Source organism: Marinobacter sp. NFXS9 (assembly GCF_040148665.1).
Classification (GTDB): Bacteria; Pseudomonadota; Gammaproteobacteria; order Pseudomonadales; family Oleiphilaceae; genus Marinobacter_A; species Marinobacter_A mangrovi.
The window spans coordinates 574522-632192 of sequence record NZ_JAGDDW010000001.1 but is presented as its reverse complement, the minus strand read 5'-3'; the positions used below and the strand labels follow the sequence as shown (position 1 = coordinate 632192).

Genomic DNA, 57671 nt, shown 5'->3' with positions numbered 1-57671 from the left:
TGGAGCCCCGGCCTTCCAGGACGCCCCTTGAGCTGGCAGCACAAGCGGCCAACGCGGACCCGGAACGCGCCCGCATGCATCTGGCTTTTGCCCGGGCGGTCAACAATCACTATTATGGCTCGGGTTCATTCACTCCCGAAGATCGGCGCCGGTTGCGTTTCCTGTTGCGGCAGTTGCGGCGCTGATGCTGATCTCTTATTGCGGAACTGGTCGGAGAATGCCTTGTCCTCGTCAATAACCTCCATGCCCTGGCTGACGGATGCCTGGTCCCGGCTGGCCGAGCGCTGGCTCAGCGGACGTCTGCCCCATGCGATCCTGCTGGAAGGGCCGGACGGTATTGGTAAAGCGGTGTTCGCCCGAGATCTGGCGCAACGATTGGTCTGCGAAGGCGCCGGCGAAGCGACCCAGGCTTGTGGGCGCTGCAAGCAGTGCGAGCTGGTTGCCGCCGGCACCCATCCGGACATCCGCACCTACCAACCGGAAGATTCCAAGGTCATCAAGGTGGATCAGGTGAGGGCGCTGGGCGAGTTTGCAGTGGCCTCTCCCCAGGTGGCGCACCATAAGGTGATCATCCTCGACAGCGCCGACCAGTTGAACATCAATGCGGCCAACGCGTTGCTCAAGACGCTGGAGGAGCCCAACCGGGACGTGACGCTGATTCTTCTCCAGCAATCCGGGCGCCCGCTGTTGCCAACGATTCGTTCCCGCTGTCAGTCGGTGTTGCTGGCGGGGCCGTCACAGGAGCAGGCCGAGAGCTGGCTGTCAGCGCAGGTGGCTGGCGATGAGACCCCGGACGCGGATGCCGAAACACAGGCGCGGGCGTTGCGACTGGCCAGTGGCGCACCGGTACGTGCCTTGACGTTCCTGGCGCAGGGACATGTCGAGGCGGTTGACCAGTGTCAGGAGGATTTCCGGCAGTTCCTGAAATCAAAACGGGCGCCCGAGGACGCCGCCAAGCCCTTCGTCAAACTGGGGTTGGAGACCACGCTGGGTCTGATGGAGCGCTGGGCGGCCGATCTGGCCCGGATCAGCGTTGGGGGCACACCGGAGAATCCGGAAGTGGCCGATATCCTGGGGTATCTGGCCAAGCAGAACCCGCCCCATCGGGCACACGACATTCTTTCGCACATCGCCGAAGTACGCGCAGGTCTGACGTACAACCTGAATGCAGAGCTGGAAACCGAACGCCTGCTGCTGCATTGGCTCGACCTGATGCCAAGGCGACGGGCGAGTTAGCGACGGTGAGGCGCGAGTCGTCAAAAAGCGGCACGGACGGTGCTCCGACACTTCGCCACCTGCTAACATTAAGGTAAATTTAGGGATTCAGGCTCGGTCAGCAGGCGGAGCCCCAAGCAACAAGGGTGATTTATGGGTCCAGGTTTTGGCGCGCGCAGCGGTATTCTGACACTCACCATCAAGGACAAGGCCGTGCTCTACGCGGCGTATATGCCGTTTATCAAGGATGGCGGGCTGTTTATTCCCACCCAGAAGCAATATCAACTGGGTGACGAAGTGTTCCTGCTGCTTAACCTGATGGACGAGCCCGAGAAGATACCGGTTGCCGGGAAAGTGGTCTGGATTACCCCCAAGGGGGCACAAGGCAACCGCGCGGCGGGGATCGGCGTCCAGTTCAATGGCGACGACGAAAGTGCCAAGAACAAGATTGAGGCCTATCTGGCCGGCGCGCTGGGTTCCGATCGCCCCACGCACACCATGTGACGGCGGTGAGCGGCATGAACACGTCCGTTGATATCGCGACGGCGACATCTCGCAGCAGCGAGGCCCTTGCGCCTCAGGAAGCCGACTGGCCGTTGGACGATCTGGTTCTGCGTGGGCTGACCTGGTCCCGGGCGGATGCCGGAAAGGCCTCTCCACCGATCATCGGCTTGCATGGCTGGCTGGACAATGCCGCGACATTCAGCCGGATCGCCCCGGCCCTGAGTCGGCTTCATCCCTTTTATGGTATCGATTTCGCCGGGCATGGGCACTCGGACCATCGCGGTGCCGGGCAATCCTATCCACTGCTGGACTACGTGAAGGACGTTGCCGGGCTGATCGAGCGTCATTTTCAGGAGCCGGTCATCATCATCGGCCATTCGCTCGGTGGTATCGTGGGCTCGCTCTATGCCGCGACCTTCCCGGAGCGGGTCGACCGACTGGTCATGATCGACAGTTTGGGCCCGCTGACCCAATCGCCGGAAAGCGGTCCCGAACAACTGCGCAAGGGGATTCGCAAGCATCTACGCGGTTCTGGCGCGGCCATGACCTACGGCAGTGTCGACGATGCGGCCCGGATTCGGGCCGGCGGGCTCAGTCCGTTATCGCCGGAAGCGGCCGGCCTGCTTGTGCCGCGCAATCTTCGGCCGGTTGAAGGCGGTTACCAGTGGCGTACGGATTCGAGATTACGCTATCCCTCGCTGAGCCGGCTCGACGAAGCGCAGGTGGCCGGCTTTCTGCAGTCCATTGAAGCGCCGACGCTGTTCGTCCGCGCCCAAGAGGGCCTGCTGGGCGGCCGGGACAGCTGGCGCAAACGCATCGATCTGATTGCCCAACTGCAGGAAGCCGTTGTGCCGGGCTCCCATCATTGCCATCTGGATGGCGACGTCGAGCCGGTGATCGATGCCATCAAGACGTTCCTGACATCATGATCCGGCCTCTGATGTTCCGGCTGACTGCCATAATGGCTGTCCTGGTGTCGGCTACGGCAGCCGCAGAACCCCTCAAAGTGTTTCCGATGGCGTCGGTGGAAAGCGACGTCACCATCAAGGCGCCTAACCATCACGTGTTGCTTAGCCCTGTCCGGGAAGTGAATGACGAGATCCGTGCCGATCGACAGCTTCGCCTGGATGTGGTCGGGCAAGGCCGTTTGATGGAAATCGACCCGGATTCGTCGCTGGAGCGGGTGGAAGAGTTCTATCGGGAGGCCATGGCGCAACGCAGCGGGCGAACGCTGTTTACCTGCCGGGGTCGCGATTGTGGCCGCAGCAACGTCTGGGCTAACCGGATTTTCCATCAGGCCACGCTGTACGGGCGCGATGAGGACCAGAGCTACGCGGCCTATTCCTATCGGGATGATGACGGCCAGCTGCAACTGGTGCTGCTTTACAGCATTACCCGGGGCAATCAGCGGGATTATGTCTGGCTGGAGGAGTTGGCTGTCCAGGATGAATCCGAGGTCGCCAACCTGTCACCGGACGCCGGGCGTATACTGGGCCCATTGCAAGTCGCCTGGTCGGGCAGCGTCACCTACCGCTTCGACTGGGACGCCGAGACCCGGGAAGAACTCGTCGGTTGGGCGGGCAACCCCGGTGCCACCGTCATGATCGTCAGCCATGTCGTGCTCGGCATGAACGAGACCGTGAAGGAGGCGCTTGAACGGTCGGCCAAGGTCGCGGATACCATGCAGGCCCTTTTGGAAAAGCTGGGCATCCCCCGCGAGCAGCAGTTGCTGATCAATGCCGGCCCGGCGCAGTCGGCTATCCAGTCGGCCCGCAGTGCCGGTAACCGCCTCGAAATTGTCGTGATCAAGGATGTGGCGTCCGCAGGAGGATAGACACGATGCCGTCAGAGCAGCCATCAACCCCGAAAACCGAACGCCCCCGCCGGACTTGCGCCCTTGTGCTGGGCAGTGGGGGAGCGCGCGGCTACGCCCACATTGGTGCGATCGAGGTTCTTGAAGAACGCGGCTACGACATCATTGCTATAGCCGGCTGTTCCATGGGGGCGCTGATTGGCGGCGTCTATTCGGCGGGCAAGTTGCAGGCCTACAAAGACTGGGTGACCGGTCTCAAACAGTTCGACGTGCTTAAGCTGCTTGATGTGTCCCTGTCACCCGCGGGTGCCATTCGGGGCGACAAGGTGTTTTCCGTGGTGCGGGATATGATTGGCGACACACGCATCGAGGACCTCCCCGTAGCCTTCACTGCTGTCGCTACGGATCTTCTGGCGCACAAGGAGATCTGGTTCCAGGAAGGCTCTTTGCATCAGGCGATTCGAGCTTCCATCGCCATTCCCAGCGTGGTGACACCCGTCGTCCTGAACGGGCGGGTTCTGGTCGACGGGGCCCTGTTGAACCCGCTGCCCATTATTCCCACCATTGCGGCCCATGCGGATTACATCTTCGCAGTTAATCTGGCCGGAGAAGATCGCAGCACGTACCGGTTGCCGGATGACATCTACAACGAAACCGGCGAGCGCGATTTCGACGACTGGATGGATCGAATGCGCACGAAGGCCTCGCGCTGGTTCGACTGGGATCTCCTGAGATCTTTCGGCGGCAAGGGATCGACCGATGCTGAACCAACCGCCGAGGCCCGTGAAGAAATGGCGGAGGAAGTCTCCGACGACGCTGACACGATCGAGGACGGCACCGAAACCATCGCCTGGGACAAGCTGGGGATTGGCAAGTTCGATATCATGAACATGACCATCGAGACCATGCAGAGCGCGTTAATCCAGTACAAGATCGCCGGTTATCCACCCGACATGCTGGTGAACGTCCCCAAGGACGCCTGCCGCACCTACGACTATCACAAGGCGCCGGAGATGATCCAGTTGGGGCGGGAGCGCATGGAGCAGGCGCTGGATCGATTTGAGAACGAAGAAGCCAGTTCCGGCCTTCTGTCGCCGTAGCGGTATTGGACGCCACAAATCCCTGCAAACCTGCGTATAATGCAGGCTTTCCATTTCACGTGTGTCCAAGGAACTGAGTCTGGTGTCCCTAGAGCCTGCTGACGAACTGTTTACGATCCGCGACCTGCTGCGTTACGTCACTTCCCGGTTTGCCGGATCGGATATTTTTTATGGGCACGGTACCGACAACGCCTGGGACGAAGCCGTCCATCTCGTACTGCGCAGCGTCAACCTGCCTCTCGAAAACAACACGGTGTTCCTGGATGCGCGGCTGACCCGTGAAGAGCGCGCTCTGATTCTGGAGCGGGTGGATCAGCGGATCGAAGAACGTGTCCCCGTGGCGTACTTGCTGGGAGAAGCCTGGTTCATGGGCTTGCCGTTCCATGTGGATAACCGGGTTCTGGTGCCACGCTCGCCGATTGCCGAGCTGATTCAGCAGGGATTCCAGCCCTGGCTGGCGGACAAGCCGGTACACCGCATTCTGGATCTGTGCACCGGCAGTGGCTGCATCGGTATTGCCGCGGCGACGGTCTTTGACGACGCCGAGGTCGATCTTGCCGATATCTCGGAAGAGGCGCTGGATGTGGCCCGCAGCAACATCGACCTGCACGGTCTGGGGCATCGGGTGAGGGCGGTTCACTCCGATGTGCTGGATCAGGTGGAAGGACGTTACGATCTCATCGTCAGCAACCCGCCCTATGTGGACGCGGAAGATCTGGCGGATATGCCGGACGAGTTCCAGTACGAACCGGAATTGGGCCTGGCGGCCGGTGATGACGGCCTGGATATCGCCTATCGCATTCTGGAAAAAGCCCGCGATCACCTGACCGAGAATGGTCTGCTGGTGGTCGAGGTGGGTAACAGCTGGGTGGCATTGCAGCAGGCGCGGCCGGATATCCCGTTCACCTGGATCGAGTTTGAGCAGGGCGGCGATGGCGTCTTTGTGCTGACCCGCGAAGACCTGGGAACTATTTGAAGATTCACTGATAAGAACCTGATCTATGTCTGGAAATACGTTTGGAAAGCTGTTCACGGTCACCACATTTGGTGAAAGTCACGGCCAGGCGCTGGGTGCGATTGTCGATGGCTGTCCGCCGGGGCTGTCGCTGACAGAAGCAGACCTGCAGCGGGATCTGGATCTGCGCAAGCCGGGCACCTCCCGTCATACCACGCAGCGTCGCGAGCCAGATGAGGTGCGCATCCTGTCCGGTGTGTTCGAAGGCAAGACCACGGGCACGCCAATTGGCCTGTTGATCGAAAACACCGACCAGCGTTCCAAGGATTATTCTAAGATCAAGGATCAGTTCCGCCCGGCTCACGCCGACTACACCTACATGCACAAGTACGGTGTGCGCGATTACCGGGGTGGTGGCCGCTCCTCTGCCCGTGAGACGGCGATGCGCGTGGCGGCGGGGGCGATTGCCCGCAAATTCCTGGAAGAGCGACTGGGCATCCGCGTGCGCGGTTATCTGTCCCAGCTGGGACCCATTGTCATTGACAAACTGGACTGGTCCCAGGTGCACGAGAACCCGTTCTTCTGCCCGGATGCCGATCGCATCCAGGAGCTCGAAGACTACATGGACGCCCTCCGTAAGGAAGGCAACTCCATCGGTGCCCGCATCAACGTAGTGGCCGATGGCGTCCCGCCGGGGCTGGGCGAGCCGATCTTCGACCGTCTGGATGCGGATCTCGCTCACGCTCTGATGAGCATCAACGCCGTCAAGGGCGTGGAGATCGGTGCCGGTTTTGGTTCGGTGACCCAGAAGGGCACGGAGCACCGTGACGAGCTCACGCCGGAAGGCTTCCTTTCCAACAACGCTGGCGGCGTGCTGGGCGGCATCAGTTCCGGTCAGCCGATTCTCGCGAGCATTGCGCTCAAGCCCACATCCAGTTTGCGGTTGCCGGGCCAGAGCATCGATGTTCACGGCGATCCGGTGGAAGTCGTCACCACGGGGCGGCACGATCCCTGTGTCGGTATCCGCGCAACGCCGATTGCCGAAGCCATGATGGCCATCGTGCTGATGGATCACTATCTGCGCCACCGCGCCCAGAACGGTGATGTCCGGATCGATACGCCGGATATCGAGAAAGGGCGCAGCCGGGATTGAATCGGGGACGGGAATAGGCGGGAGCAGCTATCTACTGGCGTCTGTCCAATCTCTATTTCTGGTTCTTCGCGCTGTTGGGCGCGATGCTGCCGTACTGGTCCCTGTATCTGGAAGATCGGGGATTCAGCTACTTGCAGATCGCCGCCCTCATGGCGACCATCCAACTCACCAAGATCGTTGCGCCCAACGTCTGGGGCTGGCTCGGTGATCGCACCGGTCAACGGGTGCGATTGGTTCGTCTGGGTTCAGTGGTTGGGGCCATCTGCTTTACAGGCGTCTTCCTGGAGCCGGGCTTCTACGGCCTGATGCTGGTGATGCTGGCGTTCACCTTTTTCTGGAACGCCATCCTTCCGCTTTATGAAGTCATCACCCTGCAGGGACTGGGCAAGGACCGGGCACGGTACGGGCGCGTCCGGCTTTGGGGGAGCGTCGGCTTTATCGCCTCAGTGGCCCTCGTAGGGTTGATCCTCGAGTATCTGCCCCTTGAATGGCTTCCGGCCATCCTGATGCCGCTGTTCCTCGGGATTGCAGTTGCCGCTTTCTGCGTGCCGTCCCGGCAGGGCCAGATCAGCCCGAAAACGGAACCCGGCGGCCTGCGGGCGATCGTGATGCAATCGACGGTCCTCGCGTTTTTCGCCATGAATTTCCTGCTGCAGGTCTCTCATGGCGCCTACTACACGTTTTTCAGCATTCACCTGGAAAGTCTGGGCTACGACAAGTTCAGTGTCGGGCTGCTCTGGTCGCTGGGGGTGGCCGCCGAGATCGTGCTGTTCATCGTGATGCATCGGGTGTTCCGACGGTATTCGGCACGGGTCATCGCAATTGGCGCGCTGGTCCTGACCGGCCTGCGGTGGATGTTGATCGCCGAATATTCAGCGGATATCCCCGTCCTCGTGTTTGCCCAACTGCTGCACGCGGCCTCGTACGGGGCGCTACACGCGGTGTCGGTCAACTACATCCACAGCTATTTCGGCCATCAGCACCACGGTCAGGGGCAGGCCCTCTACAGTGGGCTGACCTACGGCGCCGGTGGCGCGGTGGGTGCCTGGTTGTCCGGTCTGCTGGTCGAGTGGCAGGGAACGGCGCTGGCGTTCTGGGGCAGCGCTGTGGCGATTGGAATGGCGCTGGTGATTGCTGCCATTTGGCTGCGATCGCCTCCGGAGCACGCCGACGCTCATTAATGCAGCTCCCTCGCAATGTCGAGCAGCGCCTCCGCCGCGGGGCTCAGGTTGCGTCCTTCCAGGCCAATGCCCCCCAGCATTCGTGACACTTCATGCCGAATCGGCAGCACCGTCAGGCTGTTATCCACCATACTGTGCGGCAGGACGCTCCAGCCCAATCCCACGCTGCTCATCATCTTGATGGTTTCCAGATAGTTGGTGGGCATCTGCAACCGGAGCGTCAGGTTTTCGGCCATGAACAATCGGCTGATGACGCGATAGGTGGCGGTTTTTGTGTCGGGCAGCAGGGCATCGTAGCGGGCCAGGTCGCTCAGCTCCGGCTGCGGCATGCTCGCGAGCGGGTGGGTGGTGCCGGCGACGAATACCATGGGATCCTCCCATTGCGCCTTGATGTCGAACTGACGATCCATGGCATCGCTCAGGGTGACAAAGGCCAGTTCGCACGTCCGGCGCTTCAGATGGTCGAAGGCGCTTTCCGAATCCATGAACTGCAATTCCAGGGTGACGTCCGGATAGTCCCGGTTGAAGCGGCGCAGCCAGGCCGGTAAATGGTGCAGGCCAATATGGTGGCTGGCGATGACGGGCAGCCGCCCACCAATCCGGCCGGTGGTGGCTGACAGATCGAGCCGGGCGTTGTGGAGTTCATCCAGGATGCGGCGCGCATAGGGCAGCAGTCGCCGACCGGATTCGGTCAGGCTGAAGCTGCGCTGCCCTCGCTCGACCAGCGGCGCGCCCAGCTGGTTTTCCAGAGAGGCGAGGCGCTTGCTCACGGCCGGCTGGGTCAGGTGGAGCGCCTCGGCCGCCTCGGAAAAGGATTGATGGTCGACAATCGCGACGAAGGCGGACAGCGCCTGGGTATCCATGGTGGGCAATGCCTCTTTTTAGATTCTCAGTTCGCGAATTCCTGTCTGGAATACGATCTATAAATAACATGAATTGAGGTTATCATAGTCGCGGCGTTATCATGAATCATCAATAACGATGACCTGATGAGAAGCGATGTTTACATCGCGGTTGAGGGAGGCCCCATGGCTGGAAAGACCTTGTACGATAAATTGTGGGACGATCACTTGGTGAAGCAGCGCGACGACGGCTCTGCGCTGATCTATATCGATCGTCATCTGCTGCACGAAGTCACATCACCCCAGGCCTTTGAAGGTCTGCGCATCGCCGGCCGCCGTCCCTGGCGTCTGGACGCCAACCTCGCTACGCCGGATCACAACGTGCCCACCACCGACCGCGACCGTGGCATCGATGGCATCGTCGATCCGGTGTCTCGCATCCAGGTGGAAACCCTCGACAAGAACTGCGACGAGTTCGGCATCCTGGAATTCAAGATCAAGGATCAGCGCCAGGGCATTGTTCACGTCATCGGGCCGGAACAGGGCGCAACACTGCCGGGCATGACCATCGTGTGCGGGGATTCCCACACCTCGACCCACGGTGCATTCGGCACGCTGGCCCACGGTATCGGCACGTCGGAAGTCGAGCACGTGCTGGCAACCCAATGCCTGGTCCAGAAAAAAATGAAGAACATGCTGGTCAAGGTGAACGGCAAGCTGGGCCCCGGTGTGACGGGCAAGGACGTCGTGCTGGCCATCATCGGCAAGATCGGCACCGCCGGCGGTACCGGTTACGCAATCGAGTTCGGTGGTGAAGCGATCCGCGACCTGTCCATGGAAGCGCGGATGACCATCTGCAACATGTCCATCGAAGCTGGTGCCCGTGTGGGTATGGTGGCCGTGGACGACACCACCATCAACTACGTCAAAGACCGCCCCTATGCGCCGAAAGGCGATCAGTGGGACGCCGCGGTTGCCGCCTGGAAGAACCTCCACAGCGATGCGGATGCCGAATTCGATAAAGTGGTTGAGCTGGAAGGTGCCGACATCATGCCGCAGGTCACCTGGGGCACGTCTCCGGAAATGGTCACGGGCGTTGACGGTCAGGTTCCGGATCCTGACAAGGAAATGGACCCGATCAAGCGCGAAGGTATCGTGCGTGCGCTCCAGTACATGGGGTTGAAGCCGAACATGCCGATTTCCGAGATCAAGCTGGACCGGGTGTTTATCGGCTCCTGCACCAACTCCCGTATTGAGGATCTGCGCGAAGCGGCGGCCGTGGTCAAGGGCCGTAAGGTGTCACCGTCGCTTAAGCAGGCGATGGTCGTGCCGGGCTCCGGACTCGTCAAAACACAGGCCGAGCAGGAAGGTCTGGACAAGATCTTCATCGAGGCGGGTCTGGAATGGCGGGATCCGGGCTGCTCCATGTGTCTGGCCATGAACGCTGACAAGCTGGGCCAGGGTGAGCATTGCGCGTCCACGTCCAACCGGAACTTCGAGGGACGGCAGGGCTTCGGCGGCCGGACCCATCTGGTCAGTCCGGCGATGGCAGCCGCGGCGGCGATTGCCGGTCATTTCACCGACGTTCGTGAATTGGTTCACTAAGGAGCCCAACCATGCGTGCATTCAGTCATCATAAAGGCGTCGTGGCCCCGATGGATCGTTCCAACGTGGACACGGATATGATCATCCCCAAGCAGTTCCTGAAATCGATCAAACGGACCGGCTTCGGGCCGAACCTGTTCGATGAGCTGCGTTATATGGATGAGGGTAAACCGGATCAGGACTGCTCCCAGCGGCCATTGAATCCGGACTTCTTCCTCAATCAGCCGCGCTACAAGGAAGCCAGTGTCCTGCTGGCTCGGCGTAACTTTGGCTGTGGGTCCAGTCGCGAGCACGCGCCCTGGGCCCTGGATGACTATGGATTCCGGGTGATTATTGCGCCGAGCTTTGCCGACATCTTCTACAACAACTGCTTTAAGAATGGTCTGTTACCGATTGTTCTGGATGAAGAAATTGTCGACAAGCTGTTCGCTGAAGTCGCCGAACAGGAAGGCTATCAAATCGAAGTGGATCTGTCGGCGCAGGAAGTGGTCACCCCGTCCGGTGAACGTTTCAGCTTCGACGTGGATCCGTTCCGCAAGCATTGCCTGATCAACGGCCTGGACGACATCGGCGTCACCCTGGAAGACAGCGAGGCTATCAAGTCGTACGAAGCGGCCCGTCGCAAGAGCGCGCCCTGGCTGTTTGACGCCATCACCCATTCATAACAGAGACAACAGGAAACAAGGATATGAGTCAGTCAGTTTTGCTGCTGCCGGGTGACGGCATTGGCCCGGAAATCGTTGCTGAAGCCGAGCGGGTTCTCCATAAAGTGAACGAAATGTTCGATCTGGGTCTCCACTTCGACAGTGCTGATGTGGGCGGCGCCGCGATCGATGCCACGGGCGTTCCGTTGCCTGACAGCACATTGGAAAAAGCGCAGAAGGCCGACGCCATCCTGCTGGGTGCCGTGGGTGGCCCCAAGTGGGAAGGCCTGGAAATCGCGATTCGTCCGGAAAAAGGTCTGCTGGGGCTGCGCTCCAATCTGGAGCTGTTCGCGAACCTGCGTCCGGCGCTCCTGTATCCTCAACTGGCGTCCGCTTCGTCGCTGAAACCGGAAGTGGTGTCAGGCCTTGATATCCTGATCGTCCGTGAGCTGACCGGCGGCATCTACTTCGGCCAGCCTCGCGGCGTACGCGAGTTGGATAACGGGGAACGCCAGGGCTACAACACCTACGTCTACAGCGAATCCGAGATTCGCCGCATCGGCCGCGTCGCCTTTGAAGCCGCCCAGCAGCGCGGCGGCAGGCTGTGCTCCGTGGACAAATGCAACGTGCTGGAAGTGACCGAGCTGTGGCGCGAAATCATGACGGACATGGCCAAGGACTATCCGGACGTCGAGCTGTCTCACATGTACGTCGACAACGCGGCCATGCAGCTGGTCAAGGCGCCGAAACAGTTCGACGTGATTGTGACCGGCAACATGTTTGGTGATATTCTTTCCGACGAAGCGGCCATGCTGACCGGTTCCATCGGCATGTTGCCGTCCGCATCACTGAATGCGGAAAAGCAGGGGATGTACGAGCCCTGCCACGGTTCCGCCCCGGATATTGCGGGTCAGGGCATTGCCAACCCGCTGGCGACCATCCTGTCGGCCGCGATGATGCTGCGGTACAGTCTGGGAGCGGAAGAAGCAGCGCAAGCCATCGAGACCGCCGTCAGTGCGGTGCTCGACAAAGGCCTGCGGACTGCGGATATCATGTCCGAAGGCGCCTCCCGCGTCAGCACCCGGGAAATGGGTGACGCGGTATTGGAAGCGCTTTGATCGGGCATGAATCATAGACCTGACGACGGCTGGATGTTGCCGCCGCAGGATCATTCATCCGGTCCGGTCCCTGCAAAAGGGGAAGCGGGCCGGCACAGAACGAGGTTCAAAAGTCGCACATGAAGCGAGTTGGACTTATTGGCTGGCGCGGTATGGTGGGCTCTGTCCTCATGCAGCGCATGCAGGAAGAAAATGACTTCGCGGACATCAATCCGGTCTTTTTCTCAACATCCCAGGCCGGTCAGCCGGCGCCCGACGTGGGCAAGGCCGATGTACCGGCACTCAAGGACGCCTTTGACCTGGACGCGCTCCGGGAAATGGACGTCATCGTCACCTGTCAGGGCGGTGATTACACCAGCAAGGTATTCGAACCGCTGCGTGAATCCGGCTGGGACGGCTATTGGATCGATGCCGCCTCCACGCTGCGCATGGCGGACCACTCCGTCATCGTCCTGGACCCGGTCAACCGTAACGTCATCGACGATGCACTGAACCGCGGCGTCAAGGACTACATCGGTGGCAACTGCACCGTGAGCCTGATGATGCTGGCCCTGGGCGGTCTGCTGGAGAACGATCTGATCGAGTGGATCTCTCCCATGACCTATCAGGCAGCTTCCGGCGCGGGTGCCCAGAACATGCGCGAGCTCCTGAACCAGATGGGGCAGCTGCATGGCAGCGTTTCCGATGAGCTGGCCGACCCGGGTTCCGCGATTCTGGAAATCGATCGCAAGGTCACCGAAACCATGCGCTCTTCCGGGTTCCCGACCGATAACTTCGGTGTGCCGCTGGCCGGCAGCCTGATTCCATACTGCGACAAGCAGTTGGAAAGCGGGCAGAGCAAGGAAGAGTGGAAAGCGCAGAGCGAAACCAACAAGATTCTGGGTCGCAGCGATAGCCCGATCCCGATCGACGGTATCTGCGTGCGCATCGGCGCCATGCGCAGTCACAGCCAGGCGCTGACCATCAAGTTGCGTAAGGATATCCCGGTGAGCGAAATTGAATCGCTGCTGGCGAAGTCCAATGACTGGGTCAAGGTCGTTCCTAATGATCGTGAAGCCAGCATGGAAGAGCTGACACCGGCCAAGGTCACCGGCACGTTGAGTGTGCCGATCGGCCGGATCCGCAAGCTGGCCATGGGTCCGGAATACATTTCCGCGTTCACCGTGGGTGACCAGCTGCTCTGGGGCGCGGCCGAACCGCTGCGCCGGATGCTGCGGATTCTGCAGGAGCGCTAACGCGCCATTTTCACGTCGCGAAGGCGGGGTGGAAATGCTAACTGCGTCCCCTTTGGGGCGTTGAGTCAGGGGCGAAAGCTGCATTAGGCTTTCGCCCCTGTTATTTTTGGTGACAGAACTGATTTGTCTTAATAGCGGACAATCGGGTCAGAACCGGTTGTTTTCGGGGTGAAAAAAGGTATCGGCGAGTGAATTTTCGCCAGCTGAACAGCATCTTCCGAACATTTGTTTAACAACAATTACAAACAATATCGCTGATCGATTGATAAAGAGGGCTTTATCAACAATACTTTCGCAGACGTAATCCTCAGATCGACACTCGACAACAAGAAATGAAAGACGAAAGTCATCCAACCTCGTCCGAGTCTGAATTACAGACGGCAGTAACGAATAACGGAGACTGGTAAGGAAAAAGCATGAAGGTACGCAAACTTGCGGTTGCGCTGGCTCTGGTAGGAGGGCTCGGCTCAGGCGTTGCTAACGCGCTCGGGCTCGGCGAAGTGGAGCTTCAATCCTATCTTAATCAACCCCTCGACGCGGATATAGAGCTTCGCAACACAGGTGGTGTGGGCCCGAATGAGGTGTACGTCAATCTGGCGTCTCAGGAAGTCTTTGACCGGGTCGGTATCGATCGTGAATTTTTCCTTACCAATCTCAAGTTCAACGTGGCCACGGCACCCAATGGGCAGCTGGTCATCCACGTCACCACCAAACAGGCGGTTCGCGAGCCGTACCTGAACTTCCTGATTGAAGTGACCTGGCCAAACGGCAAACTTCTGCGCGAGTACTCGATGCTGCTGGATCCGCCGGTGTATGCGGAGAAGGTTGGCGACTCCGTCGCCCAGCCCGTCCAGGCGCCGTCCAGTCGCAGTCAGGCCAGTACGCCCTCCCGAGCGGCCGCGTCATCGCAACCGCGCCGGGCGAGCACGCCGACTTCCAGCCCGTCTTCGCGTTCTGACGGTCGGACCTTCGGGCCCACCGGACCTTCGGACACACTCTGGGGCATTGCGCTGCAAGTGCGCCCGGATGACAGCTATACGCCGCAGCAGGTCATGCTGGCGCTGCAGGACCAGAACCCCGATGCCTTTATGGACGGCAACATCAACCGTCTGAAGCGCGGCCAGGTACTGCGTATTCCAACCGCCGAGCAGATTGAATCGCGCACCAGCCAGCAGGCCTATCAGCAGGTTGTTGCACAGAACCAGGCACTTAAAAAGCCTGCGCAGACTGTGGATGCAACCGGGCAGCAACCGGGGCAGCCTTCGTCGCAGCCGGCCCAAAGCGGTGACGAGTTGCGCCTGAGTGCTGGCAACGACTCCACCAGCCCGGAAAAAGGCGCCTCCTCGGGCGGAGCCGAAGGTGTTGCCGGAGGCAAGGAAGGCAGCACCGAAGTGGTGATGGAGCAACTGGACAAGGCCGAGCGCGAAAACGAAGAGCTCAACTCCCGGGTTGAGGATCTCGAAGCGCAACTGGCCACCATGCAGCGCCTTGTCGAATTGAAGAATTCTCAGCTGGCCGAAATGCAGGCCCAGGCTGGCAAATCTGGTGAGTCCGGCGCAGCAGGGGCTGAAGGGGAGTCCGCAAGCTCCGCTCCGGCCGGTGCAGCTGATACGGGCACCGGGTCTGAGTCAGCGTCTGACGCCGAAAAACCGGGCGCGCCGGAAGGCGAGCAAATGGCATCGACCGGCGGCGAGTCCGAGTCGGCGATGGCAGGCGGTGATATGGCCGCAGGCGATGAAGCGTCGGCTGACGAAGGCATGACGGAGCAATCGGAAGCGTCCTCTGGCGAAGCCGAAGCGACAGCTCAGGCACCTTCAGCCGACGAAGAGGCGATGTCAGAAGAACAGTCCGAGAACACGGCGGCTACATCGGCGGAAACTGAACAGCAGGCACCGAAGCCCGCTGAGCCGGCCAAACCGGCGGCCCAGTCGAGCGAACCCGCGGTTGAGGATAAAGGTTTCGTCGGCAACATCGTTGAAGAGTTCAAGAATAACCGCCTGTATCAGATCGCCGGTGGTGGTGCCGCGATACTGGTCCTGTTGCTGCTCGGCCTGCTGGCCCGCCGTAATGCGAATCGTGAAAAGGCCTTCTACGAGCAACTCAATGAAGAATCAGCCCACGACGATGACCATATCGATCTGGGCGGTGAATCGGATCATGAAGACGGCGAAGAGAAGGACGCTCTGGCGGAGGCTGATGCCTACATTGCCTACGGCCGTCATGACCAGGCCGCCGAGATGCTGGAATCAGCCATCTCCCGCGAGCCGAGCCGGACAGATCTGCGCCTGAAGCTGCTGGCCGTATACGCCGAAAACGAAGACCGGGCGGCTTTCGAAAAACAGTACAGCGAACTGGAAGCTCTGGACGACGAGCAGGCCATGGCCGAAGCTCAGGTACTTCATGATCGCCTTGAAGAAGCGGAATCCACGCCCAGCATTGACGATCTGGAATCGCAACTGCGTTCAGAAGTGAGCTCCCCGTCGACCGAAGAGACCACCGAGGAGACGTTCGCCAGCCTTTACGGCGAGGAGTCCGAAGCGTCTTCTTTCAGCGAGGCGGAAGCTCCGTCGCAGGGCGAGCCTGAGACGGCGAAAGACGAAGACCTGGATTTCGATTCCCTTGAGCTCGATGAAGAGCCGGTTCTCGAGGGCCACGAAGAGGCGCGCAAGGATTCGGATGCTCCGATCGAGTACGACATTTCCGATCTCGATTTTGAAGAAGAGGACATCGCAAGCACGGATGAGTCGGCCGAGCCGGAATCCAAGGCTGAGGAAGCTGCCGCTGCGGACGATCTCGAGCTTGATTTCAATTTCGATGAAGACACCGAGAGCAAAGACGCGGCGAAAGAGCCGGAACTGAGCGAAGAGGACTTCGGGTCTCTGGAACTTGACGACAGTCTGCTTGAGGACGACGCCGAGCCGGAAACCGATCGCGCCACCAGCGACGACGAACTGCCGTCGCTTGAGGAAGAACCCGAGCTGGCGACCGACGAGCAGGGCAATCTGGATGAGTCGTTCCTGGACGATCTGGATGCCGAGCTGGAAAAGGTGGCCAACGAATCGGACCAGGAGCCGGCTGAATCCGAATCTGCGGACACTCTCGACGAGCTGGAGCTTGATGTTTCCGATGAGGATCTGGCCCTGATGGAAGAGGTCGCGGAAACACCGGCTGACGATCAGGAAGAGCCGCTGGCCGATGACGAGATTCCGGAATTGGACGAAGAGCTGAATCTGGAAGATTCCCTGGCCGATGCGGATGACGAGGAGAATATCCCGACCGCCGAGGAGTCCGTCGAGGATGAGTCGGCTGAATCGGAGGAAAAACCGGTGGCTGAAACTCGCAAGGAAAGCGACATGATGGACTTCGACGAAGCGTCGCTGGATGACGAAGACGACTTCGATTTCCTCGCCGGTACGGATGAAGCGGCTACCAAGTTGGATCTTGCCCGGGCCTACATCGAAATGGGCGATTCCGATGGCGCCCGTGACATTCTCGAAGAAGTGGCCATTGAAGGCAGTGACGACCAGAAGACGGAAGCCCAGGACCTGCTTAAAAACCTGGCCTGATCCGTTATACTGTCAGCACTGCTACGGAGCGCCGGAGGGATTCCCTCCGGCGTTTTTGTTTCCGCTATTCCCTGAATGGTTTAATCCACGTTGTTACCCACATCCGCAGAATTTGATCAGGATGCGCCGATCGGCAATGGGCGGGTCGCCTTGTTGTTCGAATACGACGGCGCTGCATTTCATGGCTGGCAGCAGCAGAAATCGGGCGTGCCGTCCGTAGAAGGTCAGTTACAGCAAGCCGTGTCCCGGGTGGCCAATGAAACCGTGGATCTGGTCTGCGCGGGCCGCACCGATGCCGGCGTCCACGCCTCAGCCCAGGTGGTTCACTTCGAAACCCAGGCGGTGCGCAGCTACCGTTCCTGGATCATGGGTGTGAATACCGCTTTGCGTGGTGACATTGCCGTCCGTTGGGCGGGCCAGATGGCCGACGATTTCCACGCCCGCTTCAGCGCCATCAGCCGTCGCTACCGTTATGTCATCTTTAACCATCCGGTCCGGCCGGGCATCCTGCGCAAACAGGTGGCCTGGACATTCCGGCCGCTGGATGCGGAGCGCATGCATCAGGCGGCGCAGGCGCTCGTTGGCGAGCACGACTTCTCGTCATTCCGGGCTGCGGGTTGCCAGTCACGGACACCGCATCGAAACGTGCACTTTATCCGCGTCACCCGCCATGGCGATTATGTTGTCATTGATATCCAGGCGAATGCCTTCCTACATCACATGGTGCGCAACATCGCCGGCGCCTTGATGGCCGTTGGCAATGGCAAGCAGCCGGTGGAGTGGATCCGTGAGATACTGGAGCAGCGGGACCGTCGGCAGGCGGACGTGACCGGTCCGGCCCACGGCCTTTACCTGGTGAGCGTGGGCTACCCCGAGGGTTCGGGTATTCCCGGCGAGGCGCCCGGGCCGGAATTTATGCAGCCCTGGTTCACGCCGGAACAGCAGGCGCTGGTTCAGGGGCCGGTCTTCAGGAAACAGTGGAGTGCGTCAGAATGAGAACCCGAGTCAAGATCTGTGGCATCACTAGACTGGAGGACGCGCAGGTGGCCGTCGAGGCCGGAGCGGACGCCATCGGGTTCGTGTTCTATGCGCCCAGCCCCCGGGCAATTGACGTTGCGCAGGCGGCCGCCATTGTTCGTGCCTTACCGCCGTTTGTCGAAACCGTGGGTCTGTTTGTTAACCCGGATGCATCTTTTGTGCGTAACGTGATGGACAACGCAGGCCTGTCGCTGCTGCAGTTTCATGGTGATGAAGCACCTGCATTCTGTGAGCAGTTCGCGCGGCGTTGGATGAAAGCGGTACGGGTGCAGACCCGGGCCGACATTGAGTCGGCGTATGACACATACAGCCAGGCCTCCGGCTTGTTGGTTGACGCTTATGACCCGCAGCGATTCGGCGGCACCGGTCAAACATTCGACTGGTCGCTGATACCCGATGAGCGTCCCAAACCCTTGATATTGGCCGGTGGTTTGAACTCTGCTAACGTAGCGGGCGCCGTAGAGGCCGTCAGGCCATGGGCGGTCGATGTCAGTGGGGGCGTTGAACGGGAGAAGGGGATCAAGGACCCATCCCGGATCATTGAATTTATCAGAGAGGTGAACCGTGTCGGTTAAGCTGACTGAAGAGATGCTGCGTGCGTTGCCGGATACCCGGGGCCATTTTGGGGCCTACGGTGGTCGCTTTGTATCCGAAACGCTGATGGACTCGTTGATGCAGCTGGAGACCGAGTATCTCAAGCTGCGTGACGATCCGGAATTCCAGGCCACCTTTGACAAGGACCTGGCCGATTACGTCGGTCGCCCCAGCCCCCTGTATTTTGCCGAACGGCTGACCCGGGAAACCGGAGGCGCCCAGATCTGGCTCAAGCGGGAAGATCTCAACCACACCGGCGCCCATAAGGTGAACAACACCATCGGTCAGGCGCTGTTGGCGAGCTTTCTCGGCAAGAAACGGGTCATCGCTGAAACCGGCGCCGGCCAGCACGGTGTCGCTACGGCTACCGTCTGTGCCCGTTTGGGCCTGGAATGCCACGTGTTCATGGGCTCCGAAGACGTCAAGCGCCAGTCACTGAACGTTTACCGCATGAAGTTGCTGGGCGCGGAAGTTCATGCGGTCGAGAGCGGTACCAAGACCCTCAAGGATGCCATGAACGAAGCCATGCGCGACTGGGTCACCAACGTCGACGAGACCTTCTATATTATCGGTACCGTGGCCGGTCCCCATCCTTATCCCATGCTGGTACGGGATTTCCAGGCTGTGATCGGTCGGGAGACTCGCCGACAGTCGCTTGAGCAGGCGGGCCGTCTGCCCGATGCACTGGTGGCCTGCGTAGGTGGCGGCTCTAACGCGATTGGACTGTTCTATCCCTTCCTGACTGATGACAGCGTCGCGATGTACGGTGTTGAAGCGGGTGGGCTCGGGTTGTCGTCGGGTCAGCATGCGGCACCGCTTTGTGCGGGTCGTCCGGGCGTATTGCACGGCAACCGGACCTATCTGATGGAGGACGAGAACGGCCAGATCGCTGGAACCCATTCCGTCAGCGCCGGCCTGGATTATCCGGGCGTAGGTCCCGAGCACAGCTGGCTCAAGGATGTCGGCCGGGCGCAGTATGTCTCGGTCACCGACGACGAGGCGCTGGACGGTTTCCGCAAGCTGACCCGCGTTGAAGGCATTATGCCCGCGCTGGAAAGCGCCCATGCGGTGGCTTACGCCACCAAGCTGGCCGCGTCGATGGACAAGGACCAGATGGTAGTGATCAATGTTTCCGGTCGCGGTGACAAGGATATCCATACCATCGCGCAGCTCGATGGTATTGAGATTTAACAGGATCTGGGGAAACGCATGAGTCGTATTCAATCTGTATTGCAGGCACTCAAGGGGCAGGGCCGAAAAGCGCTGATCCCTTACATCACTGCTGGTGATCCGCACCCGGACCGAACCGTTGAGCTAATGCATACGCTGGTCGAAGCTGGCGCTGACATCATTGAGCTGGGCGTGCCGTTTTCGGATCCCATGGCCGATGGCCCGGTGATCCAGCTCGCCTGTGAGCGGGCGCTCGAACACGGCACGTCGCTGCGCCAGGTACTGGAGATGGTCAAAACGTTCCGAAGCCGGGATGACAAAACCGCGATTGTCCTGATGGGCTACCTGAATCCGATCGAGGCGATGGGATACGAAGCGTTTTCCGATGCGGCGAAAGCCGCCGGGGTCGACGGTGTTCTGACCGTTGATCTACCGCCGGAAGAAGCCGAAGACGTGGCGCCGCTGTTTGCCGAGCGGGGCCTGGACCCGATTTTCCTGTTGGCACCGACCACCACGGAAGATCGCATTCGCGCCATCAGCCAGCACAGTTCCGGCTACATCTACTATGTTTCATTGAAGGGCGTGACCGGTTCGGCCCAACTGGATGTCGACGATGTGGCCGAGAAAGTCAGTCGCATCCATGCGCTGACGTCGGTGCCGGTGGGCGTTGGTTTCGGGATTCGCAATGCTGAAACGGCCGCAGCCGTGGGTCGGGTATCCGATGGTGTAATTGTGGGAAGTGTCCTGGTCGATACAATTGCCAAAAATCAGGATGACATTGAGGCGTTGAAGTCCTCTCTGGTCAGCCTCCTGAAACCCATGCGCGAAGCCCTGGACGAACTGGCGTCCTGATCCGGGCTCACGGCAGGTTCAGGCCCAACAGGAACGAACAACGGGAAGACATCATGAGTAACTGGCTGGACAAGATCATGCCGAGCATGATTCGCTCGGATTCCAAGCAGAGAACCAGTGTGCCGGAAGGGCTTTGGAAGAAATGTCCCAAGTGCGGTGCCTTCCTCTACAAGCCGGAACTCGACAAGAACCTCGATGTGTGTCCGAAGTGCCAGCACCACCTGCGGGTGACCGCGCGCCGGCGCCTGGATATCTTCCTGGACGAGGACGGTCGCGAGGAGATCGGCACCGATCTGGAACCCTGGGATCGTCTCAAGTTCAAGGACAGCAAACGCTACAAGGACCGTCTGGCTTCAGCCCAGAAAGGCACCCGGGAAAAGGACGCGCTGGTGGTGATGCGCGGACGGACGCTGGGTCTGCCTTTGGTGGCCTGCGCTTTCGAGTTTAACTTCATGGGCGGCTCCATGGGGCAGGTGGTCGGCGAGCGCTTCGTGCAGGCGGTCAACGTGTCCCTGAAAGAAGGCATTCCGTTGGTATGCTTCTCGGCCAGTGGCGGTGCCCGCATGCAGGAAGCCATTCTGTCGTTGATGCAGATGGCCAAGACGGCTGCCGCGCTGGAGCGCATGAAGCAAGCGGGCATTCCGTTTATTTCGGTGATGACCGACCCGGTGTTCGGCGGAGTGTCGGCCAGTCTGGCGATGCTGGGTGATCTGAATATCGCGGAGCCTTACGCACTGATTGGCTTTGCCGGTCCTCGCGTCATTGAACAGACGGTTCGGGAAAAGCTGCCGGAAGGGTTCCAGCGCAGTGAGTTTCTGCTTGAGCATGGCGCCATCGACATGATTGTGGAGCGTCATGATATGCGCTTCCGCATCGCGTCCGTCCTGGCCAAGTTCACCGGTCAGGAAGCACCGGAGCCCGAGGAAGTAACGCGGGTTGAGGTCGACGATGCCGAAGCAGACATCCCTGATGCCCCGAGCGCCTGAACGGGGAGCCGCTGTCGATCAGTGGCTCGCCTATCTCGAAGCGCTGCATCCCACCGAAATTGAATTGGGCCTGGACCGGGTATTGCTGGTCCTGCGCCGCCTGTTCCCCCAAAAGCCGGCGGCCCGCATCATTACGATTGGCGGTACCAATGGAAAAGGTACGACGGTAGCCGCCATCGAGCGCCTTCTGCTATCCCGGGGGCGTAAAGTTGGCGCCTATACGTCGCCGCATTTACAGCGCTACAACGAACGTGTCCGCCTGAACGGCGAGGACGTCTCGGACGTGGCGCTGGTCAGCGCCTTCGAGACCGTTGAAGCGGCCCGCCGCCAGGTCAGTCTGACCTATTTCGAATTCGGCACTCTCGCGGCTTTCGTGCTGTTCCGGGATGCCGGAATCGAGGACTGGATCCTGGAAGTCGGACTCGGTGGCCGTCTGGATGCGGTTAATGTCCTCGATGCGGATCTCGCCGTCATCACCTCAGTCGATCTCGATCATACCGCCTGGCTAGGCGACAACCGGGATCAGATCGGCTTTGAAAAGGCCGGAATCCTGCGCTATCGGCAGAACGCCATCTATGGTGAAGACGACCCGCCCCGGTCGGTGTTGCAGCAGGCTGCGGCGCAGAAGGTTCAGCTTCACCGCTTCGGTGTGGACTACCGGCTGGAATCGGATGCCTCCGGGGTAGGCCGGGTGATCACGGAAGACTGGCGCGTCACGTTACCTGAGACCGGGTTGCCGGAACGCAGTCTGGCGGCGGCAGTCCAGGCCATCCGTCTGCTTGAACCGGACATGCCGCCCGAAGCGGTTGGCCAGGCGTTGGCCGAGGTTCGTGTGGCCGGTCGTTTTGAGCGTCTGCTGGAGGCGCCGGCGCTTTACGTCGATGTAGGCCATAACCCGCACGCGGCCCGCTGGCTCCGTGAGCGGATCGATGCCCTGGCTGTCAAAGGCGAGGTTCGGGCCGTGTATGCGTGTTTGTCCGACAAGGATGCGGCCGGCGTCGTCGGGGCGATGGCGCCGGTGGTCGATCGATGGTTCCTGGCGCCTCTGGACGTCCCGCGTGGTCTGGATATCGACACGCTGGTCGAGCGGGTAGAACCCGTATTGGGCGAAGGCGGTTCCATTGAACGGTCGGCCGGTGTGGCCGAAGCGATCGAGGCGGCCCGTCAGGGGGCGTCGGATAAGGATTGCATCATCGTTTTTGGCTCCTTCTTTACGGTGGCTGCCGCTCGCAGTGCCTTGTTGGGCTGATGGAAACATTCCCGCCGTTTTAGGACGGTTCGGGCGTACATCCAGCGCGCCTTAAACTTCCGTCATTCTCGGCGTCTCGCTTTGTGTTCTGTAGCCGTGGGCGTTAGTATCCGGTCAGAATCTTCCCCCAAACAGAGAGGAACGCTTCCTGTGGATGGTCTGAAGCAGCGCATTGTCGGCGCCCTGGTACTGATATCACTGGCTGTTATCTTTGTCCCGATGCTGTTCGATGAACCGCACACAGAGCGAACCACTCAACAGATCAAATTGCCGGAAGAGCCGGCCTTCCCAAAGGTGGATATTCAGGACCAGGACGGCCAGTCTCCGGCGACCACTGGCAGTGAGACCGCCTCTCAAGGCAGCGCTCCGGCCTATAGCATCGAAGAGCAACCTGAAGCCGCTGCGCCGACGGTTACATCGCCTCAACAGGGCAGCGCCATGACCGAGCCACAGCAGACGGCCTCCGCGCCTGAGCCGTCGCCGGAACCCGCTCCCACGTCTTCCAGCGAGCCTGCCAAACAGGTGGCCACGGCGCCACAGCAGAGCGAGCCGGAGCCCGCCGACGAGGCGGAGTTCAAGCAGACCATGAAGGGCGCCTGGCTGGTGCAGTTGGGCAGCTTCGGTAACCAGAAGAACGCGCTGCGCCTGCGTGACGAGGTTCGGGACAAGGGGTATGCCGCCTACACCGAGAGCGTCAAGCGAGGCGATCTTACCCTGACCCGCGTCTTCTCCGGGCCTTTTGTCAGTGAAGACGAAGCCAATTCCGCCAAGTCTCAACTGGACAAGGCGTTCAAACTGAACAGCCTGGTGATGTCGGGCGATCAGTGAGGGGCGTGCAACCGGTCTCCGCGGCGGTCGTCAAGGTTTGGTGTGACCCGGTTTCCTGATAGAATCCGCGCTTCCTGAATTCGTTAGTGGGTCGACCATGAACGCGCTGATCTGGATAGACTGGGTCATCATTACCATCATTGCAGTTTCGACCCTGATCAGCCTCAAGCGCGGGTTTGTCAGGGAGGCGCTGTCCCTCGTCACCTGGATTGCCGCCTTTATTATTGCCCGCACGTTCCATCCGCAGATGCAGATGCTGCTGGAGAGTACGGTGGAAACGCCGTTGGTCCGGCTAATCGCTGCCTTTGCGATCCTGTTTTTTGGTACCCTGATCGTGGGTGCCGTTATCAATAATCTGATTGGTCAGCTCGTCGTTGCGACCGGCCTGTCCGCCACGGATCGTGTGCTGGGGATGGGGTTCGGTTTGCTGCGTGGGCTGCTCGTCGTGATTGTTGCCATCGCCTTTGTACGCTACACGCCGCTTTCCCAGGATACCTGGTGGAAAGAGTCGGTGATGATCGGGCGTCTGGCGATGGTCGAGCAGTGGTCCCGGCGCATGCTGGGCGATGAATTTGAACGTTTCCTCGGACCCGCTGACGACCCTGCCAAGGCGGTTCAGACGCAACCGGGCAACGAAGCCATGATTTCTGTACTGGAGAAGTAAACACCCATGTGTGGCATTGTCGGTATCGTAAGTACCTCTAACGTCAATCAGTCGCTCTACGACGCGTTGACGGTCCTTCAGCACCGGGGGCAGGATGCGGCCGGCATCGTCACCTTCCAGGACGAACGCTTTTACCTGCGTAAGGACAACGGCCTGGTTCGCGACGTGTTTCGTACGCGGCACATGCGCCGCCTCGTGGGTAACGTGGGGATCGGGCATGTACGCTACCCGACGGCTGGTTCGTCCAGTTCTGCCGAAGCTCAGCCGTTCTATGTCAACAGCCCATACGGCATCACGCTGGCCCACAACGGCAACCTGACCAATGCGGATGACCTCAGCCGGGACCTGTTCCGCACCGACCTGCGTCACATCAACACCAATTCCGATTCCGAGGTGCTGCTGAACGTTTTTGCCCACGAGCTGCAGAAGCTGGGCAAGCTGAACCCGACCAAAGACGAGATTTTTGCGGCCGTCAGTGCCGTCCACGAGCGCTGCCGCGGTGCCTATGCGGCCATTGCCATGATCACCGGTTATGGCATCGTTGGTTTCCGGGATCCCCGAGGCATTCGTCCGGCCTGCTACGGCGTGCGGGAAACCGAAGCCGGCAAGGAATACATGATTGCCTCCGAGAGCGTCGCGCTGAACGCGGCGGGCTTCAAGCTGGTTCGTGATATTGAACCGGGCGAGGCGGTCTATATTGAAACGGACGGCACGATTTACACGCAGCAGTGCGCCCGTGAGCCGCACCTGATCCCGTGCATTTTCGAGCACGTCTATTTTGCCCGCCCGGATTCCATCCTGGATAAGGTGTCGGTCTACAAGGCGCGCCTGCGCATGGGGGAGACCCTGGCGGACAAGATCCTGCGTGAGCGCCCGGATCACGACATCGATGTGGTCATGCCGATTCCCGACACCAGCCGGACCTCGGCCATGCAGATGGCCCACCGGCTGGGCGTGAAGTTCCGTGAAGGCTTCATCAAGAACCGTTATATCGGCCGGACGTTCATCATGCCGGGCCAGAAGATGCGCAAGAAGTCCGTTCGCCAGAAGCTGAACCCGATCGATCTGGAATTCAAGGGCAAGAACGTCATGCTGGTGGACGATTCCATCGTACGCGGCACCACCTGCGAGGAAATCGTGCAGATGGCCCGTGACGCCGGCGCGCGCAAGGTGTATTTCGCGTCGGCGGCACCGCCCGTGCGTTACCCCAATGTGTACGGTATCGATATGCCGGCGGCCAGCGAGCTGATCGCCCACGACCGTACTGTGGAGGAAATCCAGAAGCTGATCGGGGCGGACTGGCTGGTGTACCAGGATCTGGAAGATCTCATCACCTGTGTCAACGACGTGAACCCCGAGATCGAGGCCTGGGAGTGCTCCGTGTTCGACGGCAACTACATCACCGGCGATATCGACGCAGCCTATCTCGCCAACCTGGAAACCCAGCGTGGCGAGAGCAACAAGGCGAAGAAAAACCCGGAAATGTCGTCTGACAATGCCATTATCGATCTCCACAACGATGAAGACTGAATCACGGGGCCGAAGGCGATGAGCAAGATCCGAGAAGAGCACGCATTTATCCCGGAATCCGACCTGGAAGGGGTTTCCGTGGACACGCTGGCTGTGAGGGCAGGGCAGATCCGCACGGCGCAGTTGGAGCACAGTGACGCCATCTTCCCCACCTCAAGCTTTGTCTATGGCAGCGCGGCCCAGGCGGCGGCTCGATTTGGCGGGGAAGAGCCGGGGAACATCTACTCCCGATTTACCAACCCCACCGTGCAAGCCTTCGAAGCCCGCATCGCGGCGATGGAAGGTGGTGAGCGAGCCGTCGGGACCGCTTCCGGCATGGCCGCCATCCTGAGCACCTGCATGGCGCTGTTGCAGTCCGGCGATCACGTGGTCTGTTCCCGTGGTGTTTTTGGGACGACGAACGTGCTGTTCCAGAAATACCTGGCCCGGTTCGGAGTTGAGACCACGTTTGTCAGCCTGACGGATATGGACGCCTGGAAGGCGGCCGTGCGCCCGGAAACCAGGATGCTGTTCCTGGAAACGCCATCCAACCCGCTGTGTGAGGTGGCCGACCTGCAGGCGCTGGCCGATCTGGCCCACGCCAACGACGCGCTGTTCGTGGTGGATAACTGCTTCTGCACGCCGATTCTGCAGCGTCCGTTTGAATACGGCGCCGACATCGTGATCCATTCCGCCACCAAGTACCTTGACGGCCAGGGCCGTTGTATCGGCGGTGTCGTGATTGGCTCCAATGCGTTGATGGAAGAAGTGTACGGGTTCATGCGCTCGGCCGGGCCGAGCTTGAGTCCGTTCAACGCGTGGGTGTTCCTTAAGGGGTTGGAAACGTTACCAATCCGTATGCGCGCCCATTGCGCCAGTGCGTTAGAGTTGGCGCAATGGTTGGAGCAACATCCTGCAGTCGAGCGTGTTTATTATGCGGGCCTGGCGTCACACCCTCAGCATGCCCTGGCGGGCAAGCAGCAGAAGGGATACGGCGGGGTCCTGTCTTTCCGCGTGAAGGGCGAGCGGGCCGAAGCCTGGCAGGTGATCGATGCCACCCAGATCATTTCCATCACCGGAAACCTGGGCGACACCCGTACCACCGTCACTCATCCGGCGACCACGACGCACGGCCGGCTTTCGCCGGAGGACAAGGCGGAAGCCGGGATCACCGAGAACCTGATCCGGATTTCTGTGGGTCTGGAAGACATCGATGACCTGAAGGCCGACCTGGCCCGAGGGCTGGACTCATTGTCGCGCTAACAACAGAAGGAAGCCTGCTCTGAAATGAGCCGTAGCCAGTCCATGTCAGAACGAAAAAAAGCCGGGCAAGAGACCCAGCTGACAGAGAAGCAGCAGCGCTTCCGTACATTGCTTGCCCAGGGCGGGCGCGAAGGCGCGTTGATCGCCCTGATTGCGCTGTGCATCTATCTGCTTATGGCGCTGGTGAGCTACAGCGCCAGCGACCCGGGGTGGGCGAGTGTCGGCCACGAGGTGTCGGTCTCCAACTACGCCGGGCGCACCGGTGCCTGGATCGCCAGCCTGCTGATCGACTTCTTCGGTCAGGTGGCGTTCTTGTTTCCGGCCATGGTGGCGTTCTACGCCTTTCTGCTGGTCAAGCACCGTAACGACTCTATTGAGCTGCATTGGCCGCTTTTTCTGCTGCGTTTTGGCGGCTTCATCCTGATCCTGCTGAGCGCCACCAGTCTGCTGTCCCTGTATTCCATCATGGGGCTGGATGCCAGCGCCGGTGGTGTGCTCGGGGTCGAGGTGTCCGATGCCATGGTGGGCGCGTTCAACCTGCCGGCCGCGACGCTGGTACTGGTGGCCATTTTCTTGTTTGCACTGACAGTCTTTACCGGGCTGTCCTGGTTTGGTCTGATGGATTCGTTGGGCGACTACACCCTGCGTTTTGCCGAGTGGATTAAAGCCAATTTCAACAGCGACGCCGAGCCCACCGACGACGACACGCCGGAACCCGCGAAGAAACCGGAACCGGCGCCCGCCCGGCGCGAACCGCCGCTGGTCAACGACCGGGTTGCCGGAGAAGACGAGGACAAGCTGTCGCTGCTGCAACGCATTCGCGGCTGGTTCCGCCGCAACCCGTCTGACGACGAAGAATACGAGCCCCTGCCGGCCCGGATTGAACCGAGTGTGGACGGCTTGGCCGCGACGGCTCGTCTGGACGCGCCGGCAGAAGGGGGTTTTTCCGCTACTGATGACGAGCCTGCGCCCACGCCACGTCCGGCCGCACGTAAGGCCTCTCCGGAACAGCCTGCGCCTGATGCCCGCAACGTAAAAATTTCGCCGTTCAAGCGGAAGGACGAGGGGCCCAAAGACAAGAACGCAAAGCGTCAGCCGTCGCTGTTCGACGACATCGACAGCCCGTTGCCGCCGCTCACGCTGCTGGATCCCGCCGATCCCCACAAGAAGAAAGGCTATTCCAAGGAATCGCTGGAGCACATGTCCCAGCTGCTCGAGGAAAAGCTGTCCGACTTCGGGGTCAGCGTTGAAGTGGTCGAGGTCAATCCGGGGCCGGTCATCACCCGCTTCGAGATCAAACCGGCGCCGGGCGTGAAAGTCAGCCGTATTTCCAACCTGGCGAAGGACCTGGCGCGGTCACTGGCGGTGATCAGTGTGCGGGTGGTGGAAGTCATTCCGGGCAAGTCCGTGGTCGGCATCGAGATCCCCAACGAAGAGCGGGAAATGGTGCGCCTGCGCGAAGTGCTGTCATCGCGGGCGTTCGAGGAATCCAGTTCGCCGCTGACGTTGGCACTCGGTAACGACATCGGCGGCAATCCGATGACCGCAAACCTGGGCAAGATGCCGCACCTGCTGGTGGCCGGTACCACCGGTTCCGGTAAGTCGGTAGGCGTCAACGCCATGATTCTCAGCATGTTGCTGAAAGCCACACCGGATGAAGTACGCTTCATCATGGTGGACCCCAAGATGCTGGAATTGAGCATCTATGACGGCATTCCCCATCTGTTGGCCCCGGTCGTCACCGATATGAAGGAGGCCGCCAACGGTCTGCGTTGGTGTGTGGCCGAGATGGAACGCCGTTATCGGCTGATGGCCGCGCTCGGTGTCCGGAACCTGGCCGGTTTCAACCGCAAAGTGAAGGATGCCATCGAGGCGGGCGAACCGATTCCGGACCCGCTGTGGAAGCCGGACGAGCATCTGGAAAACGGCGAAGAGGATCGACCCGCACTCGAGCCGTTGCCCTTTATCGTCGTGGTGATCGACGAATTCGCCGACATGATGATGATCGTCGGCAAGAAAGTGGAAGAACTGATCGCCCGGATCGCCCAGAAGGCTCGGGCAGCCGGTATTCACCTGATCCTGGCGACACAGCGTCCGTCGGTGGACGTGATCACCGGCCTGATCAAAGCCAACATCCCGACGCGGATTTCGTTCTCGGTGCAATCCAAGATCGACTCCCGGACGGTGCTGGACCAGGGTGGCGCCGAGCAGCTGCTCGGTCATGGCGACATGCTCTACCTGCCGCCGGGCTCCGGTCTGCCAGTGCGGGTTCACGGTGCGTTTGTCGACGATGACGAAGTGCATCGGATCGTCAGCGCCTGGAAGGACCGGGGCGAGCCCGTTTACGTGGACGACGTGCTCAACGGCGCCGAAGGCGAGAAGCTGCCGGGGGTTCCGTCACTGTCCGAAGGCGGCGGTGACAGCGAGGGGGATTCGCTCTACGACGAGGCAGTCGCCTTTGTGACTGAGGGCCGTCGGGTCTCCATTTCCTCCGTGCAGCGTAAATTCAAGATTGGCTACAACCGCGCGGCCAACCTCGTCGATGCCATGGAAGCTTCAGGTGTCGTCAGTGCCGCCGGTCACAACGGTGCCCGGGAAGTATTGGCACCGCCACCCCCGCGAGACTAGGAGTTGTTAATCGCATGAAGACGTTTATGGGCCGCGTGTCGGCCGTTCTGGCTGTCCTGCTGATCAGTACATCACCGGCTTGGGCCGACGCCCAGGCGGCCAAGGCGCTGGCCAGCAAGCTGGAAAAATATCGGACCTACCAGGCCAATTTCATCCAGGTCGTGGTCGATGGCACCGGTAGTAAGGTCCAGGAAACCCGCGGCAACCTGAAGGCCAAGCGTCCGGGGCTGTTTTTCTGGGAGTCCAAGAGCCCGTTCTCGCAAACCATCGTGGCCGATGGCAAGAAGGTGGAAGTCTACGATCCGGACCTGGAGCAAGTTACCGTCAAGCCGATGGACAAGCAGATGTCCTCCACGCCGGCGCTCCTGCTGAGTGGCCAGGTGGACAATCTGGAAGAGGCCTATGAGGTTTCCCGGGATGAGGAAACGGCGGGCGCCGACGATTTCATTCTCAAGCCCCGCAGCCAGGATTCCCTGTTCCTGTCCCTGCGCCTGCGGTTCCGGGATGACGTCCTGTCCGAGATGCGCCTGCGGGATTCCCTGGATCAGGTGAGCGTCCTCAGCTTCCAGGACGTGAAGGTGAACCAGTCTGTGAATGACAGCGTGTTCCACCTCGATTACCCGGATTCCGTGGACATTATCAAGAGCGCCCAGTAATGCAGAGCGGCCTGTTCGAGGAGACGCGCGGCTTCCAGCCGCTGGCATCCCGGATGCGGCCGCGCACGCTGGCCGACTACGCCGGACAGCAGCATCTGGTGGGGCCGGGCAAGCCGCTGCGGCGCGCCGTCGAGGACGGCCAGCTGCACTCCATGATCCTGTGGGGCCCGCCCGGCGTTGGCAAGACCACCTTTGCCAAGCTGCTGGCCGACACTGCCGACATCGCGTTTGAGAGCCTGTCCGCCGTTCTCAGCGGCGTAAAGGATATCCGTGACGCGGTCGAGCGGGCCCGAAACCGGAAACAGGTGGAAGGCCGCGACACGCTGTTGTTCGTGGACGAGGTCCACCGCTTCAACAAGAGCCAGCAGGATGCTTTCCTGCCACACATTGAAGACGGCACCGTCATCTTTGTTGGTGCCACCACCGAGAATCCCTCGTTCGAACTGAACAGCGCCTTGCTCTCGCGCACGCGGGTTTATGTGCTCAAGAATCTCGAAGCCGACGACTTGAAAGCGTTGTTGCGTCGGGCATTGAGCAGCGAGGCAGGCTTGGCCAATCGTCTTCAGGTGTCCGAAGATCTCCTGGATATCATCGCCACGGCGGCTGACGGCGACGCCAGACGCGCCCTCAACCTGCTGGAAGTCGCCTCCGATCTGGCTGAGCCCAACGACGAAGGGGTCGCCGAATTGACCGAATCGGTACTCGAGCAGGTCATGCAGTCGAGCCTGCGCCGCTTCGATAAAGGCGGCGATGTGTTCTACGACCAGATCTCGGCGCTGCATAAATCGGTGCGAGGGTCTGATCCGGACGGTGCGCTTTACTGGATGTGCCGTATGCTCGATGGCGGCGCCGATCCCATCTACGTCGCCCGTCGGCTGGTGCGCATCGCCAGCGAGGATATCGGCAATGCCGATCCCCGCGCCCTGCGACTGAGCCTCGATGCCTGGGACACCCAGGAGCGGCTGGGGTCACCGGAGGGCGAGTTGGCGCTGGCCCAGGCCGTCACCTACCTGGCGTTGGCGCCCAAGAGCAACGCGGTCTACAAGGCCTATAACCAATGTGTGGCGGCGATACGCCAACAGCCGGACTACGAGGTGCCGGTCCATCTGCGCAATGCGCCGACGTCACTGTTGAAATCGATGGGACACGGCGCCGAATACCGCTATGCCCACGATGAGCCCGATGCGTTTGCTGCCGGTGAAGCCTATTTACCCGAGGCGATCCATGGGGTACGTTATTACGACCCCGCACCCCGCGGACTGGAAATCAAACTGCGGGAAAAACGGGAACGGCTCGATGCCCGCAACGAGGCGAGTACCGAGCAGCGTTATCCGTCCCCGAAGTCGTCCTGATCCTGCCTTGAGACTGGTCATCGCACTCAGCATCCCACATAGAGTGGGTGTCCCCGGTGGTACAGGAATTTCCTGAAGGTATACTATGCGCAACGTCAGCGCCGGCGTTGCACGGTGCGTTCTATTCACCCGAAGTTAACAGGACGATCATGCTCGATCCCAAACTTGTTCGAAGCCAGACTGAAGACATTGCGCGACGCCTGGCCGTGCGCCACTACACCTTCGACGTCGAGACCTTCCAGTCCCTGGAATCCCGTCGCCGTTCCCTTCAGGTTCGGACCGAAGAGCTTCAGAGTGAGCAGAACAAGCGATCGAAATCCATCGGCAAGGCCAAGGCCGCCGGCGAGGATATCCAGCCGCTGCTGGCCGCGGTCGATGACCTGAAACGCCAGCGTAGCGAGGCCGAAGACGAGCTGCGCCAGCTTCAGGCCGAACTGAACGACTTCCTGTCCGGCATTCCCAACGTGCCGGACCCGTCCGTGCCGGAAGGCGAAGACGAGGACGACAACGTCGAAGTGCGCCAGTGGGGGACGCCCGCTGAGCTTGATTTTGAGCCGAAGGATCATGTGGACCTGGGGCAGGCCATTGGTGGCCTGGATTTCGACGCCGCAGCGCGACTGGCCCAGTCCCGGTTTGCCGTCATGCGCGGCCCGATTGCCCGCCTGCACCGGGCCCTGGCTCAGTTCATGATCAACACCCACGCGGACGAGCACGGCTACAGTGAGACCTACCTGCCGTACCTCGTGAATGCCGATACGCTGTACGGGACCGGGCAACTGCCCAAGTTCGAGGAAGACCTCTTCCGCATGGACGGCGACAACCCGCTGTACCTGATCCCGACCGCGGAAGTACCTGCAACAAACCTGGCGGGCGACACCATCTTCAAGGCTGAAGAGTTGCCGTTGCGGATGGTTTGCCATACGCCGTGTTTCCGCAGCGAAGCGGGTTCCTACGGCCGGGACGTGCGCGGCATGATCCGCCAACACCAGTTCGACAAGGTGGAACTGGTCCACATTGTCCGCCCGGAGGATTCCGAGGAGGCCCTCGAGACTCTGACCGGTCACGCTGAGGCCATCCTGCAGAAGCTGGAACTGCCTTACCGCGTGGTCGAACTGTGTGGCGGTGACATCGGCTTCTCTGCCGCCCGGACTTACGACCTGGAAGTGTGGCTGCCGGGGCAGGGCAAGTACCGGGAGATTTCCTCCTGCAGCAACACCCGGGATTTCCAGGCTCGCCGTATGCAGGCGCGCTGGCGCAATCCGGAGACCGGTAAACCGGAACTGGTGCATACCCTGAACGGGTCCGGTCTGGCCGTGGGACGGGCACTGATCGCCGTGATGGAAAACTACCAGCAGGCGGATGGCAGCATCCGCGTGCCCGAGGTCCTGAAGCCTTACATGGGCGGACTGGATGTCATAAAGCCTTGAGACCATCGGCCGACGCAGGTGGTCAAGGAACGGAGAGATAGAGTTGAGCCTGACAGTTTCCCTTCGCATTGACCAACCTGTCGTCGGCTGTCTCGGCAGCGGGCCGCGGCTGCTTGCCAAGGCCCGGTATTGCGCCGATCAGGGCGCCCGCGTGGTCTGGCTCGGTCATGACCGCCTGCCTGACGAGGCGCCCGCGTCCAGTGAATGTTGTCCCGAACCGGCCAGCGATACCGTTCTGTCATCCGACGACTTTGGTTTGGTCCTGATCGATTCCGGCAACGCGGGCCGCGATGAGCGCTGGTTATCGCAAATCGCCACCGATGTGCCGATCTGGATGCCGGGGAATCACCCGCGGGCCCGGGTCCAGTTCCCGGCGACCGTTCAGCGGGGCCCGTTGCGGGTCACCGTCGATACCGGTGGCCGCTGGCCGACGGTCGCCAATTGGTTGCGCCAGCGTCTGGATACACTGCTGCCGGAAGGCCTGACCGATGTCCTGCAAGCCATGTTGGCCAAAGGCGACCTAAATCAGGTTCTCGACACGCCACACCAACGCCGCGGGTTCTGGTATCGGCTCCTGGATAGCCCGCTGGTCAGTCGTGCCCATCAGATGTCGGCGGACGCCATCAACCGCGAGCTGGATACCGCGCTCCGCAGTGCCGAAGGCCGTGGCCCTCGGGGTGAGGTCTTCCTGATTGGTGCGGGCCCTGGTGACCCGGACCTGCTGACCCTCAAAGCCCTGCGAGTCATCGCCCAGGCCGACGTGGTGCTCTACGACCGGCTGGTGTCCCGGGAAATCCTGAGCCGGGTACGTGCCGACGCGGAAATGATCCATGTTGGCAAGCAACGCTCCAGGCATACGTTGCCCCAGGAAGAGATCAACCAACGCCTGGTCGAACTGGCTCAGGAAGGTCGCACCGTGGTGCGACTCAAGGGCGGGGATCCGTTTATCTTTGGTCGCGGCGGCGAAGAGATCGAAACGCTGGCTGAAGCGGGCGTGCCATTCCAGGTGGTGCCCGGAATCACGGCCGCGTCGGGTTGCTCGGCCTACGCGGGCATTCCGCTGACTCACCGGGATTACGCGCAATCCGTTCGCTTCGTGACCGGCCACCTGAAGAACGACACCTGTGAGTTGCCCTGGCGGGATTTTGTCCAAAGCAACCAGACGCTGGTCTTCTACATGGGGCTGGTGGGTTTGCCGATCATCGCTCGCGAGCTGATGGCCCACGGTATGGCGCCATCGATGCCGGTGGCGCTGGTATCAAAAGGCACTACGCCGGAGCAGGTGGTTGTCACCGGAACGATCGATACGATCGCGGACCGGGTGGCCGCCAGCGAGGTGAAAGCCCCCACTCTGATCATCATCGGTGAGGTGGTGAGTCTGCGGGACAAGCTCGATTGGATCGCCCGGAGCTAGTCAACGTTTCTTTTGACGTTCTGTCGCCCACAAAAAAGCGCCTGCGTTTCCGCAGGCGCCTTCCGTTAATCGCTTAATGCATCACTGCTGAATGCGTTTCGGCAGCACATCCTTCAGTTTTTCGCGCATGTCGCGCAGGGCTTTCTCGGTGGTCTCCCAGTCGATGCAGGCATCGGTGACCGAGACGCCGTATTTCAGGTCGTCCAGGTTGTCCGGAATGGACTGGTTGCCCCAGTTCAGATGGCTTTCCACCATCAGGCCCTGGATCGAGCGGTTGCCTTCCAGGATCTGGTGCGCCACATCCTGCATGACCAGCGGCTGGATCGCCGGGTCCTTGTTGGAGTTGGCGTGGCTGCAATCCACCATCAGTGAGTTGCGCAGGCCGGATTTCTCCAGTTCCTTTTCACACAGCGCCACGTTTACGGAATCGTAGTTGGGCTTGCCACCGCCGCCACGCAGGACCACGTGACCGTAGCTGTTGCCCTTGGTGCGGATGATGGACACCTGGCCCTTCTGGTCGATGCCCAGGAAGCTGTGCGGGTGAGAGACGGATTTCATGGCGTTGATCGCCACGTCCAGGCTGCCGTCGGTGCCGTTCTTGAAGCCAATGGGCATGGACAGGCCGCTGCTCATCTCACGGTGAGTCTGGGACTCGGTGGTCCGTGCCCCGATGGCAGACCAGGAGATCGTATCCTGAAGGTATTGCGGTGAGATCGGGTCCAGCGCCTCGGTGGCGGCCGGCAGGCCCAGCTCGGCGATGTCCAGCAGCAGGCGGCGACCGATGTGCAGGCCCTGCTCGATATCAAACGAGTCGTTCAGGTGCGGGTCGTTGATCAGACCTTTCCAGCCGATGGTGGTCCGCGGTTTCTCGAAATAGACGCGCATGACGATGTAAATGGTGTCGCTCACCTCATCCGCCAGAGCCTTCAGCTTTTCGGCGTATTCGCGCGCCGCTTTCACATCGTGGATGGAGCAGGGGCCAACGACGACAAACAGGCGATGATCCTTGCCGTCCAGGATGTTGTTGATGGTTTCGCGTCCGGCGGCGACGGTTTCCGCTGCCTTCTCTGACAGGGGCATCTCCTGCTTGAGCGCGTCCGGTGTGATCAGCGGCTCCTGGGCAGCGACGTTGATGTTTTCGATCTGCTTGTCAGACATGACGTTGTCTTCTCCAAAATCAGCAGCTTGCGACAGCTTCTTAAAGTCAGGTGTCGCGTCGTGAGGTGGGCGGTCATCAGACGGTCCGGTCACCCGGAACCCGCTCTCTCACTGGACTACCGGCGTTATTGTGATGAGTTGAGGGGCGAATATACTGCGATATTAAACACACCAATGCAATTGCCCGCACGGTGTTTGTGACAGGCACCGCCAGGTGCGTGAATTATTGATCCAATCTGCTGCTTTTGGCCTACCCTTACAAGTATCGAGACATCCTATGGGGTTATCGCAACGACGGTCCGGATATCCTGCTGCGTTTCATTTCAGGTGCTGGACTCGACCGGTCTTGCGTGCTGCAATAGACCGCTGCTTTAGCTGCTGTGTCGTCGGTCCTTCAAGACTGTTCCTCCAGCCGACGATAACCGAATGACAGGAAACCCGATTTTCATGGCTCAACCCCCAGGCCGTCAGGCCAGTGGTGCCCAACAGCCGCATCCGGAACTGGTTCAGGCAATATTAAAGGGCATTCGTGTGCCGGAGTTGCCGTATCCGGTGGCGCGTCAGCAGGACGATGTCATTCCTGACTGGCTGCCTTTACTGGCCGACTGCTGGCGCGAACAGCAGGACAAGCGCGTCATCGACGTCCTCTCTGCCGTGGGGGAAACCTGGTCGGTACGTCAGGTGAATGCGGCTTATCTGGCCGATCGCATCATGGATGTCTTCCTCCAGACCTCGGGTCTGCACGCGACCCTCGTGCGTCGTTGCGCGCGTCTTCGGTTTATTCTCGCGTGGCAAATCAGTGAACAGGGTGCCTCTGCCATCGGTGCCGACAGTCCGGTTCACGGGTGGCTGGATAGCCTGCATACCCTGCGCGGCTGGAGCGATTCGGGCGGCCGCGCCGCGCGCCAGGTGTCGGGCTGGCTGGATGCCCTGCTTGATGTGGGCAACCGCTGTCTCGATGAGCGCAATCTGGCACCCTTTCAGACCTTTGCCCGTGACTGGCATAAAGAGCAGGCCCAGAAGGAAGGCCGCATCGACAGGCTACGACAACGCCTGCTGGAGACTGAGCGCGGTGCAGCGCGGCAACGCGCCGCCGAGCAGATGGCTCGTGCGGTGGTCGGTCGGGCGCTGGGACGGCGAGAATTACCGCCCGCGGTGATTGTCTTCGTTGAGCGTTATTGGCTGCCGCTGTTGCGACAGGTGATCTGGAGCGATGGCCTGGCCAGCGACAACGGTCGCCATGCGGCCAAGTTGCTGGAATGGATGATCTGGGTGTCCGACCCCAAGCTCTCCGACAAGGAGCGGGACAAGCTCTACCACGTCGGTGAACAACTGAGCGACAAGATCAATGAAGTCTGGGCTCGCGTACAGCAGGAGAAGTTGCCGGCGGATGCCCTGCAGGGTATCGAGGAAATCATGGTGGCCCGTCTGCGAGGCACGCCTGTGGATCTCGCACCGGTCGGCAACTTCACCTACGAACCACGCTGGCTGAACCCCACGCCCATCGATTCGGCAGAAGTCCGGCCCTACGAAGGCTTGTGGTTTGTCGAAGGCGAGGATGAGGCACAGCAGCGCCAGTTCTTTTTCGCTTATCTTGAGGAAGCCCAGGAGATCCTCTGGACCAACGGTGAAGGCGTCAAACTGGGTTTGATGAGCTGGCATGACTTCCGCGACAGCATAGCGCGCGGGCGCCTGCAGAGTCTGCCGCCGATCAATCATTTCGGCGACGTGGTCTCGGACACGGTGGGCAAACTGGAACAGGTGCTGCGAAAGCAGGTGGAAAAACGCCGTGAAGCCCGCGCCAAAGCCGAGGCTCAGGCGGCCAAGGTCCGTGAAGAGCGTGCGATGGCCGAACAGAAGCGCCAGGAAGAAGAAGCGCGTCGCGCCGCAGAGGAAGCTGAGGCCAGAGCCCGTGAAGAGGCTGAGGAACGCGCCCGCGAAGAGGCCGAGCAGACTCGCCTGAAAAAAGAGCGGCTGGATATGGCGCGCCGCCAGGTTGACGCACTCAAACTTGGTAACTGGATCGCCGTAGCGGCGGATGCGGCCGATCCGTCCCAGGAGGCCCGCAAGCTGAAGTTGGCGGTGCGACTGAACGCGACCGGCAAACTGGTGTTTGTCGATCGCCTGGGACTGAACCGCACTGAAATGGTCGCCGATGCACTGGTTGAGGCCATCGCCGGTGGCCAGGCGCGGGTCATGAGCAGTGAGGCGGAGTTTGAAGACACGCTGTCACGGGTTGTCGGCCGAATCAGGGTGGGGCGCTGATGAGTGGCATGGACTACGAATTCGGGAATCAGCCCGAAACCGAAAACGAACAACGGCGGGAGTTCCGGTTGACCGGCCGGGTCACTATCAGCCTTGAACTGGAGTCTGCGGAACCGGATGTCGGCGGCAAACCGCGCTTCCTGCGTTGCTACACCTCTGACCTGTCTGCCCGTGGGATTCGTATCGTTGCGTCGGAACCGTTCCCGGATGGGGCGATCCTGCCGGCCACCGTGGAGTTGGTGCAGGCCGGTCAGGAAACGCTGTATCCGTTGATGGTCGAGGTGGTCTGGTGCCGCCCCGCTGATGACGGCACCTGGCAGGTCGGTCTGCAGGTTCTGGAGTCCGATGACACGGCGGTCCTGGAATGGCTGGAGACCATGATCCGGGTCTTGGAAGACGACTAACCGCCCGCCGGCGTCTCGACTTCCGAAGAGTGCCGGGCGCCCGCCAGTGCTTTGGGGAACGGGTCGAGCCCCTGTGACAGGAAGCGCTCGGCGTCCTTGAGCGTATCTTCCGGCACCTCCTCCATGGGAATATGGCCAACGCCCGGATAAGTGACCAGTCGGGCGTTCGGCAGGTCGTCCAGCCAGCGCTGAGCGAGCTCCAGCGGCACCCAGTCATCGTCCTCGCCCCACATCAGCAGGGTGGGCGCCGTAATCCGGTAAAACGGCAGGGGCGCGTCGTTCTCGGCGCGTTCCTCCACCATCTCCAGGGTTTTCATGTAGATCGGCCGGGCGCCCGGGCGCTGTGACATCTGCACGTAGCGTCGCACGTCTTTCTCCTTCATGCGACGCGGATCGCCATAGGCCCAACGCAGCGTCATGGTGATGATCACCGGCGGCTGGACATATTGTCCCAGGAACTGGATCGGGAACGAGGTGCCCAGGTCGAGCAGCCAGGGGGTATCCTGCGGGTAGCCGAAGGGATCCAGCAGGATCAGCCGGTCCACCCGGTTAGCGTATTGCGCCGCGTAACTGGCTGCGACAAAACCACCCAGGGAATTGCCGGCCAGCGTGAAGGTATCCAGATCCAGCCGCTCCACGAACTTGGCAAACGTATTCACGATGTTGGCTTCGTCGAAGTCGTCCGGATTTTCTGGCGCGCCGGTCATTCCGTAGCCCGGCATGTCCAGGGTGATCACGCGATGGGTGCGGCTCAGCTCGTCGACCCAGCCGTCCCAGGTTTGCAGGGCGGAAAAGATGCCGTGCAGCAGGATGATGGTGTCGCCTTGGCCCTGGTCGCGATAGTGAATGTGGTAGCCGTTGACGTCCATAAAGCGGGACTGATCGTTCTCGTACCGTTCTTCCAGGTACGGCATGGGTATATCGGCAAAGCCGGTGGCGTTGGCCAGCGACGGGCTTGCCTTCATGGCAGAGCCGATGCTGGAACAGCCGGACAGGCCGCAAGCCAGCAGCAGGATCAGGAACAGGAAACGGACGGTCAGGCGCATGTCATTCACTCCATTAAGCACGCCCCGAGGTTACTTAACTTTACAGGGGGGAACAGTGATGGAGTTCGACAAACAGGGAGAGGAGAGGCGGTTGGCGCCCGGCAGAGTGGGGCGCCAACGAGGCCGGCAAAGGGTTACTCTTCGAGCGCGCCCATACCGGTGATGTTGAAGCCGGCATCCACGTAGAGGATTTCGCCGGTAATACCGCTGGCCATGTCCGAGCTCAGGAAGGCTGCGGTGTTGCCCACTTCCTCAGTGGTGACATTGCGCTTGAGCGGCGCCCGGTTGGCGTTTTCCTGCAACATGCGACGGAAGCTCTTGATACCGGAGGCAGCCAGTGTCTTGATCGGGCCGGCGGAAATGCCGTTGACGCGGATACCATCCGGGCCCAGGCCGGCAGCCATATAGCGCACGTTCGCTTCCAACGATGCCTTGGCCAGGCCCATCACATTGTAGTTGGGCAGCACGCGCTCGGCACCCAGGTAGGTCAGGGTCAGCAGCGCGCTGTTTCCCTTGAGCATGCCGCGAGCGGCCTTGGCCAGTGCCACGAAACTGTAGGAACTGATGTCGTGGGCGATCTTGAAACCTTCGCGGGTGGTCACGTCGACGTAATTGCCGTTCAGCTCGTGTGCCGGTGCAAAACCGACCGCATGAACGATGATGTCGATGCTGTCCCAGTGTTTGCCCAGGGATTCCATCACGGCCTCGATCTCGGCGTCGTCGGCGACGTCACAGGGGAAGGTCAGCTCGCTACCCCATTCTTTGGCAAAACCCTCGACCCGCGAACGAAGCTTTTCGTTCTGGTAGGTGAAGGCGAGTTCGGCGCCTTGCTGGTGGAAGGCTTCCGCAATGCCGTGAGCGATGGAATGCTTGCTCGCTACCCCAACAATGAGGGCGCGTTTTCCTTTAAGAATTCCCATGGAGGATCTCCTGATTCGTTGGTATAACGCATTGTCACCGATCGGCGTGCGTCGTTTAACTCGCTATTCGTCTAAGAGCCGCTGGCGCGGCTGTTCTGGGCTCAACGGATGTCGCAAACGTGCCGGTTAACGGGTCCGCACTTCACCGGTCTCAGCATCCTGATAGAAGAAGGCGGCTTCCAGCAGGTTGCGGGTGTATTCCTTTTGCGGCGCTCTCAGGACCTGACTGGCGTCACCGTACTCCACTGCGCTGCCGTCTTTCATCACCAGCACCTGATGAGCCAGTGCGCGTACAACGGCCAGGTCGTGGCTGATAAAAAGATAGCTCAAGCGGTAGCGTTCCTGCAGGGAACGCAGCAGCTCGATCACCTGCTTCTGGACCGAGCGATCCAGCGCCGACGTGGGTTCATCCAGCAGAATCACCGACGGATGCAGCACCAGGGCGCGGGCAATGGCGATCCGCTGACGTTGTCCGCCGGAAAACTCGTGGGGATAGCGATCCCGGGCTTCCGGGTCCAGGCCTACATCCTTCAGGGCCTGGATAATCATCGCCTCGTGCTCGTCCTGCCGATCGGGCAAGTGGACCATCAAGCCCTCGCCGACGATCTCCGCAATCGACATTCGCGGGCTCAGGCTGCCATAGGGGTCTTGAAAAACCACTTGAATATCCTTGCGTAGTGGTTTGAATTCCTTCTGATTAAGATTCTCGATCGATTGCCCCCGGAAGCGAATCCCGCCGGAGCTTTGCACCAGCTTGATCAACGCCATACCCAGCGTGGTTTTACCGCTGCCGCTTTCGCCGACGATGCCAAGGGTTTCGCCGGGTCGAACCGAAAGGCTGATGTCTTGCACGGCATGGAGCCAGGATTTGGGGCGACCGAAGAAACTCTTGGTCAGCGGAAAGCGGACGTTGACGTTATCCAGTTGCAGAATGGCATCGGCTGCTCCGGTCCGGCGCTCGGGTGGTGTCCCCGGCTCGGATTCGAGCAACATCCGGGTGTAGGCCTGAGTGGGTGACTGGAAGACGGTTTCCGTCGGGCCGGACTCAACGCATCGCCCTTTTTCCATTACGACGACCTCATCGGCGTATCGACGCACAATGGACAGGTCGTGGGTAATCAACAGAACGGCCATGCCCAATTTCGCCTGGAGCGATCGCAACAGCTCGAGCACCTGGCGTTGCACGGTCACGTCCAGCGCGGTGGTTGGCTCATCGGCAATCAGCAGTTCCGGTTCGTTGGCCAGGGCCATGGCGATCATGACCCTTTGCTTCTGGCCGCCGGACAACTGGTGGGGATAATACGTCAGGCGGTTTTCCGGATCCGGGATGCCCACCAGTTCCAGTAGCTCCAGGGTGCGCCTACGGGCCTGGTTGGGTCGCATGCCCTGATGGATGGCGAGCGTCTCGCCGATCTGCTTTTCCACCGTGTGCAGGGGGTTCAGCGATGTCATCGGTTCCTGGAAGATCATGCTGATGCGGCGACCACGGATCTGGCGCATGCGCTGCGGCTTGGCCTTCAACAGATCCTCGTTACCCTCGAGCCGGATTTCGCCGCTCGGGTAGCTGGCATGGCGCTCGTCCAGCAACCGCAAAACCGAGAGGGCGGAAATCGACTTGCCGGAGCCGCTTTCGCCGACCAGGGCCACGGTTTTGCCGGCGGGCACGGCGAATGACAGCCGGTCGACAATGGTTTTGCCATCAAAGGCGATGGACAGGTCGCGGATGTCCAGGAACGCGGCCATATCAGTTCTTCCTCGGATCGAACGCATCACGCACCGCTTCCCCGATGAACACCAGCAGGGTCAGCATGATCGACAGCGTGACGAAGGCAGACAGGCCCAGCCACGGAGCCTGCAGGTTGGCTTTGGCCTGGGCGATCAGCTCGCCCAGTGACGGCGACCCCGGCGGCAGTCCGAACCCCAGGAAGTCGAGGGACGTGAGGCCGGTAATGGCACCGGTCAGGATGAACGGGACGAAGGTGATGGTGGCCACCATAGCGTTCGGCAGCATGTGGCGGAACATGATGGTGCGGTTGTCCAGCCCCAGCGCCCGGGCGGCACGCACGTACTCGAAGTTCCGGGCGCGCAGGAATTCAGCGCGGACCACGTCGACCAGCCCCATCCAGCTGAACAGCAGCATAATGCCCAGCAACCACCAGAAGTTGGGCTGTACGATGCTGGACAGAATGATCAGCAGGTAAAGCACCGGCAGTCCCGACCAGATCTCCACGAATCGCTGCCCCAGCAGATCCACCTTGCCGCCATAGAAGCCTTGCAGGGCACCGGCGATGACCCCGACGATGCAGCTGAAGAACGTCAGCGTGAGGGCGAACAGCACCGAAATACGAAACCCGTAGATCAGCCGGGCCAAGACGTCGCGACCCTGATCGTCGGTGCCCAGCCAGTTAACCTCGGAGGGCGGCGCGGGCGAGGGCACGGTGAGGTTGTAGTTGATGGTGTCGTAACTGAACGGGATCGGCGGCCAGATCATCCAGCCGTTGGCGTTGATCTCGTCGGCGATGTAGGGGTCCCGGTAATCCGCCTCGGTGGGCAGGAAGCCGCCGAAGGTTTCTTCGCTGATGGTCTGCACCACCGGGAAATAGATCGAATCCTTGTAGCTGACAACGAGCGGCTTGTCGTTGGCCACCAGCTCCGCAAACAGCGTCACCGTGAACAGCACCAGGAAGATCCAGAGCGACCAGTAGCCCCGGCGATTGTTGCGGAAATTGCGCAGTCGGCGCTGCTGGATCGGGGACAGCGGGATGCCTTTCATATCAGCCCTCCCGACTTTCGAAATCGATACGCGGGTCCACCAGGACGTAGGTCAGGTCGCTGATCAGCTTCAGCACCAGCCCCATCAGCGTAAAAATGTAGAGCGTCCCGAAAATGACCGGATAATCCCGATTCAATGCCGCTTCGAAGCCCAATAGCCCCAGTCCATCGAGGGAAAAGATCACTTCAATCAGCAGCGACCCGGTAAAGAACAGCATCACCAGCAGGCCCGGCAGGCTGGCAATGACGATCAGCATGGCGTTGCGGAACACATGACCGTAGAGGATACGGCGATCCTCCAGACCCTTGGCGCGGGCGGTCACCACATACTGCTTGCCGATCTCGTCGAGGAAGGAGTTTTTGGTCAGCAGGGTCAGGGTGGCAAAACCGCCGATGACGTTTGCCGTCACTGGCAGAGCCAGGTGCCAGAAGTAGTCGCCGATCTTCTGGTACCAGGTCATCGTATCGAAGTCCGTGGAGGTCAGGCCGCGCAGTGGGAACCAGTCCAGATAGCTGCCGCCGGCAAACAGGACGATCAGCAGGATGGCGAACAGGAAGCCCGGGATCGCATAACCGACGATAATGGCCGAGCTGGTCCAGACATCGAAACGGGTGCCGTCCATGACCGCCTTGCGGATGCCCAAGGGGATCGAGATCAGGTAGATCACCAGTGTCGACCAGAGCCCGATCGAGATGGAAACCGGGAGTTTATCGATGATCAGGCCAGTGACGGAGCTGTCCCGGAAGAAACTGTCGCCGAAGTCGAAGGTGGCGTAGTCCTTAAGCATCTTGAAGAAGCGCTCCGCCGGCGGCTTGTCGAAGCCGTACTGCTCCTCCATTTCGGCAATCAACTCTGGCGGGATGCCCTTGGCACCGCGGCTTTGCTGGTCACCGCTACCTTGCCCGCCGCTGACTTCAGAGCCGCTGCCACCGCCGGCCCGGGTGAGGGCGCCGCTGTCCATGCCCTGCATCTGGGCGATGAATTGTTCAATGGGTCCGCCCGGAGCGGCCTGGACGATCACGAAGTTCAACAGCATGATGCCGACCAGAGTGGGAATGATCAGCAACAGACGCCTCAGGATGTAAACACCCATCAGTCAGCAGCTTCCTCTTGCAGGCGAGAAGGAATCAGGGTTTGACCCACCAGCGGCTCAGATCAATGCCGTTCTTCGGCGTGTTGGACGGTCGCGCCAGCTTGTTCCGGTAGGCGACCCGGTCCACGGCCGGATACCACTGGGGAATCACGTAGTGTCCCCACAGCAGGACCCGATCCAGAGCGTGAGTGCGGTCTACCAGGGCTTGGCGGTCCGGTGCCTGGATCACTTTGGCCACCAGGTCATCGACCACCGGGCTGTTGACGCCCAGGATGTTGCGGGAGCCGGGCTCGTCAGCATTCGACGAGTGCCAGTAGTCGCGTTGCTCGTTGCCCGGGGAATCGGACTGGGGGAAAGAACTGACCACCATGTCAAAATCAAAACTGCGCAGGCGCCGGATGTACTGGCTGGTGTCCACCTGACGTACATCAACCTCAATACCCAGTTTGGCCAGGTTTTTCTTGAACGGCAGGATCACCCGTTCAAAGGTCTTCTGAAAAATCATGATCTCGAATTTCAGCGGGCGGCCAGACGATTTTTCGACCATCTTGCCGTCCCGAATCTCAAAGCCGGCGTCGCGCAGCAGTGTGATGGCCGTGCGCAGGTTGTCGCGCAGGGAGGTACCGTTGGTCGTCGACGGGGGATGATATTCCTTATTGAACACTTCCGGCGGCAACTGGTCGCGATAGGGCTCCAGCAGCTTCAGTTCCTCGCCCTTGGGCAGCCCTGAGGACGCCAGGTCGCTGTTCTCAAAGAAGCTCTGGGTTCGGGTGTACTGGCCGTAGAACAGGTTCTGGTTGGCCCAGTTGAAATCGAAACCGTATGCCAGTGCTTCGCGGACCTTGGGGTTGTCGAAAGGGAAACGGCGGCTGTTCATGGCGAAAGCCTGCATGCCCACCGGGCGGCCGTGATGGATGGCTTCCTTGATGATCTTGCCGGACGAGAGGGCGTCGCCAGTGTAGCCGGTAGCCCAGTTCTTGGCGGACGACTCCAGGCGGAAATCGTAGTTCCCGGCCTTGAAGGCTTCCAGGGCGACGGTGTCGTCACTGTAGTAGTCGTAGCGGACTTCGTCGAAGTTGTTGCGACCGACGTTCACTGGAAGATCCTGGGCCCAGTAATCCGGATTCCGCTTATAGGTGATCGAACGGCCGGCGTCGAATTTCTCGATCGTGTAGGGCCCGCTGGAGACCGGGATGGTGAGGCCGGATTCCTCGAAATCGTGCTTTTCCCAGTAATGCTTGGGCAGGATCGGCATCTGACCGAGGATCAGGGGCAATTCCCGGTTCTGGGTGTCGCCGAAATCAAAGCGGACGGTGTATTTGTCGAGCACCTTCACATCTTTGACTTCCGCGTAGTAGCTGCGGAAGAACGGATGTCCCTTGTCGATCAGCAGATGAAACGTGTAGGCCACGTCCTCGGCGGTGATTGGTTCGCCGTCGGAGAAGCGGGCCTCAGGACGGAGATGGAACGTGACGTAGGAGCGGTCTTCCGGGGTTTCCACGGATTTGGCGATCAGCCCATACATGGTGAAGGGCTCATCGGCGGATTCCGTGAGCAGGCTGTCATAAGCGTAAGTCTGGAGCCCGGCCGCCGACACACCCTTGAGCACAAACGGGTTCAGCGAGTCGTAGCCGTTGGCCACAATGCTCAACCGCAGCGTGCCGCCTTTGGGCGCGTCCGGGTTAACGTAGTCAAAGTGTTTGAAGTCGGGACCGTATTTCGGGTCACCATGCATGGCAAGCCCGTGCACGGCCTCTGCAGCGTGCAGGGCCATGCCGGTCAGCAGGAGAAACAGGGTAATGACGGTCTGAGAAAATCTGATCATGGATTCCGCTCTTTTTCGTTCGGACTGACCGTCACGTCAATGTGTTAGCGGTCAGGGACTTCGGCGAATATCGACGTAGAGTACCAGACTTTGTCCGGGCTGGAGATAATTGTTGAGGTTGAGGCTGTTCCAGCTTGCGATGTCTTTCACGTTTACGTTGAAGCGACTGGCAATCCGCGCCAGGGAATCGCCTTTCCGCACGCGATAGCCGACTTTGCGCATCATCTCGGACGGACTGCGGCGTCCCGCCATGGCCAGTTGCTGCGTGTCGGGATCCTTGGACCAGATCACCAAGCGCTTGCCTGGAATGAGCGGATCGCCCGGCGCCATACCGTTCCAGCGGGCGAGCTGGCGGACGCTGACGTGATTGTCACGTGCAATATCCCAGAAAGTGTCCCCCCTTTGAACGGTATGCTCGATGCGAGTTCCTTTGGCATTGCGGTTGATCGACGCCTGCTTGTCTTTCAGGCGCTCGTTGGCACTCAGGGCGTAACTGGCGTTGCCTTTGGTCGAGGTGGGAATCAGCAGACGCTGATCCACGCGAATCAGATTCGAGCGCAGGTGATTGACCTGTTTGATGACATCCGGCGTGGTGCCGAAGCTGTGGGCGATCTTGATCAGGCTGTCGCCGCCGCGCACCTTGTAGTTCTTCCAGGACACCCGCTCGGAAGGATCCAGGCTGGCCAGCCCCTTGCGGAACTGATCGGCGTTATCGATCGGGACCAGCAGACGGTGCGGGCCCTCGGGTGAAGTGGCCCAGCGGTTATAGGCCGGGTTCAGCAGATAGATTTCCTCGATATCGACACCGGCCAGGTTCGCGGCCTGGGCCAGGTCGATCTGGGAGCCGGTATCCACCACTTCAAAATAGGGCTTGTCCGGAATCGGCGGCAGGGTAACGCCGTAGGCCTGCGGATCGTCGATAATCTTGGCGATGGCGATCAGCTTGGGGACGTAGGCACGGGTTTCCCGGGGCAGGTCGAGAGCCCAGTAGTCGGTCGGCAAGCCGCGGGCCTTGTTATGGCGAATGGCGCGCAAGACGGTGCCGGCGCCACTGTTGTAGGAGGCCAGCGCCAGCATGTAGTCGCCATCGAAGCGATCGGCGAGGGCGTCCAGGTATTCCAGCGCGCCGTCTGTGGCGTCGATGACATCACGCCGCTGATCGTGCCACCAGCTCTGGTTGAGGCCATAAACCCGACCCGTGGACGGGATGAACTGCCAGAGTCCTGCAGCGCGACCGTGAGAATAGGCAAACGGATCGTAGGCGCTTTCCACCACCGGCAACAGGGCGTATTCGGCCGGCAGTCCACGATCTTCGGTCTGCTTGAGAATGTAGTACAGGTAGCGGCGGGCCCGTTTGGCGACGCGGTCGATATAGCGCGGGTGGCTGGCGTACCAGCGCAGCTGTTGCTCGATGCGCTCATTGTCCAGGGTCAGATCCATGCCGAACTGCTCGCGCAGGTGACTCCACAGATCGTGGGCCACGTCTTCGCCGGCGACGTTGTTTTCGGTGGGCTGTTCCAGGCGTTCGCGGGCCTTGGCGGCTTTCGATTTCAGGGACGGTTCGATGGAATCGTCCAGCTCGGTGGTGTCGTCCTCGGAGGGATGGCCTTCGACCGAGGCCTGAAGTTCATCGTCACCGGCCGGCACCGAGACGTGTTCGGATTCCAGCAGCTCGCTTTCGCTGAGGGAATCGTTGTCGCCCTGGCCGGTGAACGTTTGGCAGCCACTCAGAACGGTGGCGATCAGCAGGGCTGTGGTTATTCTTGCTACAGTCATAAATTGTCCGGAAATAAGGGCTGACGGACCAAAAAAACGCCCCCGAAAAACAGTGACGCGCCCGTCAAGCGGCGAAGCTTCGCTGGATTCTATGAGAACCCTTTTCTGAGGGTCAATACAGCGCTTATTACGTTAACGTCAGATCATGTAACGACTTTTATCAGAACGAGTCCTTCGCTTTTCGGACTTGTGCAAAGATCCGGTCCTCACCACGTAAAGCAGGATCGACCTCAATCCGGCGCTTTTCGACGGCGGCTGCAACAGCCGGATCGTCCCAGCGCATAAACGGATTCAGGGCGATTTCCTCCTCCAGCGTGGTGGGCAGTGTAGGTACCTGATTCTCGCGTTTCTGCTTGCAGGCGATCTCGAACGCTTCCAGCGCATCGTCTTCAGGCAGCAGGTCCCGGCTGAAACGCAGATTGGCAAGAGTGTATTCGTGGGCGCAGTAGACCCGCGTATTGGCCGGCAGGGCCCGGAGTTTTGCCAGCGAGTGGCGCATTTGCGCCGGCTTGCCTTCGAACAGGCGACCACAGCCGCAGGCAAACAGGGTATCGCCACAGAAGAGAGCTGGCGCTTCGTCGATGTCGGTCTGGGCAGTGTGATAGGCGATGTGATCCAGGGTGTGCCCGGGTACGGTCAGGACCTGAAAACTCAGCCCGTGCCAATTCACCGTATCGCCTTCCGAAAGGGCAACCTTGCTGCCCTTGAAGGGCGAATCGGCGGGGCCGTAGATGTCCGGATCGAAGGCCGCATCCAGCTCTTTGACACCGCCCACGTGATCGGGATGGTGATGGGTGATCAGGATCGTGTCCAATTCCAGGTTCCGGGCTTTCAGAAACTGGAGGACAGGTTCAGCCTGGCCGGGGTCGACAACCGCGGCGGTGCGTGTGGCGTCATCAACGATGCACCAGATGTAATTGTCACTGAAGGCCGGAATGGGAACGATAGAGAACATGGCAATCTGCGGCTGCGGTCGGTGGATGTAGACTGCTATGATAAGGGATTGCGGCCAATGGCCCAAATCCACAAAGCGGTGGTGGAAATGGAGCATCGCGGCATCGGCACCCATTGACAGCTGGATACACCATGGCCAGAACGATCGAACGAGACTATGTGGCACAACGGGATGCTTTCGAGGCCTGGTTCCAGAGCCCGTTGGGCCGCGCGCTGCTGGCCGATCAGCGCGAGCACATCGCGCGCATGGCAGAGGATCTGACCGGCGCCCACCAGCTGCTGGTCAGCATCAGCCACCGCTTGCCGCTGGCGACGTCGACCGATTTCAGTCACCGAATGATGACCACGCCTTACTGGTCGTCCCATTTGCCTGATGCGACGGTGGTCTGCGATGCTGATGAGCTGCCGTTCCCCAGTGACTCCATGGATCTGGTGATCCTTCACCACACCCACGATTTTTCCGATCAGCCTCACCAGGTGGTGCGCGAGGCCGCACGGGTATTGCGCAGCAGTGGCTGCCTGATAATCGTCGGCTTCAACCCCTACAGCTTGTGGGGGCTGCGAAAGCTGATTTCCCGTCGCCAACATCCGCCCTGGAGCGGCCGTTTCATTACCTCGAATAGAATGGAAGATTGGCTCAGCCTGCTGCAGTTCAAGGTGGAAGAGACCACCTCGCACTTTTTCCGGCCGCCCATAACACGCGTGCGGGCCCTGCAGCGTATGACCCTGTTTGAAAAACTCGGTGAGCGGTTGCATCTTCCGGCTGGCGCCTATTACTGTATCCGCGCTGAGAAGCGAGTGCCTGCACGCACGGTTAAACGGATTCGCTGGCGTCAGCCCAAACCGGTGGTTATTCCGCTGGCAGGCGCCATGGGATCCTCCAGCGTTTCCCGACGGCAGGAACGCGATAAGTAACCCCGATCCCTGAAAGAACCTCAATAAAGGTAATCCAGTAGTCATGACAAAACGCGTAGTGCTCTATACCGACGGAGCCTGTAAAGGAAACCCGGGCCCCGGAGGATGGGGTGCGGTACTGAGTTACGGGGACCAGGAGCGGGAGCTCCACGGCGGCGAAAAGGAAACCACTAATAATCGCATGGAACTGATGGCTGCGATCCAGGGCCTGAAGGCGTTGAAGCGCCACTGCGAGGTCGATCTCTACACCGATTCCCAGTACGTGCGCAAAGGCATCACCGAGTGGATGAAAAACTGGAAAAAGAACGGCTGGAAGACCGCCGCCCGTAAGCCGGTCAAAAACGCGGACCTCTGGCGCGACCTGGATGAACTGACCGGATCCCACGACATCAAGTGGCACTGGGTAAAGGGGCATGCCGGCATTCCCGGTAACGAACGCGCCGACCAGTTGGCCAATCGCGGCGTTGAAGAGCTCGCCTGAACCGTCTGATTCATCGACTTTTTATTGACGTTATAACCACGGGAGTCCTCCATGCGCCAGATCGTGCTGGATACGGAAACCACCGGTATTGATCCCGAACAGGGCCACCGGATTATCGAAATCGGCTGTGTCGAGATGATGGAGCGCCAACTGACCGGCCGCCACTATCACGTCTATATCAACCCGGAGCGGGAAGTTGAAGCCGAAGCCCTGGCCGTTCACGGGATATCCAACGAATTCCTGGCCGACAAGCCACTGTTCCGTGATGTGGCCACCGAGTTCTTTGAATTCATCAAGGGCGCCGAGCTGGTCATTCACAACGCCGCGTTCGACGTGGGATTCATCAACCATGAATTCCGCCAGCTCGGGACCGGCTGGAAAGTCGAAGACCACTGCGGCGTGGTGGATTCCCTGGCCATGGCCCGCGCCAAACACCCGGGGCAGAAGAACAACCTGGATGCGCTGTGCAAACGCTACGGCATCGACAACAGCAACCGGGAACTCCACGGCGCCTTGTTGGATGCGGAGATCCTGGCCGATGTTTTCCTGCTGCTGAGTGGCGGCCAGACGGCCCTGTCCCTCGATGCCAATGGCGGCGACAGTAATGAATCCGTCGGCGGCATCCGGCGGCTGTCGCCCGAGCGTCGCAAGACCCGGGTCATTCGCGCGTCGAATGAAGAAAGCGAAGCGCATGATGCGCTGATCGAGGTGGTCGCCAAGGCGGGCGGTGAAGCCCTGTGGAACCGCATGGCATCGGGTGCGGAAACCGCTGAGCCGGCAGGCGAATAACGCCACGGCAAAAACCAGCAAAATAAGTACACAAGGCCTTTCTTGAGGTACTTGAGTTTTGTGTTATAAGTAAATGCTAATTCGGCTATTTTTCGCGTGCGTTCGGGATAAAAGAAGCTCCAATAACGGGTGTACGAACGCAAACGGGTGAGGACGTAGCGAGTCAGGGACTTCCGGACGGCTTGCCTGCCTGCGTCTGATCTCGCCGCACATTGAATGCCACAGGTGGTGCCGGTTCGCCGGTCAGAGTCGTCACCTGATCACTCGGCAGGGGAAGCGGTACTCTCCGCAATGCATATGGGAAGCGTCAATTTATGGTTCAATCGTCACTCGCGACGAAATCTCAGTCGTTTGATCTGGTCAAGAATGAAATAGAACAGACCATCAAACAGGCCGAGAGCAGCCTCGAACGCTTTCAGGAGAATCGTGAGAGTGGCGAGGATCTCCAGAACTGTGTCGATTTCCTGAACCAGCTGCGTGGTATCTTCGTGCTCGTCGAACTGCGTGGCGGTACGCTGCTGTGTCAGGAAGCCGTGGCCGTAGCCAACGACGTTCCCGTAGGCGCCAATGACGACAAGAACACTCTGTTGGCGGCACTCAGCAGCGCCCTGTTTATCCTGCGTCGCTATGTGGAGTACTACCAGCAACAGCGTGCAGATCATCCGGAACTGCTGCTGCCGATCACCAACGACCTGCGCGTTTCCCGCGGCGAGAAGCCGTTCCCCGAATCCTGTTTCTTTGAAGTGGATGCCCGTAAACGGCCGGATTTCTGCGCCAGCCTGACGTTGAATCCATTGGGTGGCGACGAAGCCGATTTCGATATCCACGCCCGGCGCACGCGCCTGATGTATCAGATTGGTCTGCTGGGCGTGCTCCGGGAGCGTAACGAACGCGTCAATCGCAAATTGATCGCACGGGCGGCGAAAGGGTTCGCGCGCCTGTGCAACGGAGCGCCGATGGGGCAGCTCTGGTGCCTGTTGTCGGTGGTCGCCGATACCATGCAGGACCGGGAGATGGGCTTCGGAAAATCCCGCAAACGCCTGTTCATGCGGATCGAAAAATACACCCGCGAAATTGTCTACATCGGCAAAGTGGCCATCGCCAAGGATGCACCGGACTCCCTGTTCAAGGAGCTGGTCTACATCCTGTATCGCAGCGGCAGTGCCAACCCGGAAGTGGCCCAGGTGCTTCAGGCTTACGGCATCACGCCGACGGAGTTCCCGGAAAACATCCTGGAGTCCCATCGCAAGCGTCTCTACGGGCCGGGGACCGATGTTCTGAAATCCCTGTCCAACGCGCTGCAGGAAGAGCTCAACCAGCTCAAGGACAAAGTGGACATTATCGAGCGGGGCATTGAGCCGGACCTGAACGAATTGGCCTCAATTGCCGGGTCGCTGGACCAACTGGCGGCGACGCTGTCCGTTCTGGATCTGAATAAGCTGGCGGATCTGTCCCGCAAGGAAGCCGCCCAGCTGCGCCGCTGGCATGCCGAGAACCGCCTACCTGAGGATGATGAGCTCTACAATCTGGCCAACGCGGTGCTGAGCATCGAGGATGCCACTTTGCAAATGGTCCAGCGGGGTATTACCACCGAGACCGATACCCTGGCCGTGGTGCCGGCCAGCCGGGAAGAGTCCACCTACCTGACCGAGGCCTACATCGTTGTTGCAGACGAGGCGAGGGCGGCATTGACCCTGGCCAAGCGGGCCATTACCGCGTTCATCGAGTCCGATTACGACAAGCTGCACCTGGCCAATCTGCCGGCCACCCTGCGCAGTATCTGGGGCGGCTTCATGATGCTGGAAGATGAAGAGGGAGCGGGCGTCCTGGCCCGGATCGCTGATTCGATCCAGTCCCGTCTATTGGACGCCCGTGAGCCGCCGCCGGCAACCGTGTTGGAAGCACTGGCCGACGCACTGACGTCTCTGGAATACTATATCGAAAGCATTGGAACCCGCGACGAGCGCAACCCGGATCTGCTCAAACTGGCGGAATCCTCGTTGGCGGATGTCGGTTTATAGGAGTGTCACAGAGGCTCCGCAAGCAGTTGGCTGACAGCCGGGGATGACCCGAAAGGTCGTCGCGGCCCTCGACAAAAAGAGAGCCCTGTATGCCCCAGGATTTTGCCCTGCTGACTCTGGCTGCCGTCGGCGGCCTGCTGGCCCTGTTCGGTCTGGCCTTCTTCATTCGTCCCCGCTGGTTCTTCAACTGGCTCAAGGGGACCTTCGCCATCCTCCTGATCCTTGCCGGCGCCTATATAGGATTGCTGGCGCTGGATCTGCGCCATTACCAGTCCCTGGACAGCATGGAAACCATTGCCACCATCGGCGTGACGAAGAGTGGTCCCCAGACCTGGCGCGTCCGTCTGGAGCGCGATGAGCAGCCGCCCCTGGACGTTACCCTGCGTGGCGACCAATGGCAGGTGGATGCCCGGATCATCCGGCTTGCTGGCCCACTGGCCTGGGTTGGTGTACCGCCGGCTTACCGGCTGGAGCGCCTCAGCGGCCGATACGTCAGCCTTGAGCAGGAGCGTAGTGGCGAGCGTACCGTATATTCGTTAGGACAGGATTCCTGGTTCGATGCCTGGACGCTGGATCAGGAATTCGGTTTGCCGTTTGTGGAAGCGGTGTACGGTAACGCGACGTTCATGCCGCTCAAAGACGGGGCGATCTTTGACGTTCGGCTGTCCAGTAGCGGGCTGGTGGCACTGCCCGGGAATCAACAGGCGCGTGAAGCAATGGAGGAGTGGTTTCCGAAGGCGGGCTGATCAAGAGGCGGGACGATGATGAAGAGCGATCCGGACCGAAGCCGCAGCACCGGTCCGGAGAACAGGCACTTAGCCCATGCTGAACAGTTCGCCCAGTTTGGTGGCCAGCATCATGTCGCCCTCGGCGCGCAGCTGACCGGCCATGAATGCCTGCATGCCGTCTGTTTCGCCGGAAACGATGCCCTGCAGGGTTTCAGAGTTCATGATCAGGGTGACGGATGGATCGTCGTGATCGCCTTCATTCAGCTGGCAGGTACCGTCGTTGATGACCAGGTGGTAGTTTTTGTCATCTTCGATGTTGAACTGGAAAACCAGATCCATACCAGCAGCGGCATCGGCGTTAAAGTTCTGTTCCAGTTTTTCAAAAACCTGAGCTACAGACATTGTTTTTCCCTTTTGAGTGAGCGTCTAAAAGCGTGGTGCCGGTGCTGCCCGCGCAGGATTCCGGCGAAACCAGTTCGACTTTAGGGACCGCGCCAAACCCTGTCAAGCTCGATCGAACGCTTGTTTGAAAAAGGAGTCTAACGGGCCTCGTTCGGCGTACTCACCCTCGGTTACAATCATCGGGTTTGTTGGGTCCGACAGTTGTGAACGGGCTCACCATCGACAACCGCATCGGGTAAACGGAGAACAGATTTGGAATTTCTGACGGATTACGGGCTATTCCTCGCGAAGACGGTCACTTTTGTGGTGGCGGTGCTGGTGATTGTGACCGCGGTGGTCTCTGCCGCCCATCGCAAACATGACGGTGACGAATCGGACGGGGAGCTTCACGTCAAACGCCTCAACGAGGGGTTTAAGCGCCTCAAGGAAAACCTGCATCAGAAGCTGCTGGGGGATTCTGACCGCAAAGCCTGGCTAAAAGCCCGCAAGAAGCAGAAGAAGGCAGAGGCGAAAGCCGAGAAAAAGGCCGCCAAGAGTGGCGAGAGCAAAGAGGACATCACCAGGCCACGTGTGTTCGTGCTTGATTTCAACGGCGACATCAAGGCGAGCGACAACGACCAGTTGCGCAAGTCCATCACCGCCGTCCTGAGTCTGGCGGAGCCGGAGCGGGATGAAGTGGTCATCCGCCTGGAAAGCCCGGGCGGCCTCGTTCATGCCTACGGCTTGGCCGCGGCGCAACTGGATCGTGTGCGCGCCAAAGGCATTCCGCTGACGGCCTGCGTCGACAAAGTGGCGGCCAGCGGTGGTTATATGATGGCCTGTGTGGCCGACCGCATTGTGGCATCGCCGTTTGCCATCCTGGGGTCGATCGGTGTTGTGGCCCAATTGCCAAACTTTCATCGCCTGCTCAAGAAAAATGACGTGGACTTTGAGATCCTGACCGCCGGCGAATACAAGCGCACGCTGACCATGTTTGGTGAGAATACCGACAAGGGGCGCAAGAAGTTCCTGGAAGACCTGGAAGACACCCATGTGCTGTTCAAAGAGTACGTTGGCGAACGCCGGCCCGCTGTAGATATTGAAGCGGTAGCCAATGGCGACATCTGGTTCGGCCAGCGCGCCCTCGATGTCCATTTGATCGATGAGCTGAAAACATCGGATGAATACTTGATCGACGCGTGTGAGCGGGCCGAAGTCGTTTCCGTCACATTCCGCCGCAAGCGCACACTGCCGGAAAAACTCGGGCTTGCAGCCAGCGGCGCGATCGAACACAGTTTCTGGAAGCTGGCGGGGATGCTGCGTCACCGTAACCTGCAGTGAGCCGGCGTATCGTCATCCCCGAAACCAACAACAAGGGAAGGATTTCAGATGAGCACCTATAAAGCCTGGCGAGTTCATGAAAAGGACGGGCAGTATGTCGGGGGTGTGGAAACCCTCGATACGGCCGACCTCCCGGAAGGCGAGGTCCTGATCCGCGTCACCCATTCCTCGTTGAACTACAAGGATGCGCTGTCGGCAAGCGGTAACAAGGGCGTTACTCGTACCTTCCCGCATACGCCGGGCATCGATGCGGCCGGCGAGGTGGTGGAAAGTGCCACTGGCACACCGGCGGTGGGGCAGCAGGTCATCGTGACCGGTTACGATCTCGGCATGAACACCGCCGGCGGTTTTGGTGAATACATCCGGGTGCCTGCCAAATGGATCGTTACCATGCCCGAGGGCTGGGACGCGCGCCGGGCCATGGTATACGGCACTGCCGGGCTGACCGCGGGGCTGAGTGTCGCCAAACTGCTGAAAATGGGCGCGACGCCGGAACAGGGCCCTGTGGCCGTGTCCGGGGCCAGCGGGGCGGTTGGCAGTGTGGCTGTCGAAATTCTGTCAGGGCTGGGCTTCAAGGTCACGGCGATCAGTGGCAAGGCCGATCAGGCGGACACGCTGACGAAGCTGGGCGCCGTGGAGCTTATGGGGCGCGACGCTCTGGACCCTGAGAAAAAGCCGTTGCTCAAGCCGCGTTTTGCCAATGCCGTGGATACCGTCGGCGGCAGCCCTCTGGCCGAACTTCTGAAACAGGTGATCCCGGGTGGTTCTGTTTCCTGTTGCGGTCTGGTGGCCGGCCCCCAGTTGGAGACCACCGTGCTGCCGTTTATCCTGCGGGGCATCAATCTGCTGGGTGTGGACTCGGTGGAGATTCCGCTGACTGAAAAGCAGGCCGTCTGGTCCAAGCTGTCTGGCGAATGGTCTTGTCCGGTGACCGAAGCCAGCGCTCGTGACATTGGATTAAATGAGCTGGACGATGCGCTGCAGGCGTTTCTAAAGGGGCAGTCTTCAGGCAGTCTGGTGTTGGTGCACGGTCGGTAGGTGATCGGCTATCCGGGCTATCTACGGGATGGCGCCGAGGCCTTCTACTACTGGCTCGAAATTGATACCGGTAGGTTGGGCTGACGAAGGAAGCCCAACATTGAAGGCCTAAATGTTGTGACCTCTATCATCATCCGGCCAAGGCACCCCTGTTCGGGCAATATGCAAAACCCGTGGTCGGCATTGTTGGGCTTCCTTCGTCAGCCCAACCTGCGATTGAGGATGTGCTCCGGAAACAAAAAAGACGGCCTCGGGCCGTCTTTTTTGTGTCAACGCAGGCGCTGATCAGGACGCACGACGACGGAACAGCGGTTCCTCAATGTCAGCAGCCGCCTGATAGGTATTGCTGAAGAAGTTCAGGCAATGCTCGGCCTGGTTGATGTCCTTGTCTTCCCGAAGCGCATAGGCGTTGAAACCGCAACGCTTCATATAGAACAACTGGTCCAGCAGCACATCACCCACGGCGCGCAGTTCGCCGGTGTAGCCATAACGCTCACGGAGCAGGCGGGCGATGCTGTAACCGCGGCCATCGGTGAACTTGGGGAAGTTCACGGCGATTACCGGCAGGTCGCCGATCAGGTCGGAGTAGTGCTCCGGCTCTTCGTGGCTGTCGAACCAGATGCCGATGTCGTTGCGGCCGGCGTAGTGGTTGCGATTCTCTTTCCAGACCGCGGCCGGCAACAGGGCCGGGCCGTCCGGCAGGGTCAGCTCCTGACCCTCTTCTGGCGCAGGCACCAGGGTCCATTCATCGTTGTGGAGGCCATCGTGGCGAATCAAATCAGGCATATACACGCTCCTTGAAGGGATCGATGCCAATGCGACGGTAGGTGTCCAGGAAGGTTTCTTCCTCGGTCCGTTTGTCGACGTAGACGTTGATGATCTTTTCGATCACTTCGGGCATTTCTTCGCGGGCAAAGGACGGGCCCAGGATCTTGCCCAGTGACGCATCGCGCTGTGACGAGCCGCCCAGGGAGATCTGGTAGAACTCTTCACCTTTCTTGTCGACGCCGAGGACGCCGATGTTGCCCACGTGATGGTGGCCACAGGCGTTCATGCACCCGGAAATGTTCAGGTCGATGTCGCCCAGATCATAGACGTAGTCCATATCGTCAAAGCGGCGCTGGATGGCCTCCGCTACCGGAATCGACTTGGCGTTGGCCAGGGCGCAGTAGTCGCCACCGGGGCAGCAGATGATGTCGGTC

At 60.4% G+C, this 57671-nt stretch carries 51 protein-coding genes (2 of these 51 only partly in view); 38 read left to right on the top strand and 13 right to left on the bottom strand.

The features are described from left to right. The 9 genes from J3364_RS02780 to J3364_RS02740 all read left to right on the top strand — a co-directional run. On the top strand, window positions 1-185 hold the 3' portion of the coding sequence (locus tag J3364_RS02780) for a transglutaminase TgpA family protein (RefSeq protein WP_349556791.1). The gene continues 1813 nt to the left of window position 1, outside the view; the window shows 185 of its 1998 coding nt (coding positions 1814-1998); its start codon lies off the left edge, out of view; the stop codon is at window positions 183-185. A gap of 37 nt (window positions 186-222) precedes the next feature. Then, window positions 223-1236 carry a DNA polymerase III subunit delta' gene (gene holB, locus J3364_RS02775; protein ID WP_349556510.1) on the top strand — a complete coding sequence of 338 codons (1014 nt, stop codon included), beginning with the start codon at window positions 223-225 and terminating at the stop codon, window positions 1234-1236. 132 nt (window positions 1237-1368) lie between these two features. Continuing rightward, window positions 1369-1719 carry a PilZ domain-containing protein gene (locus J3364_RS02770; protein ID WP_123634379.1) on the top strand — a complete coding sequence of 117 codons (351 nt, stop codon included), beginning with the start codon at window positions 1369-1371 and terminating at the stop codon, window positions 1717-1719. Window positions 1720-1733: 14 nt separating this feature from the next. Next, the gene (locus J3364_RS02765) at window positions 1734-2648 is read left to right on the top strand and encodes an alpha/beta fold hydrolase (protein WP_349556508.1); all 915 of its coding nucleotides are present in this window, start codon (window positions 1734-1736) and stop codon (window positions 2646-2648) included. Between the two features lie 86 nt (window positions 2649-2734). Next, window positions 2735-3553 (top strand): DUF4892 domain-containing protein, encoded by an 819-nt coding sequence (locus J3364_RS02760; protein ID WP_349556506.1) that lies wholly within the window; start codon window positions 2735-2737, stop codon window positions 3551-3553. Window positions 3554-3558: 5 nt separating this feature from the next. Further along, the gene (locus tag J3364_RS02755; RefSeq protein WP_349556504.1) at window positions 3559-4632 is read left to right on the top strand and encodes a patatin-like phospholipase family protein; all 1074 of its coding nucleotides are present in this window, start codon (window positions 3559-3561) and stop codon (window positions 4630-4632) included. 82 nt (window positions 4633-4714) lie between these two features. Continuing rightward, window positions 4715-5608: a 50S ribosomal protein L3 N(5)-glutamine methyltransferase gene (gene prmB / locus J3364_RS02750; RefSeq protein ID WP_349556502.1), complete on the top strand. Its 894-nt coding sequence runs from the start codon at window positions 4715-4717 to the stop codon at window positions 5606-5608. A gap of 25 nt (window positions 5609-5633) precedes the next feature. After that, window positions 5634-6740 carry a chorismate synthase gene (aroC, locus tag J3364_RS02745; RefSeq protein ID WP_349556500.1) on the top strand — a complete coding sequence of 369 codons (1107 nt, stop codon included), beginning with the start codon at window positions 5634-5636 and terminating at the stop codon, window positions 6738-6740. Between the two features lie 29 nt (window positions 6741-6769). After that, window positions 6770-7921 (top strand): MFS transporter, encoded by a 1152-nt coding sequence (locus J3364_RS02740; RefSeq protein WP_349556789.1) that lies wholly within the window; start codon window positions 6770-6772, stop codon window positions 7919-7921. Here J3364_RS02740 and J3364_RS02735 read toward each other — a convergent pair. After that, window positions 7918-8784: a LysR family transcriptional regulator gene (locus J3364_RS02735; protein WP_349556498.1), complete on the bottom strand. Its 867-nt coding sequence runs from the start codon at window positions 8782-8784 to the stop codon at window positions 7918-7920. The genes J3364_RS02740 and J3364_RS02735 overlap by 4 nt on opposite strands. 165 nt (window positions 8785-8949) lie before the next feature. Between J3364_RS02735 and leuC the strand changes: the two genes are divergently transcribed. From leuC to cysG, 20 genes are all read left to right on the top strand, one after another. Continuing rightward, entirely contained in the window at window positions 8950-10368 is a 1419-nt protein-coding gene (gene leuC / locus J3364_RS02730) for a 3-isopropylmalate dehydratase large subunit (protein WP_349556496.1), read from the top strand. 11 nt (window positions 10369-10379) lie between these two features. Beyond that, on the top strand, window positions 10380-11033 hold the full coding sequence (gene leuD / locus J3364_RS02725; RefSeq protein WP_349556494.1) for a 3-isopropylmalate dehydratase small subunit: 654 nt from the start codon (window positions 10380-10382) through the stop codon (window positions 11031-11033). Between the two features lie 23 nt (window positions 11034-11056). Further along, the gene (leuB, locus tag J3364_RS02720; protein ID WP_349556492.1) at window positions 11057-12130 is read left to right on the top strand and encodes a 3-isopropylmalate dehydrogenase; all 1074 of its coding nucleotides are present in this window, start codon (window positions 11057-11059) and stop codon (window positions 12128-12130) included. Between the two features lie 119 nt (window positions 12131-12249). After that, complete coding sequence (gene asd / locus J3364_RS02715; protein WP_349556490.1) at window positions 12250-13365, top strand: aspartate-semialdehyde dehydrogenase; 1116 nt, start codon at window positions 12250-12252, stop codon at window positions 13363-13365. Between the two features lie 416 nt (window positions 13366-13781). Continuing rightward, window positions 13782-16931 (top strand): FimV/HubP family polar landmark protein, encoded by a 3150-nt coding sequence (locus J3364_RS02710; protein ID WP_349556488.1) that lies wholly within the window; start codon window positions 13782-13784, stop codon window positions 16929-16931. A gap of 90 nt (window positions 16932-17021) precedes the next feature. Then, the gene (gene truA, locus J3364_RS02705; RefSeq protein ID WP_349556486.1) at window positions 17022-17927 is read left to right on the top strand and encodes a tRNA pseudouridine(38-40) synthase TruA; all 906 of its coding nucleotides are present in this window, start codon (window positions 17022-17024) and stop codon (window positions 17925-17927) included. Further along, window positions 17924-18544, top strand: a complete 621-nt coding sequence (locus tag J3364_RS02700) for a phosphoribosylanthranilate isomerase (RefSeq protein WP_349556484.1) — start codon at window positions 17924-17926, stop codon at window positions 18542-18544. The genes truA and J3364_RS02700 overlap by 4 nt, the downstream gene beginning before the upstream one ends. Before the next feature lies 1 nt (window position 18545). Beyond that, window positions 18546-19754 carry a tryptophan synthase subunit beta gene (gene trpB, locus J3364_RS02695; protein WP_502882470.1) on the top strand — a complete coding sequence of 403 codons (1209 nt, stop codon included), beginning with the start codon at window positions 18546-18548 and terminating at the stop codon, window positions 19752-19754. Window positions 19755-19772: 18 nt separating this feature from the next. After that, window positions 19773-20585 carry a tryptophan synthase subunit alpha gene (gene trpA / locus J3364_RS02690; RefSeq protein WP_349556482.1) on the top strand — a complete coding sequence of 271 codons (813 nt, stop codon included), beginning with the start codon at window positions 19773-19775 and terminating at the stop codon, window positions 20583-20585. A gap of 53 nt (window positions 20586-20638) precedes the next feature. After that, on the top strand, window positions 20639-21571 hold the full coding sequence (gene accD / locus J3364_RS02685; protein WP_349556480.1) for an acetyl-CoA carboxylase, carboxyltransferase subunit beta: 933 nt from the start codon (window positions 20639-20641) through the stop codon (window positions 21569-21571). Next, entirely contained in the window at window positions 21555-22820 is a 1266-nt protein-coding gene (gene folC, locus J3364_RS02680; protein WP_349556478.1) for a bifunctional tetrahydrofolate synthase/dihydrofolate synthase, read from the top strand. Before accD ends, folC begins: the two co-directional genes overlap by 17 nt. 150 nt (window positions 22821-22970) lie before the next feature. Continuing rightward, window positions 22971-23648, top strand: a complete 678-nt coding sequence (locus tag J3364_RS02675; protein ID WP_349556476.1) for an SPOR domain-containing protein — start codon at window positions 22971-22973, stop codon at window positions 23646-23648. A 97-nt stretch (window positions 23649-23745) separates the two neighbouring features. Then, entirely contained in the window at window positions 23746-24312 is a 567-nt protein-coding gene (locus J3364_RS02670; protein WP_349556475.1) for a CvpA family protein, read from the top strand. Window positions 24313-24318: 6 nt separating this feature from the next. Then, a complete protein-coding gene (gene purF / locus J3364_RS02665; RefSeq protein ID WP_203141079.1) occupies window positions 24319-25842 on the top strand; it encodes an amidophosphoribosyltransferase in 1524 nt (507 codons plus the stop codon). An 18-nt stretch (window positions 25843-25860) separates the two neighbouring features. Further along, entirely contained in the window at window positions 25861-27084 is a 1224-nt protein-coding gene (locus tag J3364_RS02660) for an O-succinylhomoserine sulfhydrylase (RefSeq protein ID WP_349556473.1), read from the top strand. 42 nt (window positions 27085-27126) lie between these two features. After that, the gene (locus J3364_RS02655; protein WP_349556472.1) at window positions 27127-29712 is read left to right on the top strand and encodes a DNA translocase FtsK 4TM domain-containing protein; all 2586 of its coding nucleotides are present in this window, start codon (window positions 27127-27129) and stop codon (window positions 29710-29712) included. A 14-nt stretch (window positions 29713-29726) separates the two neighbouring features. Next, a complete protein-coding gene (lolA, locus tag J3364_RS02650) occupies window positions 29727-30368 on the top strand; it encodes an outer membrane lipoprotein periplasmic chaperone LolA (RefSeq protein WP_123634403.1) in 642 nt (213 codons plus the stop codon). After that, on the top strand, window positions 30368-31720 hold the full coding sequence (locus tag J3364_RS02645; protein WP_349556469.1) for a replication-associated recombination protein A: 1353 nt from the start codon (window positions 30368-30370) through the stop codon (window positions 31718-31720). The genes lolA and J3364_RS02645 overlap by 1 nt, the downstream gene beginning before the upstream one ends. 149 nt (window positions 31721-31869) lie before the next feature. After that, the gene (gene serS, locus J3364_RS02640) at window positions 31870-33147 is read left to right on the top strand and encodes a serine--tRNA ligase (RefSeq protein ID WP_349556468.1); all 1278 of its coding nucleotides are present in this window, start codon (window positions 31870-31872) and stop codon (window positions 33145-33147) included. Between the two features lie 43 nt (window positions 33148-33190). Then, window positions 33191-34561 (top strand): siroheme synthase CysG, encoded by a 1371-nt coding sequence (cysG, locus tag J3364_RS02635; RefSeq protein WP_349556466.1) that lies wholly within the window; start codon window positions 33191-33193, stop codon window positions 34559-34561. Window positions 34562-34642: 81 nt separating this feature from the next. Here cysG and J3364_RS02630 read toward each other — a convergent pair whose 3' ends face one another. Then, window positions 34643-35719, bottom strand: coding sequence for a 3-deoxy-7-phosphoheptulonate synthase (locus tag J3364_RS02630; RefSeq protein WP_349556464.1), 1077 nt, complete (start codon window positions 35717-35719; stop codon window positions 34643-34645). 447 nt (window positions 35720-36166) lie between these two features. Here J3364_RS02630 and J3364_RS02625 point away from each other — a divergent pair, with 447 nt between their 5' ends. Beyond that, window positions 36167-37984, top strand: a complete 1818-nt coding sequence (locus J3364_RS02625; protein ID WP_349556463.1) for a DUF1631 family protein — start codon at window positions 36167-36169, stop codon at window positions 37982-37984. Beyond that, window positions 37984-38388, top strand: a complete 405-nt coding sequence (locus J3364_RS02620; protein ID WP_349556462.1) for a PilZ domain-containing protein — start codon at window positions 37984-37986, stop codon at window positions 38386-38388. Before J3364_RS02625 ends, J3364_RS02620 begins: the two co-directional genes overlap by 1 nt. Here the strand turns inward: J3364_RS02620 and J3364_RS02615 are convergent. The 8 genes from J3364_RS02615 to gloB all read right to left on the bottom strand — a co-directional run bounded on the left by J3364_RS02615 (window position 38385) and on the right by gloB (window position 48776). Further along, window positions 38385-39434 carry an alpha/beta fold hydrolase gene (locus J3364_RS02615; protein WP_349556461.1) on the bottom strand — a complete coding sequence of 350 codons (1050 nt, stop codon included), beginning with the start codon at window positions 39432-39434 and terminating at the stop codon, window positions 38385-38387. The genes J3364_RS02620 and J3364_RS02615 overlap by 4 nt on opposite strands. A gap of 134 nt (window positions 39435-39568) precedes the next feature. Next, the gene (locus J3364_RS02610) at window positions 39569-40354 is read right to left on the bottom strand and encodes an enoyl-ACP reductase FabI (RefSeq protein WP_349556460.1); all 786 of its coding nucleotides are present in this window, start codon (window positions 40352-40354) and stop codon (window positions 39569-39571) included. A 126-nt stretch (window positions 40355-40480) separates the two neighbouring features. Further along, entirely contained in the window at window positions 40481-42097 is a 1617-nt protein-coding gene (locus tag J3364_RS02605) for an ABC transporter ATP-binding protein (RefSeq protein WP_349556458.1), read from the bottom strand. A 1-nt stretch (window position 42098) separates the two neighbouring features. Next, window positions 42099-43118, bottom strand: coding sequence for an ABC transporter permease (locus J3364_RS02600; protein ID WP_203141310.1), 1020 nt, complete (start codon window positions 43116-43118; stop codon window positions 42099-42101). 10 nt (window positions 43119-43128) lie between these two features. Beyond that, entirely contained in the window at window positions 43129-44220 is a 1092-nt protein-coding gene (locus tag J3364_RS02595) for a microcin C ABC transporter permease YejB (protein WP_349556457.1), read from the bottom strand. 34 nt (window positions 44221-44254) lie between these two features. Further along, window positions 44255-46045 (bottom strand): extracellular solute-binding protein, encoded by a 1791-nt coding sequence (locus J3364_RS02590; RefSeq protein ID WP_502882460.1) that lies wholly within the window; start codon window positions 46043-46045, stop codon window positions 44255-44257. 51 nt (window positions 46046-46096) lie between these two features. Next, window positions 46097-47821, bottom strand: coding sequence for a lytic transglycosylase (locus J3364_RS02585; RefSeq protein WP_349556455.1), 1725 nt, complete (start codon window positions 47819-47821; stop codon window positions 46097-46099). A 160-nt stretch (window positions 47822-47981) separates the two neighbouring features. After that, window positions 47982-48776, bottom strand: a complete 795-nt coding sequence (gene gloB / locus J3364_RS02580) for a hydroxyacylglutathione hydrolase (protein WP_349556453.1) — start codon at window positions 48774-48776, stop codon at window positions 47982-47984. A 131-nt stretch (window positions 48777-48907) separates the two neighbouring features. On the opposite strand from gloB, the gene J3364_RS02575 reads away from it, so the two are divergent. From J3364_RS02575 to J3364_RS02555, 5 genes are all read left to right on the top strand, one after another. Then, a complete protein-coding gene (locus tag J3364_RS02575) occupies window positions 48908-49690 on the top strand; it encodes a class I SAM-dependent methyltransferase (protein ID WP_349556451.1) in 783 nt (260 codons plus the stop codon). Between the two features lie 43 nt (window positions 49691-49733). Beyond that, the gene (rnhA, locus tag J3364_RS02570) at window positions 49734-50171 is read left to right on the top strand and encodes a ribonuclease HI (protein ID WP_349556450.1); all 438 of its coding nucleotides are present in this window, start codon (window positions 49734-49736) and stop codon (window positions 50169-50171) included. Between the two features lie 51 nt (window positions 50172-50222). Beyond that, window positions 50223-50960: a DNA polymerase III subunit epsilon gene (gene dnaQ / locus J3364_RS02565; protein ID WP_349556448.1), complete on the top strand. Its 738-nt coding sequence runs from the start codon at window positions 50223-50225 to the stop codon at window positions 50958-50960. Between the two features lie 314 nt (window positions 50961-51274). Next, window positions 51275-52981 (top strand): FimL-related protein, encoded by a 1707-nt coding sequence (locus J3364_RS02560; RefSeq protein ID WP_349556446.1) that lies wholly within the window; start codon window positions 51275-51277, stop codon window positions 52979-52981. Window positions 52982-53070: 89 nt separating this feature from the next. Continuing rightward, a complete protein-coding gene (locus J3364_RS02555) occupies window positions 53071-53727 on the top strand; it encodes a multidrug transporter (RefSeq protein WP_349556444.1) in 657 nt (218 codons plus the stop codon). Between the two features lie 69 nt (window positions 53728-53796). Here J3364_RS02555 and J3364_RS02550 read toward each other — a convergent pair whose 3' ends face one another. Beyond that, on the bottom strand, window positions 53797-54111 hold the full coding sequence (locus J3364_RS02550; protein WP_203141061.1) for an SCP2 sterol-binding domain-containing protein: 315 nt from the start codon (window positions 54109-54111) through the stop codon (window positions 53797-53799). Between the two features lie 252 nt (window positions 54112-54363). Between J3364_RS02550 and sohB the strand changes: the two genes are divergently transcribed. Continuing rightward, the gene (gene sohB, locus J3364_RS02545) at window positions 54364-55431 is read left to right on the top strand and encodes a protease SohB (RefSeq protein WP_349556442.1); all 1068 of its coding nucleotides are present in this window, start codon (window positions 54364-54366) and stop codon (window positions 55429-55431) included. Window positions 55432-55479: 48 nt separating this feature from the next. After that, a complete protein-coding gene (locus tag J3364_RS02540) occupies window positions 55480-56469 on the top strand; it encodes a YhdH/YhfP family quinone oxidoreductase (RefSeq protein WP_349556440.1) in 990 nt (329 codons plus the stop codon). A 285-nt stretch (window positions 56470-56754) separates the two neighbouring features. Here J3364_RS02540 and J3364_RS02535 read toward each other — a convergent pair whose 3' ends face one another. Continuing rightward, window positions 56755-57255: a DUF934 domain-containing protein gene (locus J3364_RS02535; RefSeq protein ID WP_349556438.1), complete on the bottom strand. Its 501-nt coding sequence runs from the start codon at window positions 57253-57255 to the stop codon at window positions 56755-56757. Then, window positions 57248-57671, bottom strand: the 3' portion of a protein-coding gene (locus J3364_RS02530; protein WP_349556436.1) for a nitrite/sulfite reductase. The gene runs 1229 nt beyond the window's last position; the window shows 424 of its 1653 coding nt (coding positions 1230-1653); the start codon falls outside the window, past its right edge — the gene reads right to left on this strand; its stop codon occupies window positions 57248-57250. The genes J3364_RS02535 and J3364_RS02530 overlap by 8 nt, the downstream gene beginning before the upstream one ends.

Bases quoted from the DNA above. Each gene is read 5' to 3' on its own strand.
- leuB (WP_349556492.1), top strand. From the start codon at position 11,057: ATGAGTCAGTCAGTTTTGCTGCTGCCGGGTGACGGCATTGGCCCGGAA.
- J3364_RS02755 (WP_349556504.1), top strand. From the start codon at position 3,559: ATGCCGTCAGAGCAGCCATCAACCCCGAAAACCGAACGCCCCCGCCGG.
- J3364_RS02610 (WP_349556460.1), bottom strand. From the start codon at position 40,354: ATGGGAATTCTTAAAGGAAAACGCGCCCTCATTGTTGGGGTAGCGAGC.
- J3364_RS02595 (WP_349556457.1), bottom strand. From the start codon at position 44,220: ATGGGTGTTTACATCCTGAGGCGTCTGTTGCTGATCATTCCCACTCTG.
- trpA (WP_349556482.1), top strand. From the start codon at position 19,773: ATGAGTCGTATTCAATCTGTATTGCAGGCACTCAAGGGGCAGGGCCGA.
- J3364_RS02630 (WP_349556464.1), bottom strand. From the start codon at position 35,719: ATGTCTGACAAGCAGATCGAAAACATCAACGTCGCTGCCCAGGAGCCG.
- serS (WP_349556468.1), top strand. From the start codon at position 31,870: ATGCTCGATCCCAAACTTGTTCGAAGCCAGACTGAAGACATTGCGCGA.
- J3364_RS02770 (WP_123634379.1), top strand. From the start codon at position 1,369: ATGGGTCCAGGTTTTGGCGCGCGCAGCGGTATTCTGACACTCACCATC.
- J3364_RS02575 (WP_349556451.1), top strand. From the start codon at position 48,908: ATGGCCAGAACGATCGAACGAGACTATGTGGCACAACGGGATGCTTTC.
- J3364_RS02620 (WP_349556462.1), top strand. From the start codon at position 37,984: ATGAGTGGCATGGACTACGAATTCGGGAATCAGCCCGAAACCGAAAAC.
- folC (WP_349556478.1), top strand. From the start codon at position 21,555: ATGCCCCGAGCGCCTGAACGGGGAGCCGCTGTCGATCAGTGGCTCGCC.
- J3364_RS02735 (WP_349556498.1), bottom strand. From the start codon at position 8,784: ATGGATACCCAGGCGCTGTCCGCCTTCGTCGCGATTGTCGACCATCAA.
- J3364_RS02625 (WP_349556463.1), top strand. From the start codon at position 36,167: ATGGCTCAACCCCCAGGCCGTCAGGCCAGTGGTGCCCAACAGCCGCAT.
- J3364_RS02710 (WP_349556488.1), top strand. From the start codon at position 13,782: ATGAAGGTACGCAAACTTGCGGTTGCGCTGGCTCTGGTAGGAGGGCTC.
- J3364_RS02645 (WP_349556469.1), top strand. From the start codon at position 30,368: ATGCAGAGCGGCCTGTTCGAGGAGACGCGCGGCTTCCAGCCGCTGGCA.
- lolA (WP_123634403.1), top strand. From the start codon at position 29,727: ATGAAGACGTTTATGGGCCGCGTGTCGGCCGTTCTGGCTGTCCTGCTG.
- dnaQ (WP_349556448.1), top strand. From the start codon at position 50,223: ATGCGCCAGATCGTGCTGGATACGGAAACCACCGGTATTGATCCCGAA.
- leuC (WP_349556496.1), top strand. From the start codon at position 8,950: ATGGCTGGAAAGACCTTGTACGATAAATTGTGGGACGATCACTTGGTG.
- asd (WP_349556490.1), top strand. From the start codon at position 12,250: ATGAAGCGAGTTGGACTTATTGGCTGGCGCGGTATGGTGGGCTCTGTC.
- aroC (WP_349556500.1), top strand. From the start codon at position 5,634: ATGTCTGGAAATACGTTTGGAAAGCTGTTCACGGTCACCACATTTGGT.
- J3364_RS02760 (WP_349556506.1), top strand. From the start codon at position 2,735: ATGGCGTCGGTGGAAAGCGACGTCACCATCAAGGCGCCTAACCATCAC.
- J3364_RS02560 (WP_349556446.1), top strand. From the start codon at position 51,275: ATGGTTCAATCGTCACTCGCGACGAAATCTCAGTCGTTTGATCTGGTC.
- J3364_RS02615 (WP_349556461.1), bottom strand. From the start codon at position 39,434: ATGCGCCTGACCGTCCGTTTCCTGTTCCTGATCCTGCTGCTGGCTTGC.
- J3364_RS02535 (WP_349556438.1), bottom strand. From the start codon at position 57,255: ATGCCTGATTTGATTCGCCACGATGGCCTCCACAACGATGAATGGACC.
- J3364_RS02700 (WP_349556484.1), top strand. From the start codon at position 17,924: ATGAGAACCCGAGTCAAGATCTGTGGCATCACTAGACTGGAGGACGCG.
- J3364_RS02660 (WP_349556473.1), top strand. From the start codon at position 25,861: ATGAGCAAGATCCGAGAAGAGCACGCATTTATCCCGGAATCCGACCTG.
- J3364_RS02765 (WP_349556508.1), top strand. From the start codon at position 1,734: ATGAACACGTCCGTTGATATCGCGACGGCGACATCTCGCAGCAGCGAG.
- leuD (WP_349556494.1), top strand. From the start codon at position 10,380: ATGCGTGCATTCAGTCATCATAAAGGCGTCGTGGCCCCGATGGATCGT.
- accD (WP_349556480.1), top strand. From the start codon at position 20,639: ATGAGTAACTGGCTGGACAAGATCATGCCGAGCATGATTCGCTCGGAT.
- J3364_RS02670 (WP_349556475.1), top strand. From the start codon at position 23,746: ATGAACGCGCTGATCTGGATAGACTGGGTCATCATTACCATCATTGCA.
- J3364_RS02585 (WP_349556455.1), bottom strand. From the start codon at position 47,821: ATGACTGTAGCAAGAATAACCACAGCCCTGCTGATCGCCACCGTTCTG.
- J3364_RS02550 (WP_203141061.1), bottom strand. From the start codon at position 54,111: ATGTCTGTAGCTCAGGTTTTTGAAAAACTGGAACAGAACTTTAACGCC.
- purF (WP_203141079.1), top strand. From the start codon at position 24,319: ATGTGTGGCATTGTCGGTATCGTAAGTACCTCTAACGTCAATCAGTCG.
- J3364_RS02540 (WP_349556440.1), top strand. From the start codon at position 55,480: ATGAGCACCTATAAAGCCTGGCGAGTTCATGAAAAGGACGGGCAGTAT.
- J3364_RS02590 (WP_502882460.1), bottom strand. From the start codon at position 46,045: ATGATCAGATTTTCTCAGACCGTCATTACCCTGTTTCTCCTGCTGACC.
- gloB (WP_349556453.1), bottom strand. From the start codon at position 48,776: ATGTTCTCTATCGTTCCCATTCCGGCCTTCAGTGACAATTACATCTGG.
- rnhA (WP_349556450.1), top strand. From the start codon at position 49,734: ATGACAAAACGCGTAGTGCTCTATACCGACGGAGCCTGTAAAGGAAAC.
- J3364_RS02655 (WP_349556472.1), top strand. From the start codon at position 27,127: ATGTCAGAACGAAAAAAAGCCGGGCAAGAGACCCAGCTGACAGAGAAG.
- J3364_RS02605 (WP_349556458.1), bottom strand. From the start codon at position 42,097: ATGGCCGCGTTCCTGGACATCCGCGACCTGTCCATCGCCTTTGATGGC.
- J3364_RS02555 (WP_349556444.1), top strand. From the start codon at position 53,071: ATGCCCCAGGATTTTGCCCTGCTGACTCTGGCTGCCGTCGGCGGCCTG.